General features: G+C 69.3%; 37 protein-coding genes and 2 pseudogenes (1 of these 39 cut by a window edge). 17 read left to right on the top strand and 22 right to left on the bottom strand.

Features of this window, described 5'->3' with window-relative positions; all coding sequences use genetic code 11:
* Positions 1-2,334: the 3' portion of a SpoIIE family protein phosphatase gene (locus ACFZB3_RS27805; protein WP_391379701.1), read on the top strand. The gene continues 402 nt to the left of window position 1, outside the view; 2,334 of the gene's 2,736 nt are visible here — the last part of the coding sequence; its start codon lies beyond the left edge, outside the window; it ends in the stop codon at positions 2,332-2,334.
* Positions 2,335-2,508: 174 nt separating this feature from the next.
* Here the strand turns inward: ACFZB3_RS27805 and ACFZB3_RS27810 are convergent.
* The 3 genes and pseudogenes from ACFZB3_RS27810 to ACFZB3_RS27820 form a co-directional block, all read right to left on the bottom strand.
* Positions 2,509-2,629: pseudogene (locus ACFZB3_RS27810) on the bottom strand (restriction endonuclease); the annotation flags it as partial.
* Positions 2,630-2,655: 26 nt separating this feature from the next.
* The gene (locus ACFZB3_RS27815; RefSeq protein ID WP_391379704.1) at positions 2,656-4,188 is read right to left on the bottom strand and encodes a protein kinase; all 1,533 of its coding nucleotides are present in this window, start codon (positions 4,186-4,188) and stop codon (positions 2,656-2,658) included.
* 393 nt (positions 4,189-4,581) lie between these two features.
* Positions 4,582-5,460 (bottom strand): LysR substrate-binding domain-containing protein, encoded by an 879-nt coding sequence (locus ACFZB3_RS27820; protein ID WP_391379706.1) that lies wholly within the window; start codon positions 5,458-5,460, stop codon positions 4,582-4,584.
* 484 nt (positions 5,461-5,944) lie between these two features.
* Here ACFZB3_RS27820 and ACFZB3_RS27825 point away from each other — a divergent pair, with 484 nt between their 5' ends.
* Positions 5,945-7,216, top strand: coding sequence for a helix-turn-helix domain-containing protein (locus tag ACFZB3_RS27825; protein ID WP_391379708.1), 1,272 nt, complete (start codon positions 5,945-5,947; stop codon positions 7,214-7,216).
* A 188-nt stretch (positions 7,217-7,404) separates the two neighbouring features.
* Positions 7,405-8,004 carry a LuxR C-terminal-related transcriptional regulator gene (locus tag ACFZB3_RS27830; protein WP_391379710.1) on the top strand — a complete coding sequence of 200 codons (600 nt, stop codon included), beginning with the start codon at positions 7,405-7,407 and terminating at the stop codon, positions 8,002-8,004.
* Positions 8,005-8,042: 38 nt separating this feature from the next.
* Here the strand turns inward: ACFZB3_RS27830 and ACFZB3_RS27835 are convergent, their stop codons facing one another.
* The 11 genes from ACFZB3_RS27835 to ACFZB3_RS27885 all read right to left on the bottom strand — a co-directional run bounded on the left by ACFZB3_RS27835 (position 8,043) and on the right by ACFZB3_RS27885 (position 19,745).
* On the bottom strand, positions 8,043-8,603 hold the full coding sequence (locus ACFZB3_RS27835; protein ID WP_391379713.1) for a hypothetical protein: 561 nt from the start codon (positions 8,601-8,603) through the stop codon (positions 8,043-8,045).
* A 79-nt stretch (positions 8,604-8,682) separates the two neighbouring features.
* Complete coding sequence (locus ACFZB3_RS27840; RefSeq protein ID WP_391379715.1) at positions 8,683-9,945, bottom strand: MFS transporter; 1,263 nt, start codon at positions 9,943-9,945, stop codon at positions 8,683-8,685.
* A gap of 274 nt (positions 9,946-10,219) precedes the next feature.
* Positions 10,220-10,456, bottom strand: a complete 237-nt coding sequence (locus ACFZB3_RS27845; RefSeq protein WP_391379718.1) for a cytochrome C oxidase subunit IV family protein — start codon at positions 10,454-10,456, stop codon at positions 10,220-10,222.
* Positions 10,457-10,459: 3 nt separating this feature from the next.
* Entirely contained in the window at positions 10,460-11,050 is a 591-nt protein-coding gene (locus ACFZB3_RS27850; RefSeq protein ID WP_391379720.1) for a cytochrome c oxidase subunit 3, read from the bottom strand.
* A complete protein-coding gene (locus tag ACFZB3_RS27855) occupies positions 11,047-11,763 on the bottom strand; it encodes a hypothetical protein (protein ID WP_391379722.1) in 717 nt (238 codons plus the stop codon). The genes ACFZB3_RS27850 and ACFZB3_RS27855 overlap by 4 nt, the downstream gene beginning before the upstream one ends.
* Before the next feature lie 171 nt (positions 11,764-11,934).
* The gene (locus ACFZB3_RS27860) at positions 11,935-12,939 is read right to left on the bottom strand and encodes a DUF4331 family protein (RefSeq protein WP_391379724.1); all 1,005 of its coding nucleotides are present in this window, start codon (positions 12,937-12,939) and stop codon (positions 11,935-11,937) included.
* A 572-nt stretch (positions 12,940-13,511) separates the two neighbouring features.
* Positions 13,512-15,017 carry a GMC family oxidoreductase N-terminal domain-containing protein gene (locus tag ACFZB3_RS27865; RefSeq protein ID WP_391379726.1) on the bottom strand — a complete coding sequence of 502 codons (1,506 nt, stop codon included), beginning with the start codon at positions 15,015-15,017 and terminating at the stop codon, positions 13,512-13,514.
* A gap of 196 nt (positions 15,018-15,213) precedes the next feature.
* A complete protein-coding gene (locus tag ACFZB3_RS27870) occupies positions 15,214-16,086 on the bottom strand; it encodes a LysR substrate-binding domain-containing protein (protein WP_391379728.1) in 873 nt (290 codons plus the stop codon).
* A 339-nt stretch (positions 16,087-16,425) separates the two neighbouring features.
* A complete protein-coding gene (locus ACFZB3_RS27875) occupies positions 16,426-17,580 on the bottom strand; it encodes a D-alanine--D-alanine ligase (protein ID WP_391379730.1) in 1,155 nt (384 codons plus the stop codon).
* A gap of 89 nt (positions 17,581-17,669) precedes the next feature.
* Positions 17,670-18,464, bottom strand: a complete 795-nt coding sequence (locus ACFZB3_RS27880) for a M15 family metallopeptidase (protein ID WP_391379732.1) — start codon at positions 18,462-18,464, stop codon at positions 17,670-17,672.
* Positions 18,465-18,497: 33 nt separating this feature from the next.
* Positions 18,498-19,745: an MFS transporter gene (locus ACFZB3_RS27885; protein ID WP_391379734.1), complete on the bottom strand. Its 1,248-nt coding sequence runs from the start codon at positions 19,743-19,745 to the stop codon at positions 18,498-18,500.
* Positions 19,746-20,242: 497 nt separating this feature from the next.
* Here ACFZB3_RS27885 and ACFZB3_RS27890 point away from each other — a divergent pair, with 497 nt between their 5' ends.
* Positions 20,243-21,043 carry a hypothetical protein gene (locus ACFZB3_RS27890; protein WP_391379736.1) on the top strand — a complete coding sequence of 267 codons (801 nt, stop codon included), beginning with the start codon at positions 20,243-20,245 and terminating at the stop codon, positions 21,041-21,043.
* Between the two features lie 263 nt (positions 21,044-21,306).
* On the opposite strand, the gene ACFZB3_RS27895 is transcribed toward ACFZB3_RS27890, so the two are convergent.
* Positions 21,307-22,710 (bottom strand): ricin-type beta-trefoil lectin domain protein, encoded by a 1,404-nt coding sequence (locus ACFZB3_RS27895; protein WP_391379738.1) that lies wholly within the window; start codon positions 22,708-22,710, stop codon positions 21,307-21,309.
* 723 nt (positions 22,711-23,433) lie between these two features.
* Here ACFZB3_RS27895 and ACFZB3_RS27900 point away from each other — a divergent pair.
* The 5 genes from ACFZB3_RS27900 to ACFZB3_RS27920 all read left to right on the top strand — a co-directional run bounded on the left by ACFZB3_RS27900 (position 23,434) and on the right by ACFZB3_RS27920 (position 28,301).
* Entirely contained in the window at positions 23,434-24,234 is an 801-nt protein-coding gene (locus tag ACFZB3_RS27900; protein WP_391379740.1) for an alpha/beta fold hydrolase, read from the top strand.
* Positions 24,235-25,738: 1,504 nt separating this feature from the next.
* A complete protein-coding gene (locus ACFZB3_RS27905; protein ID WP_391379742.1) occupies positions 25,739-26,389 on the top strand; it encodes a hypothetical protein in 651 nt (216 codons plus the stop codon).
* An 11-nt stretch (positions 26,390-26,400) separates the two neighbouring features.
* The gene (locus tag ACFZB3_RS27910; protein WP_391379744.1) at positions 26,401-27,108 is read left to right on the top strand and encodes a hypothetical protein; all 708 of its coding nucleotides are present in this window, start codon (positions 26,401-26,403) and stop codon (positions 27,106-27,108) included.
* A gap of 564 nt (positions 27,109-27,672) precedes the next feature.
* Positions 27,673-27,894, top strand: coding sequence for a type II toxin-antitoxin system VapB family antitoxin (locus ACFZB3_RS27915; RefSeq protein WP_391379827.1), 222 nt, complete (start codon positions 27,673-27,675; stop codon positions 27,892-27,894).
* Complete coding sequence (locus ACFZB3_RS27920) at positions 27,891-28,301, top strand: PIN domain-containing protein (RefSeq protein ID WP_391379746.1); 411 nt, start codon at positions 27,891-27,893, stop codon at positions 28,299-28,301. The genes ACFZB3_RS27915 and ACFZB3_RS27920 overlap by 4 nt, the downstream gene beginning before the upstream one ends.
* A 65-nt stretch (positions 28,302-28,366) precedes the next feature.
* Here the strand turns inward: ACFZB3_RS27920 and ACFZB3_RS27925 are convergent, their stop codons facing one another.
* The 4 genes from ACFZB3_RS27925 to ACFZB3_RS27940 form a co-directional block, all read right to left on the bottom strand.
* Positions 28,367-28,579 carry a hypothetical protein gene (locus ACFZB3_RS27925; protein ID WP_391379829.1) on the bottom strand — a complete coding sequence of 71 codons (213 nt, stop codon included), beginning with the start codon at positions 28,577-28,579 and terminating at the stop codon, positions 28,367-28,369.
* 205 nt (positions 28,580-28,784) lie between these two features.
* Complete coding sequence (locus ACFZB3_RS27930; protein WP_391379748.1) at positions 28,785-28,940, bottom strand: hypothetical protein; 156 nt, start codon at positions 28,938-28,940, stop codon at positions 28,785-28,787.
* Between the two features lie 189 nt (positions 28,941-29,129).
* Positions 29,130-30,089 carry an alpha/beta hydrolase fold domain-containing protein gene (locus ACFZB3_RS27935; RefSeq protein WP_391379750.1) on the bottom strand — a complete coding sequence of 320 codons (960 nt, stop codon included), beginning with the start codon at positions 30,087-30,089 and terminating at the stop codon, positions 29,130-29,132.
* A gap of 47 nt (positions 30,090-30,136) precedes the next feature.
* Positions 30,137-30,289, bottom strand: coding sequence for a hypothetical protein (locus ACFZB3_RS27940; protein ID WP_391379752.1), 153 nt, complete (start codon positions 30,287-30,289; stop codon positions 30,137-30,139).
* Positions 30,290-30,517: 228 nt separating this feature from the next.
* Between ACFZB3_RS27940 and ACFZB3_RS27945 the strand changes: the two genes are divergently transcribed.
* Positions 30,518-31,429, top strand: a complete 912-nt coding sequence (locus ACFZB3_RS27945; RefSeq protein WP_391379755.1) for a LysR substrate-binding domain-containing protein — start codon at positions 30,518-30,520, stop codon at positions 31,427-31,429.
* Positions 31,430-31,583: 154 nt separating this feature from the next.
* Positions 31,584-33,656, top strand: a complete 2,073-nt coding sequence (locus ACFZB3_RS27950; protein WP_391379757.1) for an ATP-binding protein — start codon at positions 31,584-31,586, stop codon at positions 33,654-33,656.
* A gap of 48 nt (positions 33,657-33,704) precedes the next feature.
* Here ACFZB3_RS27950 and ACFZB3_RS27955 read toward each other — a convergent pair whose 3' ends face one another.
* Positions 33,705-35,624 carry an FAD-dependent oxidoreductase gene (locus tag ACFZB3_RS27955; protein ID WP_391379759.1) on the bottom strand — a complete coding sequence of 640 codons (1,920 nt, stop codon included), beginning with the start codon at positions 35,622-35,624 and terminating at the stop codon, positions 33,705-33,707.
* A gap of 495 nt (positions 35,625-36,119) precedes the next feature.
* Here ACFZB3_RS27955 and ACFZB3_RS27960 point away from each other — a divergent pair, with 495 nt between their 5' ends.
* The 6 genes from ACFZB3_RS27960 (at position 36,120) to ACFZB3_RS27985 (ending at position 40,349) form a co-directional block, all read left to right on the top strand.
* Positions 36,120-36,551 (top strand): carboxymuconolactone decarboxylase family protein, encoded by a 432-nt coding sequence (locus ACFZB3_RS27960; RefSeq protein ID WP_391379761.1) that lies wholly within the window; start codon positions 36,120-36,122, stop codon positions 36,549-36,551.
* Positions 36,552-36,649: 98 nt separating this feature from the next.
* A complete protein-coding gene (locus ACFZB3_RS27965; RefSeq protein ID WP_391379763.1) occupies positions 36,650-37,249 on the top strand; it encodes an NAD(P)H-dependent oxidoreductase in 600 nt (199 codons plus the stop codon).
* 76 nt (positions 37,250-37,325) lie between these two features.
* The gene (locus ACFZB3_RS27970; RefSeq protein WP_391379765.1) at positions 37,326-37,871 is read left to right on the top strand and encodes a hypothetical protein; all 546 of its coding nucleotides are present in this window, start codon (positions 37,326-37,328) and stop codon (positions 37,869-37,871) included.
* 322 nt (positions 37,872-38,193) lie between these two features.
* A complete protein-coding gene (locus ACFZB3_RS27975; RefSeq protein ID WP_391379767.1) occupies positions 38,194-39,201 on the top strand; it encodes a zinc-binding dehydrogenase in 1,008 nt (335 codons plus the stop codon).
* A 67-nt stretch (positions 39,202-39,268) separates the two neighbouring features.
* Positions 39,269-39,820, top strand: a complete 552-nt coding sequence (locus tag ACFZB3_RS27980; RefSeq protein ID WP_391379769.1) for a MarR family transcriptional regulator — start codon at positions 39,269-39,271, stop codon at positions 39,818-39,820.
* Between the two features lie 79 nt (positions 39,821-39,899).
* Entirely contained in the window at positions 39,900-40,349 is a 450-nt protein-coding gene (locus tag ACFZB3_RS27985) for a hypothetical protein (protein ID WP_391379834.1), read from the top strand.
* A 53-nt stretch (positions 40,350-40,402) separates the two neighbouring features.
* Here the strand turns inward: ACFZB3_RS27985 and ACFZB3_RS27990 are convergent.
* Positions 40,403-41,026: pseudogene (locus ACFZB3_RS27990) on the bottom strand (integrase core domain-containing protein); the annotation flags it as partial.
* A 389-nt stretch (positions 41,027-41,415) separates the two neighbouring features.
* The gene (locus ACFZB3_RS27995) at positions 41,416-42,630 is read right to left on the bottom strand and encodes a globin domain-containing protein (protein ID WP_391379771.1); all 1,215 of its coding nucleotides are present in this window, start codon (positions 42,628-42,630) and stop codon (positions 41,416-41,418) included.
* Positions 42,631-42,828: the final 198 nt, after the last annotated feature.

Raw genomic sequence — 42,828 nt, forward strand, 5'->3', positions numbered from 1 at the left:
GACCCCGCCATGCTGCGACTGGTGCGGGAGGCCGCCCGCGACATCGAGACCCGGCTGTTGGAACAGGCCACGGAGCGGGAACGGGCGCTGCTCGCCGCGTATCGGCGGGCCTGCCACGACACGGATGGCTCCGGTGTCCGGCCACAGCACTCCCCGCGTGCACTCTCGAGTTCCGGACCCGAGAGCGGCCGCCTCGGCCGGATCGACCTGGCCGTGCTGCGTGAGAAGGCCGAGGAGCTCCTCGCCACACCGCAGCGCACCCTCGACACGGTGGCCCTTTCCGGCGGGCGGGAAGCCACGCTGCTGCGCCACGCGGTCACGGGAGCGGCAGGTGAGACGGGGGCGGTCGTCGAGGTCCGGCTCCTGGGCGGTCCGAGCCTGCGCCATGTCGGACTCACCGCGCCGACCGAGTCGGGGCGGCCGACCGCGACGCCCCTGACCGCCGTGCCGGCGACGCCCGCCTCGGTGCAGCGGCGGCACGTGCTCCCGCGTGCGGTCGGGCCGCCGCCCCCGTCGGCGGCAACGGCTGCGCCCGCCCTCGACGTGGTCGGCCCGCAACCCCGGCCCCGGGCCGCAACCGAGGGGAACGGCAGTGACTCCGGCTCGGCCGACGGCTGGGTGCTGCTCGTCGGCGAGCCCGGCGTCGGCAGGCTCGCCGTGCTGGCCCGCAAGCGTCTGGAACTGCTGCACGACGCCAGCGTGTGCATCGGAACCACCCTGCAGGTCACCCGGACCGCGGAGGAACTGGCGGAGGTGACCGTCCCCCGGTTCGCCGATCTGGTCGTCGTCGACCTGCCCGACTCCGTGCTGCTCGGTGACGAGCCCGAGCCGCTCGGCGGGCAGACGCCGCTGCGCCGGGTCGCGCTGGGCACCGTGCGCGAGGAACTGCCGGTGTACGGCGTCGGCGACCCCGTCCAGTACGTGCCGTCCACCCCACAGGCCCACTGCCTGGAGACCGGGCAACCCGTACTCGAACCCGTCCTGGCCGACGCCGAGGGCTGGATCGCCCAGGAACCGGCACGGTTCGGCCGGGCGCTCTCGGTGGGCATCCACTCCCTGATCACGGTACCCCTGCGGGCCCGCGGCACGATCCTCGGCGTGGCGAGCTTCTACCGCTCCGAGAAACCCGCCCCCTTCGAGGACGACGACCTGTCCCTGGCCCAGGAACTGGTCGGCCGGGCCGCGATCTGTATCGACAACGCCCGCCGATACACGCGTGAGCACAACACCGCCCTGGCGCTGCAGCGCAGCCTGCTGCCCCGCGGGCGGCCCGAGCAGAACGCCGTCGAGGCCGCCTACCGGTACCTGCCCGCGCAGGCCGGAGTGGGCGGCGACTGGTTCGACATCATCCCGCTGTCCGGCGCCCGGGTGGCGCTCGTCGTCGGCGACGTGGTCGGCCACGGTCTGCATGCCGCCGCCACCATGGGCCGGCTGCGCACCGCCGTGCACAACTTCTCCGCCCTGGAGCTGCAGCCCGACGAGCTCCTCACCCAGCTGGACGACCTGGTCGGTGGCCTCGACCCGGCTGAGCCATGGTCGGTGGAGCCCGGTTACCCGGACCCTGGAATCGTCGGCGCGACCTGCCTGTACGCCGTGTACGACCCGGTGTCCCGGAGGTGCACCCTCGCCCGTGCCGGGCACCCCCAGCCCGCGGTGGTCGAACCCGACGGGTCGGTGGAGTTCGTGGACCTGCCGTCGGGGCCGCCGCTGGGGCTCGGCGGCATGCCGTTCGGGACCGCCGAACTGGAGCTGGCCGAGGGCAGCCAACTGGTTCTCTACACCGACGGTCTGGTCGAGGACCGGTGCCGTGACATCGACGCCGGCCTGCACAAGCTCCGCGCCGTCCTGGCAAGCGCCGGCCGGGAACCGGAGGACACCTGCGATGCGGTCCTGGACGCGCTGCTCCCGGCCCGGCCGGCCGACGACGTCGCCCTGCTCGTCGCCCGAACGCGCGCGATGGGCTCCGATCAGGTCGCCCAGTGGGACCTGCCCAGTGAGCCGGCGGTCGTCTCCCGCTCCCGTGGGGCGGTCACCGCCCAGCTCACCGCCTGGGGGCTGGACGAGCTGGCCTTCGCCACCGAACTCGTCGCCAGTGAGCTGGTCACCAACGCCATCCGGCACGCCGTCGGCCCGATCCGGCTACGACTGCTCCGCGATCGCGCCCTCATCTGCGAGGTCTCGGACGGCAGCAGCACGCTGCCCCGGCTGCGCCGCGCCAGGAGCGAGGACGAGGGCGGGCGCGGTCTCTTCCTCGTCGCCCAGCTCACCGAACGGTGGGGCACCCGTTACACCGGCGAAGGAAAGACCATCTGGACGGAACTGCCCCTGCCGTGACACCCGGACGCCGCTTCCACATCGATCTCGGCGAACAGGAGCGGCCGATGCGTCACCGTGTGGTGCCGCGCTCCTACCTGCTGGCTTGGGTCGGCGTTCTCCGGGTCCCACTCGTCCATGTCACGAGCGTCGCATGAGGGACTGACAATCAGCTGTTGAGCTGGGCGGCGGCCGTCAGGCCGGTGCGGTCGGACGCGGATTGCCGTAAAGGACCTGTCTGGTGTGCCAGTCGCGGTGGTTTGCGGCGACGGAGCGCGACGAAGCGCTGTGATACCAGGATGCGCTGGTCGCCGACGACGGAGAATGACGGCCGGCGACGGTTCAGTGCCGGGTTCCTGCGGACCAGAGAGTGGTGCCCTGGTAGACCACGCTGACGTCGCCGTCGGTACCGAAGTACAGGTAGGCGCCGTCGTGCCCGGAGGTGACGGAGCTCCAGACGCCCCAGGTGTCCTTGTCGTAGACGACGAGGTTGCCGTCGGCCTGCATGATGGCGCGGTATCCGGTGCCCGAGGTGCCCGAGGACCAGCGACGGTGGTGGTTCTCGTCATAGATGACGAGGTTGCCGTCGGTCTGCATCGTCATGGTCGTCCGGTTGGTCTGCCAGGACTCCCCTGGCATCAACTGCTGGTCATGTCGCACGGTCAATGTGGTCCATTGGGGCGAGGCCGATGCCGCCTCGCTCGGGTCCGGGTCCGGCGCCTTGCCCGTAGGGGCCGTCGTCCTCGTCGTCTTCGTCACTCCGGCGCCGAGTCCGGCCGAGGGGCTTGGTGACGGCAGCGCGGCGGTCCGTGTGGGTGAAGACGAAGTAGCCGTCGCGGCGGGGTCTCGGTGCGGGGACGGTGATGTCGAGGCCGCGGAGGACGCGTACGGCTCGGCGATCGCTGTGCTGTCGGCGCCCGCGCTTGGCTTCGTGTCGACGGCGGAGTCCGCTTCGAAGGCCGCACGTGTGGCCAATCCCGCGGTCACCAGGACGGCGGTCCCGGCGAGTATGGCCCCCGCTCTCCGGGCGCCGGTGCCCTTGCCGGGTGCGACGGCTCGGAACAGGCGGCTGCGGGTGGTCGTGGCACCGGCGGCTTCGAGTGCGTCCGCGAACTCGGCGGCATCGGCCCAGCGCCCCTCCCGCTCGGGTTCGAGGGCGCGTCGCGTCACGCGCCGGACCGCCGCCGGCACCTGGGGTCGCGGCGGCCCTGGCCAGTCGAGTTGTTCCGACGAGCCCGGCAGGCTCCCGGTCAGCAGCTCGTAGGTGAGGACGCCCAGGCCGTAGACGTCGGCCCGCTCGTCGACATCGACCAGTCGGTCCTCCGGAACCTGCTCCGGAGCCATGTAGCCGGGTGAACCCACGCCCTGCGTCAGTCCCGAGGCGTGCGCCAGGCTCTTGGCCAGGCCGAGATCGGCCACCAGCAGCCGTTCACGGCCGCCCGACACGGTCTGGAGCAGGATGTTGGACGGCTTGATGTCACGGTGCACGATGCCGACCGCGTGCAGGTCGGCCACGCCCCGTGCGGCCTGGACCGCGAACCGCAGCGCCTGGTCGACGGCCAGGGGCCCCTGGGCCACCCGGTCGGCCAGCGTGCCGCTGTCGGCATAGGTCATGACGAAGTACGGCCGTCCGTCCGGCAGTTCACCGATGTCGTACACCTGCACCACCCGGTCCGACGCGGCCTGGCGCAGCAGCCGGGCCTCGTCCAGGAAGCGCTCCCGGAGGTCCGGCCGGTGCACCCACTTCTCCGCCATGACCTTCACCGCGACCGGGGCTTCGAGCATGTCGTCGTAGGCGAGCCAGACCATGCCGAAACCTCCGCAGCCCAGAAGGCGCTGCAGGCGGTGACGTCCGACGGTGACGAGTGTTGACATGAGGGCGGAACTCCAACGCAGTTGCCGTTCGACATTCGACCGGACCGAGGGGTGGCGGGCTCGGCGCCCGGCCGCCGCGCCGCCCTTGAGCGACGTCCGGTACCGGTCTCCTCCTCGCACCGCGGAGACGGTGGGGGCACCTTGCCGGGCACCCTTCCGGCATGCCGGGTCCTGCGACCGCAGCTGCCTGCGTGTCAGTGTCGACGCGTGAGGCAGCCGCGCGCAACGTGCACAGGACCAACATGATCTGCACGTTTTGGGCACCGGCACAACGGCCCTACCGGGAGTGCGATCTCCGATCACGGGCCCTACGTGCGGGGGGGGAGAGAGGCCGCGCAGCACAACCGGCTGCCCGTACGGATGCCGGTCAGGCCCAGGCACCGCTGCCGGGCGTCAGTCCGGGCCCGGGCCGAGCATGCGGCGGGAGAGCTCGGCGAACTGGAGCAGTTCGGGCATGGTCCGGTGCTTGGAGTAGGCCAGGGCGACCATGCGCGGTGCGACGCCCTCCAGCGTCAGGTACACGACGTCGTCACGGCGGTAGAAGCAGGCCATCCCGGCCGGCATGACATAGCACCCGGACCCGAAGGCGACGGTCTGCAGGCATTCCTCGATCGTTGCCGGGAAGCGTCCGGCGTCTCCCGGCGGCGCGACCGGATCGAGCGGGACACGTCCGCGCCATTCCGGTACGTCCCGCGGATCCTGCAGCAGCGTCATGTCCCGCAGATCCTCGACGTGCACCGCCTTGAGCTCCGCCAACGGATGCTCACTGGACAGCGCCACCACACGGGGCTCCGGGAAGAGCGGGACCACCTCGAACATGCCCTCGGGCAGGGGCAGTCGGACGTAGCAGACGTCGACCCGCCCGTCGAGCAGGAAGTCGACCTGGTCGGTGATCGAGGTGTGGACGACATCGATGTCCAGTTGCGGCGCCATCCGGGCGAACTCCCGCACGATGGGGGTGACGATGACACCCGGCATGAAGCCGATGGTGAACTGGTTCACCTCCCGGTTCGCCGTCCGCACCCGCTGCTGCACCGCCTGCGCCATCGCCAGCATCGGCCGGGCGTCCTCCAGCAACTGGTGCCCCGCCCGGGTCAGTACGGTGCCCTGCCGGTCGCGCAGGAAGAGGACCACGTCCAGATCCTCCTCCAGAGCACGGATCTGGCGGCTGAGCGCCGGCTGCGTCATGTAGAGACGGCTCGCCGCCCGCACGAAGCTGCACTCCTCGGCCACGGCCACGAAGTAGCGCATCCGGCGTATGTCGAGGTCCATGCGGCTCATCGTAGCCACGCCCATCACGGCATATGCCGAAACGGCTTCAGAATCGAACAGATTGGCATTGGCGCGGTCCCCCTCGACCGGTCCACCATGGTCGTCGGACCAAGGGGGAAGCCACAACGTCCGCCGCTGACACCGCAGTTGTGCGGGACGCCGGGCTCGCGGGGACGGCCGGCCACCGTCGTGGGCCGGGGTACACACACCGTCGAACGGGAGCAGCCGCGGGGCGATGGGCCCCTTCGCCCGTCAAGCGTGGACACAGTCACACGACCGTCTCCCCGCGGGAGCACGCCCGTGCCTTCGGGTATCTGCCCCGCATCCGGCCCGCGGGGCAGATGCGCCCCACGAAAGGAATCACCATGGGATCACGCCGGTACCGGGGCAGGGTCACGCCGTCCACCGGACACACCCGGAGCGCCGCGGCAGACGACGGCACGGCACAGCGGTCGGTTCTCTCCCCGGTACGTGCCTGTCCGTCATGACCGGCAGATCCGAGCGCGCCGCCGCCGCGGCAGCGGCTTTGCGCGACGTCCTGGAACACGTCGACGCCGATGCCGTGGCCCAGCGTGTGGAATCCGTACTTCGCCACACGCCCGAATACGTGCGCACGGCGCGTGACTGCGGGACCTCCGCTCTTCGTGCCTCACTGCGCCGGAACGCCGGCCTGCTCCTGCACTGGATGGTGCGGGGCACGCCTCCGGACTCGTACGTCCTGTCCGAGATGTACGAGCAGGCGCGGGAGTGCGCGGCCGCCGGACAGCCGTTGGACGGCGGCCTGCTCCTCCATCACCGGGCCGCGGGCGTCTTCTGGGACGCCGTGCTCGGCCTGGCGGCCGAAGAGGAACGCGGACAGCTTGCGGACTGGACCGACCAGGGGCGGCGTCACATCGACAGCTACCTCGACGTGGTCACCCGGACTTTCACGCAGGCATACGCGGACCAGGCCGACCTGCCGTCCGCACAGGGCGACCGCCGGGCGCGCACCCTCTTCGACCGCCTCTGCGCCCGCCTTCCCCTCACGGTGGAGGACCTGGAGCGTGCCGCTCGGCTCGGCTTCGATCCGACACCTCCGTACGTGCCCTTCGTCGTGCTGCTCGACAGGTCCACCCCTGCCGAGCGCGCCGAGCTGGCGGCCCGCCTGCGCACCGCCGGAGCCCTGGCCTTCGTCGAGGACGCTCGTGTCACCGGACTCACCGGGCCCGCGTTCGACTGGTCCCCGTTCCTGGCCGACCGACGTCTGCTCCTGGCAAGGGACCCGGCGACCGGGCGGACCGGCCTCCGGACCGCTGTCGACAACCTGCGTTTGCTGATCGCTGTCGCATCGCGGTCCCATCTGCGTGGGCAGGTCCGGGCCGAGGACTTCCTGCCTCAGCTGCTCCTGGCGCGCTCTCCCGAACTCGCCGACGCGGTGACGCGCCGTGTCTTCGGCCCGCTGGCGGGCGGGGACCACGCCGAACTGACGGCGACCCTCGCCTGCCTGGCCGAGAACCAGTTCGACAGTGCCTCCACCACGGCCGCCCTTCACCTGCACCGCAACACCCTGCTGTACCGGATCAAGCAGATCGAGAAGCTCACCGGCCTCGACCTGCAGAAGCACGGTGACCGCGCGCTGGTGTGGCTCGCGGTCGTCTGGGCGCAGGTCTCCTCCCGACCGGTCGGATCACGATCCGCGCGGAACCACCGGCTGTCGGCTGCATCCAACGGCGCTGACCCAACAAGCACGTTCACTTCAGAAAGCGAGCAGCGATGAGAAGCCGTCCGACGGAGGCTCCGGCAGGGCTGGTGCCGATGCAGCGCCAGGGCGAATCGGACCCGCGTCTTCCGATCAGTCCGGCAGCCACCGACTCGCCGCGCAGCAGGCGTCCGCACCATGCGGCCAGACCGGGCCCGCGACCGCACGCCGACGTCATAAGACGGCTCCCCACGGCCTCGGTCTCGGTGGCCGTGGACGCCGCGGACCCGGTGACGCACGCCGGGCTGGCGGCCGGACTGAGCCGCGGACCGAAAGTGGCGCTCACCGCGGTGAGGGAGGCGGACGTCGTGGTGGCCGCGGTCCAGACCGCCGACAACTCCACGTTGGAAGCGCTGCGCGGTCTGCCCATGCCGCCGCCGGCCCGGATCGTGCTCGTCGTCAGCGACGGCTGGTACGCCGACCTGACAGTGGCGGCCCACAGCGGCATACGGGCCGTGCTCTGGCGGGCCGAGGCACAGCCGCAGTCCCTGATCCGCGCCGTGCTGGCGGTCGCCGCCGGCGAAGCGCTGCTGCCTTCCGCGGTACAGGGCGAACTGCTCGACCAGGCGGACCGCCTCCAGCGCAACGTGCTGGTACCCAAGGGCCTGACGCCGTCCGGCCTGAACACACGCGAGATCGACGTGCTCCGGCTGGTCGCGCAGGGCCTGGAACTCGCCGAGATAGCCGACACGATGTGCTACTCCGAACGCAACATCAAGAAGATCCTCTACGGAGTCATCAACCGCCTCGGACTGCGCAACCGCGTGCACGCCGTGTCCTACGCCATCCGCAACAAACTCATATGAGCCTGCCCAGTGGGCCGTGATGGCCCGCGGGAACCGGCCTACGAGCTCTGATCGGGTGGCGTGATCCCGAGGTCGACGCGCATGGTGTGGCGCATTTTCCAGAGGGAGTCCCACAGCCGATTCATGCCCTCCCGGGCGGCTTCGACGCTCTCTCCCGGTTCGGCGATACCTCTGTCGAGCCGCATCAGCAGGCCGTAAAGATCTCCAAAATGACGGTTGGCGGTGCTGGCTGCCGCCATGACGGCGTCAGGCAGCACCATCTGGGCCTCCGCGTGACGCAGGCGATGGTCCCGGCGTGATCGGTCCAGTTCTGCGCGCAGTTCCTCGGTCACCTCGTCCCTGTCGAGAGCGTGGACGAGCTTCGTCATCACGTTGACGACGTCGCGAGTACCGGCGTTGAGAGCTGCGTAGCAGGTGCGCCGCGCTTCGAGCTGAGCCTGGCGAGTGACGTATTCGCGCTCATCTGCCTGGAGTTGTCTCGCATGCTGCAGCTCACGATCCCTGGCACGGTTGGCGCTGCGCTGGGTGAGCAAGGCGGATGCGAGGGTGCCACCAATACCCAGAATCACGACCATTATCTGGCTGATCGAGCTGCTCATACCGCCCCCGGCTCCGTTCGGCTCGCCGGGACCTTACCCACTCAGGTCGAGCGTGCCGCCCGTCCTGGGGGTCTCCGCCTCATTGCGCGAGAACGGGGGCGCCTTCCGGCTGCTCGGGCAGGTCGTCCTGGCCGCGGAACGACAGCAGGCGTGAGGGAAGAAGCCAGAGGCAGGCGAGGGTTCCGCCGATCGCGCCGACCCACAGAGCCACGGGGATTCCCGCTGTCGCGGCGATGAGGGCGCCGGCGACCGAGCCCAGCGGCCGGAGCCCGAAGCTCACGGTCTGGTACGCGCCCCGGGTCTGTGAGCGGAGATGAGGGGGCACCACCAGCGCGAACACCGAGCCGACCGAGATGTCCTGAACGGACTCACCGACGCCGCCCAGCAGTGTCGAGGCCAGGACCAGGGCGAAGACGAGGCTTCCGGTGGCGCCGACGGCGGGGATCAGGAGAAGCGGAGCGTGCGACAGCACGCAACCGACCAGGAGCATCCGTCCCAGACCGATACGGCGGGCGAGCCGGGATGCCAGGGCAGCGCCGGCGAGTCCGCCGATGGCCTGCACGCTGAACACGAACCCGATCTGGGCGCTGGTCAGGGACAGCTTGTGGACGTAGTACCAGACGAGCACCGACAAGAAGAGCATGTTGAAGAAGTTGCCGGTGGCGGTGACCGACAGGGCCGTCCTGATCAGCGGATTCCGTCGAATGAAGGCCAGGCCCGGGCGACGGTCGCGGCTCTCCGGGGAGCCGGGTTCGTGGCGGCGCTCCACCGGGCGTAGTCGGAGGAGGAACAGGGCGGCCGTGACGGCGGTGGCCGCGTCCACGCCGACCGCCGCCGGCACACCGGCGAGTTGGACCAGGAGTCCGCCGACGGAAGGTCCGGCCAGGATCGCGGCGGTCTGGCCCGTGTAGGAGGCCGCCTGCCCGGCCACGTAGAGCTCGGACGGCAGGGTGGTGGCGAACAAGCCGCTCTCGCTGACGTTCGACAGCACCGAGCACAGGCCGATGACGGCCAGGATGACGGCCAGCTGGATGAGCGAGAGCAGGCCGAAGGCTGTTGCGATCGGCACGCTGCTCAGGGCGGCGACCCGCAGAAGATTGGCACCGGCCAGGAGCCTGCGGTGGTAGCCCGTACGGTCGGCGAAGGAGCCGGCCGGTATGGCCAGGAACAGACTCGGGAGCCAGATCACGGCCGACAGGACGGCACTTTGGACGGCGTCGGCACCCAGGACCTCGATCGCGGCCAGCGGCAGGGCCACCGAGGAGATGGCATCGCCCAGGGCGGCCAGAGTGGTGGCGGACCAGAGCTTTCTGAACGCGGAATGGCGCAGCGGCGCCGGCACCGAAGGACGAGGGGCCCGCAAGGTGGTGGATCCTGTTTCTCGCGATGACGGATATGGCGCGGAATGTGCGGCCGCTCCGGCCCCGAACAGGTAACCGGAGCGGCCGATGAATTTACCAGGAGTGCTGCTTCCTCATCTCTCACCTCCGCTACTCATGAACTCCCCCCTGTAAGGGAGTTGCTGGGAAAATTATCGAGGAATTCGCCGCGTATCGCTAATGCCGATATTGTCGTCACCCATACCGGATCGGCATTGACGGACCGGTACCGGGAATTCAGAGAACCAGGTAGAGCGTGAGCAGCGTGGCGCCCGTGGCCACGACGTAGACCTCGAAGGCGCCGCGGAGGGCCGCCGGGGCGTTGCGCAGCTCCATGAAGTGCAGGCCGACCAGGCGTACCTTGATCAGCGCGATCGCCACGACCGCGCAGCCGATCAGGGTCGACGTGCTGCCTTCGATGCCCAGCAGCCAGCTCGACAGCGTGGCCAGGACGAGGACGGGAAAGACCCACATGTGTCACGCCACCAGGTAGAAGAGCGGGAAGAGGACGAGCCAGAGCAGGTCCACCATGTGCCAGTAGGCGGCCGCTCCCTCGGCGGCCAGCAGTTGCCCCCGGCTCAGGGTCGGCCGTCGGGACAGGAAGATGAGGACGGTCAGCGCGCCGATCCCGATCGCCAGGTGAGCCAGGTGGATGCCGGTGAACACGAAGTAGTACATGAAGAAGTCGTTGCTGCTCGGTGTATGTCCACCGCGAATTACCAGCACGTATTCGCATGCTTTGACGGCGGCGAATCCGAGCGCGCACAGCAGCGCCCATGGCAGTGTCCGTGCGGGTCTGCCGGAGCGCAGCTGCCGCAGCCCGCGAGCCACCAGCGCCGACGCGATCAGCAGGAGCAGTGTGTTCAGGAGTCCCAGGTCGGGATGGAGGGCCTGCTGCGAAGCCCGGAACATCCGCGGGTACCGGCCGTGCAGTACCGCGATGAAGCCGAAGAACACCGAGAACATGATCATGTCGCCGAGAAGGAAGACCCAGAGACCGGGCTCGCCCGGGATGTGGCGGTGGCGCTGAGGCGCCGAGTGCTCGGTCCGGGCTGCCGTGGCGGTCATGCCACGGGTTCCAGGACGGCCGGGGCCCGGTCGTCGTCCACCCGGTTTGCGGCCCGCATCACCAGGGGCGTCATGACGAGGAACCAGGCGCCGAAGGCGCCGGCCGCGACCCAGAACGAGAGGATGCCGTTCCAGGCGAAGGGGCCGGTCTTGAAGAAGGTCAGCAGGATGCTGGGCAGGAAGAGGAACGCCATCCAGAAGTTCAGGTACGCGGCCCAGCGGGGCAGGAGCGGCGTGGGGCGCTTGTCGGCCAGGATCGCCACGCCGACCACGGTGGCCTGCCCGATGGCCGGGAAGGCGTTCATGACGAGCATGATCCAGGCCGTGTCGTTGAGCGCCATCGTGATGTCGGGCGACCGGTCCGGCCGGTAGGCCGTCGCGGTGAAGATCAGGACCGGTACGAAGATCGCGGCCACGTTCGCGGCACCGCAGACGAGTTGTATGGAAGCCAGTGGCTCCAGCCGCGGGTCGATACGCCGGATCAGGCTCGACAGTGCCGCGACGAAAGGCGCGGTCGCCACGGCGCCGACGAGCATGACCACGAGGCCGGCACGGATCGAGTTGGCGTGGTCCGTGTAGAAGGCTGCCACCCGCTCCGCCGACCAGCTCGGCGCCATCGGCGGTACCCAGTGGGCGATCAGCAGGGCGGCGAAGAACAGCGCGATGAACAGGTAACCGAAGCTCGCGCAGACGGTCAGGATTCGGCGGGACATGGTGGAAATCTCCTGGTTCCGGACGGGACAGGACGGGTACGGAGCGGGCTTCGCTGCACGGACCTGAGGACATAGGGGTGGGACTGCCGGCCCGGCGGTCGACCTGGGGAAGGCCGCCGGGCCGGGTGTTGTGAGGTGCGGCTTTGGCGTCTGGCCGATCCCCTGGCGACGTCAGGCCGGTGCGCTCAGATACGGGAACACGGCGCGCAGCGTCCCGGTGGCGTGGCCGGCGTCCAGGCCCATGGGGACGGGAGCGTTCAGCACGATCTCGAACATCGCCTCGGGAGCGGACTCGGTGAGCCCTCTGCCGTTGCGGGTCACCGCGCCGAAGTCGGCTTCGGTGCCCACCTGGTAGCGCAGGACGTCCGGGAAGATGACGTCCCGTATCGCGGCGCCGTAGCCCTGCGGGTCGGAGTGCGTGGCGTTCGCGGCCACGAGACCCGCGACCTTCCGGCGTACAAGGTCGCCGTAGTTGTCGAGGTCGGCATGTGGATCAGTGGCGTTGTAGTCGTCGAAGCCGGCCTCGGTGACGTCGAACAACGTGCTGACGAGCGGATTCGCGCACCGGTTGATCTGCAGCCAGCCGCCGTGGTGGTCGTCCAGCGCGGTGGTGGCCCACAGGCTGATCGTCCCCGATCCGATGAGCTCGTCCGGTACTTCGAGGACGATGGCGGTGACGTTGGTGCCCGCGAACAGGTTCGAGGCCCGCTGCGGGTCGAACGCGGAGAGGTCCACCGCCGCGCCGTTGCGGAGCGCGGTCACGACCGACGTGATGACGGTGCCGTCGAGGTAGAACGGGTCCCCGGCTCGGCCGACGAAGACGTTGACGCCGTCCGCCGTGGTGACGATCTCCTGCGTCCTGCCGGTTGCCACCAGGGCTCCCGAGGCGTTGCGGTCGATGGCCTCGTAACCGGTGAGCCGGTCGAGCACCCAAGCCTGCCGACCATCCGGTTCCGTCGCGAGGAATCTGAACCGGAACGTCAGATCCTGCACCGCGTCGTCGTCGGCGTCGATGTGGAACTCGTACAGCGCCTCGGGGTGGAAGCCCTTGTCGGCCGACACCGGGTTGGTGTTCATGACGAAGACGGTGCCGGTCCGTCCCCTGAACAGGTAGACATCGCTGATGTCCAGGCGAGGGTCCTGTTTCGCGGCAGCTGAATCCTGGTGGTGGGACATCGATCGGCCTTCCGTGAGGGCAGAGCGGGGCAGGGCACGGCGATGCCTTGCCGAGTTGACAGTTGTTGTGTGCACAGCAATCGGGGGGTTCGGTTCCGCGAACCCGAGGAAGCTGCTGCGGGACCAGCGCGCTCAGGCGCTCAAGACCGTCGCCAAGCGGTGTGTTGTGCCGCTGCGCCGGGCACTCCGAGGTCGAAGTGGGTCACGTCGAACATCCTGACCCGGGGCGGTCATGCGTCGCCAATGCCTATCCGCTGGTCCTGCATGCCGGTTCGGCATCAGTCCACTTGCGTACACGTGAGGTGTCTGACGAGGTTCGCGAATTCGGGATGGATCACACGGGACCGTGCCGCTGCTCGTTCAGCCCCGCCGTGCGGACGTGCGGGGTGGTTGTGCGTCCGCACGCGTGACGTCCACACGAGGCAAGCTGCGGGGCAGCTTGCACGTGAGTGCGTAGATCACCGCGCCGATGAGCGTTTCGTCCACCATGCGCCACAAGAACTTCACCGTTACCGTTCCTTCGTGTTCAGGGGCCGCCGTGCGGCCTTGCTCCGGACGTCCAGCAGGTGCTCTCAGGGCCGTTTCGCATCGCGTCGGATGGTCTCGGCAGCCCGTTCGGCGACGGCCAGGACAGTCGCGTTCACTCCGGTGTTGGGGATGGACGGCATCACCGAGGCGTCCGCGACACGCAGACCGTCGACGCCGTGCACTCTCAGGTCCGGGTCGACGACAGCGAGGTCGTCCATCCCGATCCGGCAGGTGCCGACGGGGTTGTGGAAGGTCGCCGCGTTCCTGCGGATGTAGGTGACGAGGTCGTCTCCCTTTCCCGGAGCGGTCTCCCGGGCGCCCCACTGGCCCCAGGCGGGCATGCGGCCGATCTCTCGCGCTATGCCGAGGGCCGCGAGCATGGCGGACACGTCAGCGCTGTCGGCGAGGTAGTTCGGGTCGATCAACGGCAGCCGGCCCGGGTTCGAGCTCCTGAGCCGGACCGTTCCCCGGCTCGCCGGCGCCGTGTGAGCGAAGGCAACCGTGTGTCCGCACTCGGGCGTCCCGACATCCGCGATGTCCGCCGGAGCGTCGAGCAGCATCAACTGGACGTCCGGAACGGCTGTCGCGCCGCTGCGCACCAGGGCACCGACCGTACTGAAACCATGGCTGGTGGTCAGTTGCCGCCGCGCCTCGAAGACGACAGGGCACTGCAGGTGGTCATGCAGATTGGCGCCGACTCCGGGGAGATCGGCCAGCACCGGGATCCCGACGTCACGCAGATGTGCCGCGGGACCGATACCGGAGAGGAGCAGCAGGTGGGCGGAGCCCACCGTCCCGGCCGCCACTATCACCTCGCCGCGCGCCTCGGCGCGTTCCACTGTGCCGAAGGACGTGTATTCCACGCCGGTGCAGCGTCCGCGCTCGACCACCAGGCGGCTGACGTCCGCCTCCGTGGCCAGGTGCAGATTGGGCCGGTCGAGCACCGGCACCAGATAGGCGTCCGCTGCGCTCTGCCTACGGCCACCCGCCCCTGCCAGGTCGCACCAGAAGGCGCCGTGCTGCCGTTCACCGTTGATGTCGTCGGTGAGTTCGTGACCGGCCTCGGTGAGCGCGCCGAGGAAGGTCAGCGACCCGTCGTCGAGCTGGGTCGTAGGCGCCGCCCACACCGGCCCGATGACTCCGCGCAGGGCGGCGTTGCGGCCTATCGCCGTCTCCGTCCGGCGGAAGTACGGCAGCAGCTCGGGGTAGCTCCAGCCCTTCGCGCCGTTGTCCGCCCATCCGTCGTAGACGGCGCGGTGCCCGCGGACGTGCATCATCGCGTTGATCGAACTCGATCCTCCGAGGACCCGTCCGCTGGGCCAGTGGTGACTGCGCGACAGCGTCCCGGGCTGCGGTGTCGTCCATCGTGACCAGAGGATCTCCTTGGCCGGGATGAGCGGGAACCCGACCGGAAGGTGCATGGCCGGCGGCCCGAGCGCCGAGCCGGTCTCCACGAGAAGCACCTCGGCCGCCGCGTCCTCGGACAGACGCGCCGCGAGAACACAGCCGGCCGTTCCGCCACCGACGACCACATAGTCATAGGCAGTCATCTCTGTCCCGCCTACCGGTGCCGCACGAGTAAGTCGCGATGACGCATCGTCAAAACCTTTTCTTTCAGCTCAAGTTCCTTATACCCATGAGCTTTGCGGGCCACGGCTCGTCGCGCCAATGCCGATTTCCCGAATCGTCATGCCGATCGGACATACCGACAGGACAGCGTGGTTCTGCTCGCCCACGCGCGCACCTCTATGCCGAACCGAGCGCCGCAATCACGATCTTGGCGAACTGGTCGATGGACGGCATCTTCCGGTTCCTGGCGTACGCCAGCGCCACCATGCGCGGGGCAACCCCTGTGAGCTGGACGTAACGGATGTCGGGGCGACGGTAGAAATCGGCGAGGCCGGCCGGGACCACGATGAACCCGGTGCCGGACGCGACGGCTTCAAGGCTCTCCTCTATCGAGGTGGGCCGATCCGCTTCCGGAGGGTTGCGCGCCGCTGCCGCGTCGAATTCGGTACCGCGCCACTCCGGTACGTCCGCGGAGTCCTGGAGCAAGCGGTACGGCGTCAACTCCGTGATGTGGACGGTCTGCGCCTCTGCCAGCGGATGTTCGTCGGAAAGAGCCGCAACCCGCGGCTCGGGGAACAGCGGGACGATCTCGAAGGTGTCTACCGGCAGGGGCAGCCGGACGAAGCAGACATCGACACGACCGTCGAGCAGATAGTCGACCTGGTCGGTGGGCGCCGTGTGCAGCACCTGCACATTCACCTCCGGTGCCAGCGCCCGGAACTGCCTGACGATCGGCGTGACTATGACACCCGGCATGAAGCCGATGGTGAAGTGGTGCCCCTCACGGCTGGCGAGCCGGACTCGCCGCTGCAGAGCCAGCGATGCCGCCAGCAGCGGCCGTGCGTCCTCCAGCAGTTGACCGCCGGCCCGAGTGAGCGCCGTACCCAACGGGCCGCGCTGAAGCAGCGACGCTCCGAGATCGTCCTCAAGGGCACGGATCTGTCGGCTCAGTGCGGGCTGCGTCATCTTCAGCCGTTCGGCACCACGCACAAAACTGAGCTCTTCGGCAACCGTCACGAAATAGCGGAGACGCCGGAGGTCGATATCCATGACGCCATGTTAGCCACGCCGCTTTTCCTGTCGAACTGCGATCCGGAAAGGCGTCTTGGGCTTTGGTAATGCCCAACCGGCATGACTTCTGCGCGAATCGGCATTGGCGCCACCAGGCATCCATGACCATGATGGACTGACATAAAGCGGCCTCCATCGGTGGATGGCTGCCCTGCCCTGCACGCAGCCCTTGCCGCATTCTCCGCCGCGCACCGCCGGTGCCGACGTGAAATAATTCCACTCCGCCTCGGCGTGACAATCGGCAAACCCCCGAGTTTTGTGGTCTGGCCGCCCCTCAGTGAATCTGCTCTGTATTCCGGGAGAGCGATCCGGCTCGGATCACCTGAGCCCGGTGGTCCGTCGCAGCGCCGCCTGAAGCAGACGATCCACCAGGTCGCCGTACCCGATGCCACTGGCCTGCCACATCTGCGGGTACATCGAGACGGGGGTGAAGCCGGGCATGGTGTTGATCTCGTTGATCACGAATCGTCCCTCCTCGGTGAGGAAGAAGTCCGCACGGACCAGCCCCTCGCAAGAGGCCGCCTCGAACGCCTTGACGGCCAGTCGGCGCACCTCGCTGGTCTGGCTGTCGGTCAGCGCCGCGGGGACCACTCCGGGAGTGGATTCGAGGTACTTCGCCTCGAAGTCGTAGTACGCACGCGCGTCGGGCGCCGGGATCTCGGCCGGCACGCTGGCTCGCGGTCCCTCGGGGAACTCAAGCACTCCGCACTCGATCTCGCGGCCCTGCACCAGGGCCTCCACGATGATCTTCGCGTCATGCCGGTGCGCCTCCGCGATCGCGTCCTCCAGCCCCGGCGGCCCGTCGACCCTGGTGATACCGATCGAAGACCCGGCGCGTGCCGGTTTCACGAACAGCGGCCAGCCGTACCCGTCGGCGAAGCGGCTGATTCTCTCGCGGGCACCCGCCGCGTCGGACTGCCACTCACGGGGTCTGACCACCAGGTACGGCCCGACCGCCAGGCCGAACGAGCTGAACACCCTCTTCATGTACTCCTTGTCCTGGCCGACCGCCGAGGCGAGAACGCCCGCGCCGACGTAGGGGATGCCGGACAGCTCCAGCAGGCCCTGCACGGTGCCGTCCTCGCCGTACGGTCCGTGCAGTACGGGGAAGACCACGTCCACTTCGCCGAGGACCTTGGGCTCCGTGCCGCGTTCGCTGCGGACGACGGTCCGGTCGGTCGGGTCGACGGAGACGATGATGTTGCCCCGGCCCGGATCCGTGAGCTGCTCGACCGTGGGCTGCCGCCGGTCGGCCATCGCCATGCGCTCGGGATCGTCCGCCGTCAGGACCCAGCGCCCGTCCTGGGTGATGCCCACCGGCAGGACGTCGTACTTCGTCCGGTCGATGGCTCGCAGTACGGCCCCCGCGGTCACGACGGAAATGCCGTGCTCCGAGCTCCGGCCGCCGAAGAGGAGCACTACCAGCGGCCTGCGGCGCGATCCGGACGGAGGGGAGGTGGGTTGTTCGGTCATGGTTTCTGCTTCCTTCGCTGTGCGGCGCCGACCCTCCGGTGGGAAGGCCGGCGCCGCACACTGGTGGACCGAAGTCCTCGGTTGTCCGGTCAGCCGGTCAGCGAGGACCTGGAGACGGGGAAGTCGAAATAGGTCGACGGGTAGGGCTCGGCGGCAAAGGTGAAGTGCCACCATTCCTCGGCGAGATTCACGAATCCGAGGGACTCCAGCTCGTTCTTGAGCAGCAGTCTGTTGCTGTGCTGGACTCCCACGATGCGCGGGTCGAGGGTGTGCGCGAGCGTGTCGAAGCAGTCGTAGCCGGTGCCCATGTCGATCGAGTTGTCCGGGAACCTCTGCGCCGCCGGCGCGTAGCACGGCTCGAGCTTTTCCCCGGGAACGTAGGGACGCGTCGGGTGGGCCGGCAGCTTCACGAGCGTGAGGTCGATCGTGCTGCCACGGCTGTGCCCCGACTTCGCCGCGATGTACCCGTCTGCGAAGAGGTCGGCCTTGTCCACCTGCGGGTAGAACTCGTCCTTCATCTTCAGGTCGGTCAGGTCCTGGGCCCAGTCGACGAACTGGTCCACCGCGCGCTGCGGCCGGTAGCAGTCGTACACCTTCAGCGTGTAGCCCTGCGTCAGGAAGTAGCGCTCGGCCTTCGCCAGAGCCTGTGCCGTCTGGGCGGTGACGATGCACAGCGGTTCGGCGTACCCATTGATCGGCGTGCCGATGAAGTTGTGAGGCGTGGCGTAGCGGATCTCCTGCAGAATCGCGGGGGCCACGTCGTGGAGCGCCACGAAGTCGGCGGGTGCCTTGTCTTCCGTCTCGGCGGCCTGCGCGGTGACCGAGGCGCTCGTCACCGTGACAAGGACGGCCGCCAGAAGCGCCAGCAGCATGGGGACGCGCATGCGCGCATTGTTGATTATCACTATGCCGTACCTCTACTTGATATAGGGGCTTGATATAGGGGCGGAGAATTTCCCCAGACCCACGAACGGCGCCAACGAGAGCGCCATGACGAAAATACCGAAGAACAAGGTGCAGTGCAGGAGGCCGTATTCGCCGACGAGTAAACCCGTGACCAGTACCGGAATGCACATCGACGTATAAGTGATGGTGTAGATGGCGGCCATCAGGCCCGCCCGTTCCGTCGCGAGGACGTTCGCCGTCACCAGACGGACGCCGCCCTGGAACGCGGGGCCGAATCCCGCACCGGCCACCGCGGTCCCCACGTACAGGGCTGCGGCGGAGTCGCGGTGCGCGGCCAGCAGCGTGACGGCCACCCCCGTCGTCAGAAGCAGCGAGCCGCCCAGAGCCGTTCGACCGGCGTCGGCATGCCGGGTCAGCAGCACTGCGGGTACCGCAGTGGCGGTCAGCAGGGACACGACCAGACCGTCGGCGGCCGACGACGCCGATCCCGTGATGCCCTGCACCAGATCGGGCCCGAGGGACAGATAGAAGCCGCCCAGAGCCCAGACGGCCACGAACACGGGTCCGGTGACGAGGAGGGCTCGGCGACCGGACCGGGGAGCGCGGATCCGTGGCCGGAGTGAAAGCCAGGCACCCGGCCTCGGCGACCTCGACTCCGGCAGGAAGGCCAAACCCAGCATCTGCACGGCCAGCGCGCCGAGCAGCAGCGCGTACACACTGCCGAGATGAGCCGGCATCAGGTCCATGAGCAGGCTCGTGCCGATCGTCCCCAACGCCATGCCGATGAGTGGAGCGATGCTGACGAACAGCGGGCCCCACCGCCTGGTCACATCGAGCAGGGCAGCACCCAGTGCGCTCGTCGCGGCACCTGTGGCCAGTCCCTGGAGCGTCCGGGCGAGGATCAGCGAGGTCACGCCGCCGGCCTGCAGGAAAAGCAGCATGGACAGTGCTTCGAGGGCGAGCGCTGTGCCGATGACCGGCCGTCGGCCGACATGGTCGGAGAGCGCGCCGACGGTCAGGAGCGCGACCAGGACGCTCAGGCAGTACACGCCGTAGACCACGGTGACCGTGCCGGAGGAGAGGTGCCAACTCGCCTGGTAGACGCGGTAGAGCGGAGTGGGCGCACTGGAGGCGACGAGGAACGTGGTGAGGACGGTCGATAAGAAGACAGCCGACCTCCGGCGGACAACCGCGTCGTCGGCCCACCCGCCGGGCGGCCTGGCCCTTGCCTCGGACTTGGCATGAAGCTCTTCGAGCATCGTTGTTCGGCTCTCTGTACGGGAAGGGCGGAGTGGAACACGCGAGCGGCAACCCAGAGGGCGCACGTCACTTGGCCTGTCGGCAGGCCGTGCTCTCCATGACTCCGACGCCGCGGGCGACTCGACGGGCATCAGGGCGGCCTCCCGCCGAGGGGGACCGGGGGAGGCCGACGGGGACCACCGTAGGGCTCCGGGTGACGTGCTCACGGCTGCCGTAGTCCATCGGGTACCGACGGGACCTCGGCAGGGACCGAACGGACACTTCGGCGCGGCAGGTGCGGCGGACGAGGCGGCGCCGGGCTGGTGACATGCCGATCCGGCATCGGAACGACCCCAGTCGGTATGGGCGGTATCCGCTGGAGCTGACCGAGAATCGGCGGGCGGGTCGGGTCTGCCTCTGCCGCCCGGCGACCCGCCGACGCCCGAGAAGGCCGGCCTTCGCCAACGCCTCCAGGCCCAGGTCCGGGCGCTGCAACCCCGGAGGACGAACACCGAACATGACTGCCCTCAGCATCGCCGAAGGTCCCGTCGGTCTCGTGGAAGAGATCGGTTTCGTGGAACAGGAGGACGTCACCTTTCCGGTGAGCATCGTGCTCACGCTGCAGCGCGAGCGGACGGCGTCGCTGCTCCGCGCCCTGCGCAGTCAGCGGGTGCTGCCCGCCCAGACGCACACCTGGGGCTCCGAGCGGGCTTACGGCGCCCTGCTGCACGAGGCCGGCCCTCGCCTCACCGTCCTGGACGTACCCGGTTCGCAGTGGAGCGACGCCTTGGAGCAACGCGTGCGTGCGCTCAGCAACATCGCGTCGGTGGTCGTACTCATACCGGATCACACGGATTCCGTACGGCTTCTGCTGGCGGGGGCCGCCAATGTCCTCCCCCGCGACTCGCCGCCCAGGGAACTCGCCAGCAGAATCGCCGCAGAGCGCCGATGGCTGGACATGCGGCGCTCACCGCGGCGGCGGGTCGCGGATTCACCGCCGTTTCGCGCTGTCCGCCCCCAGCAGCATTCCCAGCAGGTGCTGTTGGACATCCTCTGTTCCGCCTCGCGGCCGTGGTGCTGTCACGATCTGTGCCTCCTGCTCGGTACGGCCGGGGAACCGATGAGCCGCCGAGCGCTGCAGGGCAGGATCGTGCGGCTCAACGAGCGGCTCGCGCGTGACGGGCTTGCGGTCGACTGCACGACCCAATGGGGGCGCACGACGTTCCTGGGCCTCGTCGAGGCCATCGCCACCGACGCACCCGTGGTCGGGACGGCCCCGACCATGCACAGGACGGATGAGTCGCCACCCACCCACTGAACTGTGGCTTCGCGCCTCGGAGACGAACAGACCAACGGAGAGGTGAACATGGACGAGCAAGCGGCGACACCGGGCGAAGAGGCGGAGTCGGAGGAATCTCAGGAGGCGGTGCGGGCCGCGCTCCTGAACGCCTGGACAGCAGGGGGTGGCGGAAGGGACAGGCAGGAGACGGGAGCCGCGTTGCGTCCGGTGTCATCGGCCGTCACGCAGGGCGGCTTACCGGGTGCCTGAGCACGCCCGCGGCAAGCCGTCCCGGTGAAGGGTCAGGTGGGGATGTTCCACCGCTGGTTGACAGCGCTGGCACAGCTCGTGATCTGGAGCTGGGTGAGAGCGATGGTGTAGTCGGCGGTGCCGTCGAGGCACTTGCCGGACTGCGGGTTGTAGATCGTGCCGTCGGCACGCGCCTGCCAGCTCCGGCCGCCGGAGCCGTCGCAGTCGTACAGCTCGACGACGGTACCGTCCGCCGTACCCCCGTCCTTGACGGCCATGCACCTGCTCTCAACCGTGATCGTGCCGTTGAGGTTCAGCGTCCACTGCTGCGAGTTCGTGTCGTTGCACCAGTACAGCTGGACCGGGTTGCCGTTCGTGGTGTTCCCCAAGCGGTTGTCCACACACATCCCGGCGGAGTTGCTGATGGGTCCCGTCGGGTTCTTCTCGTTGGTCAAGGAGAACCCGCTGTTCGGCGTCAGCACCGCGTAGGACAGATCCGAACAACCGAGGTCGGACGACTTCACCGTGGTCGCCACGCTCGAATTGGCCTCCGTGGCGGCCGTCCAGCCGCCGCCGTAGGAGGTCTGGTACTTGAGCCCCGTGGTCTGGAACACCGCGCCCTTGGTCTCCGCGCAGTACTGACCCTCGCCGGTCGTCGGGTCGTAGTGCGTGTAGACCTCCATCATGTCCCAGCCGCCGCCGGAATTGCCGAGCTTGCTGGTGTTCGCGGTCTTGAAGAAGGTCTCCCATTCGTGCGTGTCGTAGTTGTAGAGGTACGAAGTCCACTCGTTGGTCGCCGCATCGGTCTGAACGTCCTGGACCGAGTACGACGGCCGGCCGTTCACCTTCTTTGTGTAGGTGTCCAGGAAGGCGGAGTCGACGACCAGGTACTTCGCCCAGCCCGGGACCGCCGCACACCAGTCCCACGCGCCGACCCAGATCGTGCCCCCGGAGTAGATCGTGGTCATCTCGATGCAGGTGGCGTTGCTCGGGTCGAGGGTCGGCGCATAGACGGTGTCGTCGCCGGTGACCGGAGTCGAAAGGTTCACGCTGTGAGTGGCCTGCGCGCCGTGCAGGGTGCCGCCGGTGGGAAAGACACCCCAGTAGGCGTGGTACTTCCCGGCCCAGGAGGACAAGGCGTCGGTGGTGGCGTCCGTGGCGGACGGCGCGTCCTCGTAGACGCCGACCGGGCCCTGGTGCCGGGAGGCGTTGAGCTCGTAGAACCGCCGGGAGACCTCGGCGGGCAGTTCCCTCCTCGCCGCCGCCCCCGTGGTGCCGGGGATCATGCGCTCGCTGTGCCGGACATCAGGCGCGGGTGAGCCCGAGTCCGGCTGGACGGAGGCCGCCGCTTCGAAAGGCCGGGCTGGGGCCACCGCTTCGGAAGCAGGCGTCCCGGTGGTCAGCGCCAGCACGGCGACGACCCCCACCAGGGCAGAGCTCAGCTTGCGTATGCGCACTACTTGTCCTATCTGGATGTACACATGGCGGTGCCCGAGAACGGGCTGTGGCGTGACCGTTGTGTCCGGCGCGAACTGGGCGGCCCGGGCGGCCGCCGAGGCGCACGCACCGTCGTCGCGACGTGGGGAGACACGGGCCGTCGGCGGCTCAGTGCTCGTGCATGCCGTTCATGGCCTCGATCTGCGTCCACGACCTGGGCTGAACCGGAAGAGAAGACCTCCTGGCCGTGACGGACACCGCCGACTTGGCCGGCCGACATGCTGACGACGCCACCGTCTTCACATGGTCGTCGTCCGGTCACGGCGAGGCCGGCCACCCCCAGGCGACCGTGCCCGTTCGTACCCGTCGCAGTGCCCACACCACCGCGCAGGTGAAACAGATACCGGCAATCAAGCACGCCGGACAGCACAGATGCCGCCCAATTGCCAGCAGCTCTGCCCGCTTTAAGCGAGGGAAATGCGGCGCTGGAAATATCGAAGGACGGCGGGAGAGACCACCTGCTCATGCCGGATCGACATGGAAGGAAGCAGGATTGGCATTAGCCTTCCGCCGACGCGGCCGCCATAGTCGATTCTGCGAAGCGCCGTCGGCCGCAACAAATACGGTTTCCTTGCTCCTGCGGACCGCGCCGCTTCCTCTGCCGATCAGGCTCGACAACCCGAGAGGAACAAAACCAAATGAATTCCACCGCTCGAATCAAAGCGCTGGCGACTGCCGGGCTTGTGAGTGGCGCGGTCGTGGCCTCGCTGGCCGTGACGAACGCGAGCGCCGTCACGACCCAGGCGGACGACCACGCCGTCGCCTCGCAGGCGGCGCACCGCGCGAAGCCGACGGTGGTCCTGGTCCACGGAGCGTTCGCCGACTCCTCCAGCTGGAACAGCGAGATCGCCTACTTGCGACGCCACGGCTACCCGGTACTCGCGATCGACACCCCGCTGCGCGGCCTGGCCTTCGACAGCGCCTACGTCGAGGCACAGGTCAAGACCGTCAAGGGCCCCGTCGTGCTGGTCGGCCACTCCTACGCCGGAGAGGTCGTCAGCCAGGTCGCCGCGAAGACGTCGAAGGTCAAGGCCCTCGTGTACGTGGCGGCTCTCATCCCCAAGGAGGGGGAAACCGCCGGCTCCCTGATCGGACAGTTCCCCGGGTCGCAGCTCGTTTCGGAGAACTTCCGCACCGTTCCCCTGCCCGGCGGTGACACCGACGTGTACCTCAAGGCCGACAAGTACGGGACCGTGTACGGCAACGGGCTGTCGAAGTCGGACATCCAGGTCGCCTCGGTGACTCAGGAGCCGGTCGCCCTCTCGGCCTTCACCGACAAGGCCACGGTGAATCCGCCGGCGAAGACCCCGAAGTGGGCGGTCATCTCGACCGAGGACCACGCCGTGCCGACGGCCGCCCAGAAGTTCGAGGCCAAGCGAGTGGGCGCCCACATCAGCTACACCCGCTCTGGCCACGATGTTCCGTCGATCAGCCCGGGAGCGGTCGACCGTGCCATCGTCGCCGCCGCCAACTCCGTGCACTGATCAACCCCTTCAACGGAGCGCCCGTTTGACCGACGCGGGGCTTCCGGCGGTCGTGTCATGGCCTTCCTCGCCGCTGTACAGGCACTGGCGATGACTCTCTACTGCCGCCCCGGACGGCGCAGAACTCGCAGCCGCAGACAGTACAACGGACGGCTCCCGCAGGCCCGATGCCTGCGGGAGCTTTCCCGTTCTCTCAGCGGTGACCTTGTCCTCTTACAGGACCGCGACGCATAAGCGCCGCGTTCGCAAGCGGCTCGTCATGTCCGAGTGCCCGCGTTGCGGAATCTCGCGCTCGGGCCGCTTCGGTATGGACGGGCAAGGAGCACCTCCGCTTCCTCGACGGCGTCAGCGGTGACGGCCACGTCGACATCATCGGCTTCGGCGGCCCGGAGGTGCACATGGCCCGTCACCTCTACGACCCGGAGCGCCTGCGCGTGCGCCAGCCAGGGCGACGCCCCGTGCCGACACTTATACTCCGCTTGGCCACCGGGCTCTCAAGGTCCAAAACGAGATGCCGGGCACCAGCCGAAGCGGCTACCATCCTCGTCGTGCAGGTGCGCAGGCAGCGGATACTTCGCCTTCCAAGCGGGTAACGCGGGTTCGAATCCCGCCGTCGGCTCCAGTCGGCGTCGTCCAGCGGCCCAGGACTCCTTACGTCTCCGCCGCCGACCCTGATCTCTGCACATCACACACGCACCGCCCGCCCGGGGATGGGCGGGCCGGGCGAGTCTTCGGGCGGTGTGCGTGCCGCGGACGGCGACTAGGGCCAGGTCGCGGAGCAGGCGGCGCTGGTCCATCAGCACTCCGACGAGGACCGACAGCAGGAAGTTGCAGCCGGTCTCGACGCGACTGTGCGTAAGGCACGCCAGGAAGCTGCGGCCGTGCCAGAAGACGACGCCGTTGATCCAGACGATCAACGTTGTGGCACGGATCTTGCACGCCACAACTGATCACGGTGGACAACAAAAAGGCCCAGGTCTCTGACCTGGGCCTTCTCCATGGAGCGGGTGACGAGAATCGAACTCGCGCTCTCAGCTTGGGAAGCGACGGTGCTTGGGGAGCTGGATACCGTCTGACCTGCGCATATGCTTTCTGACATGCCACCGGGGCGCGACAGACCGCACCGCTGTTGACCGTGACTGACCGGTCTTATGGGCACGCTATGGGCACGCCGCACGGGAGAGGCCGAGGGAGCCCCTGCGCAGCAACCGAGAGGCGTCCCGGAGGTGGGTGCGAGTGTCGGTCGCCAGAGGTCCTTGCGAAAGCGCACGCCTGGGAGGCCGGCGCCGAACGATCAACAGTCGTTCAAATGTATGGATCGGCCTGATGTCCAACAGCTAGATTGATCCAGCGTGATGCCGCTGACCACGGCATCCTCCGGCACCACAGTGCCTCGCATCAGAACACATGAACATGGGGGAATGCGTGAAAGCCAAACTGGCTTCGTTTGTGCTGCTCGGATCCGTGACTCTCGGAGCTGCCCCGGCGTACGCCGATGCTTCCGGTGTCACCGACGGGAACCACAACCTCAATACAAACCGACACTGTTGACAGCACAACGGACGCGGGTGGAGACGCGGGGCAGCTTTTCCTCGCCTCCGATGAGCAATATGTCCAGACCTTCGGAGCCGCCAAAGCAACCCAGCAGGGGCTCACTTACGAAGCCGTAGCCGATTCGGACTCCGTGGCAGATTCCACAGCGGCGGACGACACGGACAAGGCCGTCGCCGCGGCCGACTCCGATACCAGCGAAGGTGACACAGCGGCAGACGATGATGCCGCGAGCAGCCACTGGAGCGTGGTGAAGTTCGTGGCCCATGACAAGGACGGGCGCTACATCCCAACCCGTCAGGGAAACCGGTCTTTCGGCTGGGTCCATTTCTCCGGACCGCACAACATCCACAGCGAGAAAGTCATCAAGGCAGCGGTGAACGAGCATCCCGAGCGAGGGAGCACGAAGACCCGCAAGGTGTACGGCGCTGTGCTGTACGACACCCTCGGGATCATCCTCGCCAAGGTCAAGGTCATTGCGCAGTACCACTGGGAAACCAGCGACCACAAGTACAAGCTCGCCGACACCGACGACAAGATCGGCGTGATCACGGCCTTCTGCCAGGGTGTCAACAAATGCCCGGACGCGTTGAACCGAGTATGACGGAGCACTCCATGGCATGGGACGAGACGGGCCTGTCCGGTCTGCAGGCACAGCTGGCGCACGAAATGCTGAGCCGTGTCACAGCCTTCACGTTCGGACCGGACGTCCGGCTCGTCCGAGGTGTGATGACCTCCCCGGACCGACCTGACGCCGGCCGCGTCGTCCTCTGGGACGGCCGGCACCTCGACAACTCCGTCGCCTACGACGTGCCACTCACGGACCCCCAGGGCGGAAACATCCCCGCGGGGGACATCGCGGCCGCGCTGCGCGGCGTGGCGACCGACTGGCCGGAACGCGAGACCGAGAAGGAACCGCGCGACGCCTTCGGGATCCCCGTGATCGACGCATCCGCCCTCGTGCACGCCTTCGTCGCCGAGCCGCGATTCAAGGTCCCGGACGCACTGCACGCCGCAGCGGCCGCGTTCTCCCTCTCTCCAGAGCCGGAAGACCCCCCAGAACTGCGCCTACGCGGCTTCCTCCTCCTGGACCACGCAACGTGCCGCCTCTACCTGGACACCCCCGAGTCACAGGACGCACCGCCGTTCGGCATCGACCTCCCCCTCCAGGACAAGCAAGGTGCCGTCACGGTCGGCCTGACAGCGGCGCACACCGCGCTCCCGGTCCTCCTTCTTGGCGAGCTGGAACGCATGCGCAAGGACGTCCACGACCCCTACTGCCATACCGTCTACGACTTGGCGGACTGGCTCTCCGACAGCTGACCGCACAGTGCCGGGAACCGCCTCGCGCGTATCGACCCTCGCTCCGGGAGTCCATCGGCTCCCGGAGCGGATGGGTCCACCAGGAGGCTGTGGCCACGCCAGAAGACAGCACCGTCGACCCGGACGATCAACACGCCGGCACGGATCCGGCACACGACAACTGATCACGATGGACAGCAAAAAGGCCCGGTCCTGTGACCTGGGCCTTCTCCATGGAGCGGGTGACGAGAATCGAACTCGCGCTCTCAGCTTGGGAAGCGACGGCGCCCGGGGAGTCAGGTAGCCGCCGACCTGCGCGGATTCGCCGTGCCGGCGCGGCCGCGCGGGCTCGCTCGCACCGCTGTCGACCGTGGTTGCCCGTTCCTATGGGCACGCTCTGGGCACGGGAACCTCCAGCGGCCGCCCCGTACGGCGCACCGTGATTCGCGCCGACCGACGGGCATCACCTGCCGGACTGATCCGGAGTGTCCATTGCGATTGCAGATCCGGCGTTCAGATGCGGCATCGTCCATGTTGATGACATATTCTTCTATGTACATCACCAACATTGTGCGGGAGGTGCCGATGTCCGTGACCCAGATCGACATCGATGACGACGCCCTGGAACGGGCCATGGCTCTGGCCAAGGTCAGAACCAAGAAGGAGGCGGTCAATCTCGCTCTGCACTTCTACGCCGAGCAGCAGGAGCGCGCGGCCCGCATCAGCCGTCACTTCGAGCGTGCGCGCGAGTGGGGTGCCGTCGAGGACGCCGAGCGCCTGCATGAGGCGGAGAAGCGCAGCCGGTGATCTACCTGCTCGACACCTCCGGTCTGGTCCGGCTGCTCCGGGATCCGAAACTGCAAGCGGCCTGGTACGACGCGATCGACGCCGGGGCCATCGCATCCTGTTACGTGCAGCGAGCCGAGTTCCTGTACAGCGCCCGGAACAGCCGCGAGTACGACGAGATCGCGGAGATGTTCACCGACCTCTACCCCGACGCGGCCGTGCCGAAGAACGCGGGGCGCTGGATCAGCGCGGTGCAACACCGTATGGCGCGGGCCGGGGAGCATCGCAGCGCGTCGGCGGTGGACCTCGTCATCGCCGCCACCGCTGCCCACCACGGCCTGGCCGTCCTCCACGACGATGCCGACTACCGTGCCATCGCCCGGCACGCATCCGACCTGACCGAGCACAACGTCCACGACGTCGCCTGAGGCTTCCTTCCCCACAGGCTGTGGACGGGAGGTCTCGAAGGCCGGCCATCGAGATCTCCGGAGCATCACTTGACGTGTACGACGCGTCTGGAGATGCGCGGGCCGTCAGCGGTCCGCCGCGGTTCGTCCGCGCAGACGGCGCTGATGACGGTGTCGCCGTCCACGACGCCCAAACCCTTGGACCGGACACGGACCGCGTCGCCCGGACCTTCCGACACAACGACGTTCGTCCTGTGATGAGCAAGCGCGTGCCCGTCGGCGCTCAGGACGGAGGCGATCGCGTCCGGCCCGACGACCGGGTCGAAGCCGAAGGCGCTTCCGCCCCATACGGCTCTTCGGCGAGAACTTCACCGAGGCAGCTCCGTTCGCGGTCGTCCATGATGTGACCCCGCAGAGCCAGGACTCCCGTGATCTCGGCCATGTCTTCGTACGTGGGTTTCACCGGCGGTCCTCACTGGTCGACAGCGGCTGGGGCGGTGCCGCTCAGACACCGCTGAGCAGGGCCAGGACGTCGCCGTACATGCCACTCGCCGCCGCGTCCCGCACGAATTTCACTCGCTCCACGACGAGTTCCTTGGCATCGAGGTCGGCCCGCAAGAGAGCCAGGGTCTCGTCGAGGAACTCATTGCGGTCGCACACGGCTGCCGAGACGACCGTTCGACATCTGGTCCGCCCATGTCGAGTTGTTCTCCGCCCGCGGGGGTTCCTCCTTCCCGACCGGGCAACGGACCGCCCTACCTGGACCGTGTCCTGAATCGCAGGCCATACCCCGTTCGTTGTCGAGCCTCCCCTTCCGAGACACGGAAGGCCGGATCGCCGACGCGGCAGCTACGACGCCCGAAGCAGGCGTCTGATCGCGTCGGTCCGTGCGCTGATCATGCGGCTGCCGATAGCCGTACCGGGGATCACGTGCGCCAGGTGGAAGGCTCCGCTGTAGTGGTGCACCTCCGTGGGCACGCCTGCCCGGATCAGCAGGCGCGCGTAGTCGAGTCCTTCGTCGCGGGTGGGGTCGACCTGGTAGGCGGCCACCCAGGCGGGCGGCAGACCGGCCAGGTCCTCGACCTCCGCGCGTGCCGGAGCCGCGTACCGGGGCACGTCCGGATCGCCGGGTCGAGCGAGGTCACCGAGGTAGTACGCCCAGCTGTACGGCGAGTTGGACGCACTCCAGGTGGGGGTCTCGGGAAGGTGCCGCATGGAGTGGGTGCGCAGCCGGTCGTCCACAGTCGGGGCGTCCAGAAACTGCGCCGTCGGCACCGGCCCCCCGCGATCCTTGGCGATCAGCATCAGGGCCGCTGCCAGCCCGCCCCCGGCGCTCTCTCCCAGAACACCCACACGCGCGCCGTCGATACCGTGGGCACGGCCCGCTGCACCAGCCGCCCACATGAACGCCGCGTAACAGTCGTCCAGGCCGGCCGGATACGGGTTCTCGGGAGCCAGCCGGTAGTCGACGCTCACCACGACCACGCCCGCCCGGTCGGCGATCAGGCGGGCCTGGTTGTCCACGCTGTCCAGGTCGCCCATGACGAAGGCCCCGCCGTGCAGGTAGAGCAGACCGGGTAGGGGGCCGGTCCGTTCGGTCGGCGCGTGCACGCGCACCCTCACGTCCGGCGCCCTCCGGTACCCCGGAATCGCGAGGTCCTCGACGCACAGCGGCCGCTCCGGCTCGTACGGCACGGCCGAGTCAAGGAACTGCCTGGTCAGGGCCCGCATACCCGGCACATCGGAAAGATCGAGAGCTGGGATCATCGGTGCCACCGCGGCCAGTTCGGGGTCGAGAACGTCATCCATGCGAGTGCCTCCCAAGGGGCGACTTGTGTGTGAGGGACCGCCGCTGATCAGCGCGCGGTGAAGTAGTGGTCCTTCTCGATGTCCGCGACGAGCCCGGGCCGCACCGGCACCCCTTCGTCGCCGGTCGCGTGCAGCACGGTTCCCACGGGTGCGGATTCCAGGGCCGTACGGAACATGTACGCGGCATCGAGCCGGTACACGGCTGCCTACCGCTGGGACCGTCGCCCACATGCGCCGAGACACCCGTCGCCCGCGCGGTGGCACCGCGACCGCACGCATGGCTCATCTCCTCTTTCCACGGCCCCGCCAGCCTGCCGGCCTGCCTGCCTGCCTGCCTGCCTGCCTGCCTGCCTGCCTGCACCGACAGTCAACGCGGCGGGGACGCGGACCTGAAGGACCGATCCGATCCCTGTTGATACCCTGCAGGTATGAATGAGCTGGAGACACGGCAGCTCCGCTACTTCGTCACGGTCGCCGAGGAACTGCACTTCGGACGCGCCGCCGCACGGCTCGACATGGCACAGCCGCCACTGTCCCGGGCGATCCGGGAACTGGAGCGCCAACTCGGCGTCACACTGCTCGAACGCACCACCCGCCAGGTCACGCTGACCCCGGCCGGCGAGGTCCTGCTGCGCGACGCCCGGACCGCACTCGAAGCGATCGGCGCGGCCCGCAGACGGGCCCGGCACGCAGGTGAGTCGGCACCACGGCTGCGGCTCGCCCTCAAACCCGACGCCGACGGCGGCCTGCTGCCACGCATCCTCCACGCCTACGCCGAACAGGAGGCGGCTCTGCCGGTGGAACTGGCGCTCGGCCGCTTCGGCGAGCAGGCGCAGGCGGTACGCGACGGACGAGCCGACGCCGCCCTGCTCCTCTCCCCGTTCGACGGCCGCGGCCTGGACGCCGAACCGCTGGCCACCGAGCCGTTCCTGCTCGCTCTGTCGGCCACCGACCCGCTGGCCACCCGGCCGTCCCTGCGCCTGGCCGACCTGGCGGACCGCAGCCTTCCCGACGGGTCACCCGCAGACCACGGAGTCGCTCCCGGCCCCTACACATACGCCAGGGACGACACCCTCGCGCCCCACGCCGGGCACGACTCCTCCGACCTGCCCCAGATCTTCCGGCTCATCGAACTCGGCAGCATCGTCTGCTACTTCCCCGCCTCACTCACCCAGCGCTACCCCCGCCCCGAGATCGTCTACCGCCCGGTCGAGGACCAGACACCGGCCACCCTGTCCGTGGCATGGCCCCAGGACTCCCACTCACCAGCCGTCGCGGCATTCGTCCGCACCGCCGCCACGGTCGCAACGACAGCCCGACAACCAGCACCAGCCACCTGACACCGGCCCGGCGAACGGCCGTACGAGGACGCCGGGGAGTTCGAGTCCGGTTCGCACCGTCGTCGGCGGTGCGCGGTGCCGGGTCCTACGCTGGGCCTCGTCGTCCGCTCCCCCTTCGTCGACGGCATCGAGAAGCCGTGCCTGGAGGTCACCCTTGCCCGATCCGACCGGTACCGGCCACCGCCTGGAGGAGCGGCTGCGCGCGGCCCGTGAGCGTGGCTTCGTCGGGCGGCCGGCGGAGCGCGCGGTCTTCCGCTCCGCGCTCGACGGGAAGGACGACACGTTCTGCGTCCTGTACGTCCACGGGCCCGGCGGAATCGGGAAGTCGGCGCTGCTCCAGCGGTTCGCCGACGACGCCCGGGCCGCGGGTCGCCCGGTGCGCCTGGTCGACGGCCGTACGGTCGGCCCCTCGCCGGAGGCCTTCACGGAGCAGGCGGGCGACGAGGTGCGGGCGCCCGGGGCGGTGCTGCTGGTCGACACGTTCGAGCGGTGCGAGGACGTCGGGCCCTGGCTCCGGCGCGACTTCATCCCCGCACTGGCGCGGGACGCGCTGGTGGTCGTCGCCGGCCGTCGGCCGCCCGGCCCTGAATGGCGGGCCGACCTCGGCTGGGGCGAGGTGCTGCGGGTGCTCGCCCTGCGCAACCTCGCACCGGACGACGCGGCCGCCCTGCTGGACCTGCGGGGCGTGCCGGGGCAACTGCGGCCGTCCGTCGTGGCGTTCGCGGGCGGGCATCCGCTGGCCCTGTCGCTGGCCGCCGAGGTGGCGACCGTGGACCGCGCGGTGGCCCGTGGCTGGTCCCCCACCCAGGACGTGATCGAGACGCTGCTGTCCGAGCTGGTCGGTGCCGTCCCCTCGGGGGCGCACCGGCACGCGCTGGAGGTCTGCGCGCACGCCTGGTCCACCACCGAGGAGCTGCTGCGTGCCGTGCTCGGGGGCGGAGGCGGAGGCACGGACGCCGACGCCGACACGCTGTTCGCCTGGTTGCGCGAGCTGCCGTTCGTCGAGTCCGGGTCCGGCGGCCTCTTCCCCCACGACGTGGTCCGCGACGCGCTCGACGCCGACCTGCGGTGGCGTGATCCGCAGGGGTACGAGCGGATGCACCGGGCGATCCGCGACCACCTGCTCGACCGGGCCAGGACGGCGCACGGACCGCTCGCGCTGCACACCCTGCGGGCCCTGAGCTTCCTGCACCGGCACGGCGGGGTGATGCCCGACTTCATCACCTGGCGCGGTGAAGGAGAGGTGCAGGAGGACGTCCTGCGGGCCGGGGACGCACCCAGCGTCGTGGCACTGGCCCGCGCGGCGGAGGGGGTGAAGTCGGCGCGGATCGCGGAGTTCTGGCTCGGCCGCAGGCCCGACGCGTTCACCGTCTACCGGGATCCCGCGACAGGTGAGCCGGTCGGCTTCATGGCCTGGCTGCGGCTGGCGGCCATGGACGCACGGGAGACGGGGGCCGATCCGGTGGTGGCGGCGGCCTGGGAGCACAGCCGCACGGCCGGCCCCGTCCGGTCCGGCGAGCACCTCGCGCTGACCCGGTTCATGGTGTATCCGGCGGTGTACCAGCGCCCGTCGCCGGTCAGCGACCTGATCGGGATGCGGGTCCTCTCCGAGTGGCTGCGGGCCGACCGGCTCGCCTGGTCGTACATGGTCATCGCGGAGCCGGAGTTCTGGCGACCGCAGATGGACTACCTGGACCTGCGGGCGATCCCTGCGACGCCCTCGGTCGGGGGCCGCGGCTACACGCTGTTCGCGCACGACTGGCGGGCGGTGCCGGTCGAGCGCTGGCTGGACCGCCGCGTGGCCCAGGAGCTCTTCGGCCCGCAGGCCCGGCCGGCCGGTGCGCCGCCCGAACTGGCGGTGCTCGCCCGCGAGGAGTTCGACAGCGCGGTACGCGACGCGCTGGGCGCCTTCGGCAGGACCGAGGTCCTCGGCGCCAGCCCGCTCGCCCGCAGCAGGCTGGTGGCCGACCAGGGCGGTGCCGATCCCGCGGAGACGCTGCGCGCCGTCCTGGTCGAAGCCGTCGACACCCTGGCACAGGACGCCCACTCGGCCCGGCTGCACCGGGTACTGGCCACCACCTTCTTCCACGGCGTGCCCACCCGCGAGGCCGCCGCCGAGCGGCTCGGCCTGCCGCCGAGCACCTACCGCCGGCATCTCACCCGCGGGGTCGAGCAGGTCTGCGACCGGCTGTGGGAGCGAGAGCTGTACGGCCCCACGGGCGGGTGACTCCCCCGACGCCAGGGGAGTTGCGCCGAGGGAGCCACATCAGGAGGGTCACTCCAGCGGGGTGACCAGAAACTCGGCGGGATCCACCTCGTGCGTGCGCTGCCAGTACTCCAGCGTCGTCAGCGGCCAGTTCTGGGTCGACCGGCCGGAGCTGTTCCGGTACCAGGAGTTCACCGTGGAGAACCCCCAGGCGCGCTGGCCGCTCTCCTCGTCGATGCGGCGCTGGTAGGCCGTCAGGGCCCGCTCCCGCACCTCCAGAGACGAGCTGCCGCTCTCCAGCAGCAGCCGTACGGCGTCGACCACGTACCGGACCGCGCACTCGGACATGAAGAGCACCGACACACCGTGGACCACGATGCCGGTGTTCGGCCCGTACAGGGAGAAGAAGTTGGGGAATTCGGGGACGCAGGCACCGAGGTAGGCGCTGGCGTCGTCGCCTCCCCAGCGCTCCCGCAGATCGCGGCCCTCGCGTCCCACCACCTCCATCGGCGCGAGGAACTCCGCCGCATGGAACCCCGTCGCGCAGATCAGCACGTCGAGCTCGTGGCAGCCGCCGTCGTCGGTGCGCAGGCCGGTGGGGGTGACCTCCTCGACGGGCGTACGCACCAGCCGCACGTTCGGCCGCTTCAGGGTGGTGATCCAGGTGCCGTCGTCCGCGATCCACCGCTTGGCACCGAACGGCCCGGCCGGGGCCAGCGCTGCGCGCAGCCCGGGGTCGTCCTCGGTCTGGGCGTCGATCCACTGCCGCAGCATGGCGCCCAGTTGCTCGTTGCCCGCCGACACCGCGTGTTCCGTGGGAGGGAGGTCCGGATCGACGGTCACCAGCCCCAGATTGCCCTCCACGTACGTCAGGAACGTGACGGCCCGGTACCAGGTGCGGTAGTGGGGCAGGTGGTCCAGCAGCCACTGCTCGTCCGTCCCGACGGGTTGGCGCAGCTTGGGCGTCGGCGCCAGCCACGGCATGGTCCGGCCGAACACGGTCACCTCGGCCGCCGTACGAGCGATCTCGGGGACCAGCTGGACCGCGCTCGCGCCGGTGCCGATCACCCCGACCCGCTTCCCGGTCAGATCCACCGAGTGATCCCACTCGGCGGAGTGGAAGAAGTGCCCCTCGAACGTCCCGAGGCCCGGCAGGCGGGGCAGCCGCGGCCGGCTCAACTGCCCCACCGCGCTGACCTGGACGTCCGCGAGGACCTCGTGCACGCCGTCGTCGGAGCGCACCTGAAGCACCCACTGCGCCCGCGCGGCGTCCCACCGGCTGGAGAGCACCTCGCAGCCGAACCGGATGTCCTCGTAGAGGCCGTTGTCCTTCGCGAAGTCACGCAGGTAGTCCAGGACGGCCGGCTGGGTGCTGTAGTGGTGCGCCCAACGGCCCGGGTAGCCGCTGAAGCGGTACACCTGGCTCTCCAGGTCGACCCGGCAGCCCGGATAGTCGTTCGCGAACCAGGTGCCGCCGACGTCCTGCCGGCGCTCCAGCACGGTGACCGCGACGCCCGCCTGCCGCAGCCGGTGGGCCAGCAGCAGACCGCTCGCACCCGCGCCGATCACCGCGACCCGCAGCTCCCGTCCGCCTGCGACGGCCGAGCGGTGCCAGCGCGGCCGCCCCGGGTCGTCCTCGGGCCGGAAGCAGAGCCCGTCGGCCAGCAGCGGGACGTAGGCGCCGTACGACGGCCCCATCGCCCACTCCACGATGCGCCGCAGCACGTCGTAGCCGGGCCGCCGCCGCTCCCAGCCGTCGCCGACCCGTTCCAGGGCCGCCCGGCAGGCGCTGAGGATCTCCGTCCGTACCTCAGCCGGGTAACCCCCCTCCGGTACCCCGATCACCAGCTCCGGCCGCCACCGCGGACGCAGCAGCTCCAGGTCTCCGGTCAGGTGGACGGTGCAGATCAGCAGGGCCACCGGGTCGGCGGCAGCCAGCCGGTCCACGAGCTGGTGCACCGGCAACCCGGACCGGTCGTCGTCGAACATGGCGTGCAGTCTCCTCAGGTCGAACAGGCGAGGACCGGCTGTCACCCGGCTACCCCGCGCCGCGGACGGGCCGAGGCCCCCGGGTCGCGACCCGGCACCGGTCCCGGCGCCAAGCCGACCAGCGGCGACCGCTCAGCCGACAGCCCATTTACCGCTCACTCGCCGTCCACCACGGCGCCGCCGCGCGATCACGGGCACAGCCGGCGGGTCCGCGGCATGAAGCGCTACGGCAGCCTCCAGACACCCGTCGACCGTCGGGTACGGGACACTCTCCGACGCATTCATACCCGTGAGGTATCAACGGGGACCGGATCGATCCTTCAGGTCGGCCACCACGCGGGATTGACTGGCAGTCGCCGGCCCGACGGAGCTTCCCGCCGTCCGCCGGCGCCCGGTACGGGCTCCGGGTCCGCGACGGACCGGTCGTCGCCGCCCACCCGCGCATGCCGCGAGCGCCCAGCCCCTCTTCGATCAGTACCACCGCAAGGAGAAATCGTGTCCGCCAACGCCTCCGCCAGCACTGCCGACGCCAACACTGTCGACCCGAACGAGACCACGGCCACCCGGCGAGAGCGGGGCGAGAAGATCGCGGAAGAGCTGCACGGAGGCCGCGCGGCCCTCCTGGACGCACTCGACCAGGACTTCCCCTTCCTGGCCAACGCCCTCACCTCCTACGCCGTCGGCGAGGTCCTCGCCCGCACCGTGCTCGACGTGCGCACCCGCCAGCTCGCACTCGTCGCCGCGTTCGCGGCACTCGGCCTCGGCGACTTCATCAAGGTCCACGGCGACTACGCCCTCAACGCAGGTGTCACCGAGGAGGAACTGAAGGAGATCGTCTACCTCACCACGATTCCCGGCGGTTTCGCCCGCGCCGTCCAGGCCTCGCAGGCGGTGGCCGAACTCATCGCCTCCCGCCGACCGGCCTGATGCTCCTTCCGGCGGCCCGCTCCGGAGCGGGCCGCCGAGCTCCGCCATGCGCTGCAGCACCGCCCGGCTTCCCGCTACTCACCGAAAAGGCATTCTCCGTGCAACCGCATTCGGACCGTCCCGTCGTCTCCATCGCCTACCACTCCGGCTACGGCCACACCGGCGTGCTCGCCGAGGCGGTCCGCTCCGGCGCGGCCGACGCCGGAGCGGTCGTCCACCTGGTCAGAGTCGACGAGATCACCGAGGAGCAGTGGACTACGTTGGATTCGTCGGACGCGATCGTCTTCGGGTCGCCCACCTACATGGCCACCGCATCCGGCGCCTTCCACACCTTCGCCGAAGCCACCTCGAAACGCTTCGTGCCGGCCACGTGGCGGGACAAGCTCGCCGCCGGGTTCACCAACTCCGGTGCCAAGAGCGGCGACAAACTGCACACCCTGCAGTTCTTCACGATGCTCGCCGCCCAACTCGGCATGCACTGGGTCAACCTCGGTCTACACCCGGGCTGGAACAGTTCACAGGCGTCCGAAAACGACCTGAACCGGCTCGGTTTCTATCTCGGTGCCGCTGCCCAGACCAATGTCGACCAGGGGGCCGAGGCAGTGCACAAAGCCGATATCGCCACCGCCCAGCACCTCGGCCGCCGAGTCGCCGAAACCGCCGCCGTCTTCCGAGCAGGGCAGGCAGCTTCCGCCTGAGGCCGGAGCGGCGGCGGTACATCGCGACCCGAAGGTCCGCACGCACTGACTCCGCGAACTCCCGGAGGGCCGGACCGTGAACCGCCGAAGTGATCGTCCCCTGGAGTTGGGTGCCTTCCTCAAGGCCCGCCACGCCGACCTGGACCCGGCCACCGTCGTGCTGGCCGACACCAGGGCTCGCGCCATGTGCGGGGGCTGCGCCGCGATGAGGTCCGGCGCTTCCCCGGACGCCCTGGGCGCCCTGGCCGGGGCGCTGCGCCTGCCGGAGGACGAGCGCAGCTACCTCTTCCAGCTCGCCGACAAGGACGGCGGACGTCCGCAGCCGAAGCCGCGGGCCGAACGCGTCGCACCGCAGCTCCAGCAGCTGCTGGACAACCTGCGTGACAGCCGCGCCATCATGCTGGGCCGCTACCTCGACATCCTTGCGTGGAACCCGCCGGCCGCAGCGGTCTTCCGTGACTTCGCCGAGGTTCCCCGGCGCCACCGCAACTTCCGCATGCTCTTCCTCGATCCCAGGTCCGAGGCCGGTACGCCGACTGGCCGCCCATCGCCCGGATATGCGTCGGATTCGTCCGCGGCGCCGCCGACGGCTCCGGCGAACCCCGGCTCACCGCCCTCATAGGAAAGGTCTCCCTGCAAGAGTGCCCGGCCGGTTTCCCGGTGCGGGGCGGGCCGCGGGGCGGGCCGGGAAGGGCGAGTGCGGTGATGGCCGGGCCGGCGGTCCTGGAGAACGTGACGCTTGCCGGGCGGGCGGAGCGGGTGCGGGCCGCCAGCTCGTTGCCCCGGATGGGCAGCTGCCAAAGCTTTCATCTGCCACTCCTTTCGCCGGCGCCTGCCGCCGAGCCCGAAGATAGTTAATGCACGAAGTAGTTCGTACATGTATTATCTTCTATCGGGGCTGAGTCAATCAGCTCGTGAAGCTCCGCCATGAAGGGTGATCCCAGATGAAGGCAATCCAGATGACCGAGACGGGAGGACCCGGCGTCCTGAAGCTCGTCGAGGTCCCTGACCCGACCCCGGGCCCGGGTCAGGTCCTCATCCGCGTCCAGTCGGCCGCGGTCAACTTCCTCGACGTGATCCGCCGCAAGGGCGACCCGTATCCCGATCCGACGCGGATGCCGTTCATCCCGGGCGCGGAGGTCGCGGGGACCGTGGAGGCGCTCGGCGAGGGCGTCGAAGGCCCTGCAGTCGGCACGCCGGTGTTCGCGGTGGTCGGCGAGTACACCGAGGGCGGCTACGCCGAGCTGGCGGTCGCCAACTCCTACAGCGTCATCCCGGTCCCCGAGGGCGTCGAACTCGACTCCGCCGCCGGACTGCTGATCGTCGGTCTGTCGGCCACCGTGCTGCTCACCGAGGTCGCGGGCGTGACCGAGGCCAGCACCGTGTTCATTCCCGCCGCAGCCGGCGGGCTGGGCAGCTTCGCGGTGCAGATCAGCAAGGCGCTGGGGGCCACCGTGATCGCCGGCGCCGGCTCCGAGGGCAAGCGCCAGGTCGCGCTCGGCCTCGGTGCCGACCACGCGATCGACTACCGTCAGACCGACTGGCCCGCGCGCGTCCGCGAACTGACCGACGGCAAGGGCGCCGACGTCGTGCTGGAGACACTCGGCCCCGGGCACCTGCCCCAGTCGATGGCCGCGCTGGCGCCGTTCGGCAAGCTCGTGGTCTACGGTGCGGTCAACGGCCTGGACGCGGCCAAGATCGACGGCCCGGCCCTGTACCCGCTGATCTACGACCCCGCGCCGTCGCAGTCGCTGATCGGCTTCAACGTCGGCACCTGGTTCGTCGACCGGCCCGAGGCGGTCGTCGGCGCGATGGGTAAACTTGTCGGCTGGGTCGCCGACGGCACCGTCAAGGGCCTGGTCTCGACCACGCTGCCGCTCGCAGACGCGTCCGAGGCGCACCGCATGCTGGAGGCCGGCACCTCGACCGGAAAGATCATCCTCAAGCCCTGACCCCGAATGTCACCGGGGAGCGACGACGAGGCCGCGATCCCGGTGCCCCCGCGACGACGAGGCCCCGATGCCCAGCTCCCCTGACCCGAACCGCTCCGACGCAACGCCTGCCTCGGGCCGCCGCAAACGGCCGGCCGCGGGCGGAGAACCCGCGAACGCGACGCCGCTCGCGCACGCGGCGGACGGCGAGACGACCGGGTTCCTGCTCTACCAGGCGCACCTCACCTGGCAGCGCGCACTGGGCCGGGCGTTCGCCGCGCTCGGCATCACCCACGCGCAGTTCGCCATCCTGGCGGCAGCGTGGCAGCTCGGGCAGGGCGGGCAGCTCCCGAACCAGCGCGAGGTGGCCGACACCGCGCACATCTCGCCGGTGGTGACCTCCTCCACGATCAAGACGCTCACCCAGCGGGGCCTGCTGGAGCGCGTCGCCGACCAGTCGGACGGACGCGCATCGCAGATCAAGATCACCGATGCGGGTATCGAGGTGGCGCAGGCCGCCGCTCAGGCACTGTCGGACGCCGAAGCGAGCTTCTTCGACTCGGCACCGAACCACACCGCGCTGGTCGAGGGCCTCAAGAGCGTCCTCGCCCATGCCGCCCACAACGCCGCGGCCGGATAGCCGGCGCGCACCCGTCCCGTCCTGAATCCCCACGCCGTCAACGGCGCGCCTTGGCGCGCCCCCGACCCTGGAGAATCCCATGCCCCTGATCGACCTCGACCTTCCCGAAGGACTCGTCTCAGCCACCGTCCACGACCGGCTCGTCGTTGACCTCGGCCGCGCGCTGCTGCGGGCCGAAGGCCTGCCCGCCGAAGGCCCGATCCTCGACCACGTAGCCGTCTACACCCACCTGCACCCGGCCGCGTCCGTCAGGGTGCTCGCCGGACCCGACGCCCCCACCCCCGTCCGCATCCGCGTCACCACCGCCGCCGGCAGCCTCCGCCGCGACTCACAGCGCCAACTCGTCGCCGACATGACCCGCCTGATCGTCGAAGCGACCGAAGACGAGTCGATCGCCCAACGGACTCTGGTACTCCACTCCGAGATCGCCGAAGGCGGCTGGGGCGACGGCGGCATCGCCCTCGGACGCGAGGACTTCGACCAGCTCAACGCGTCGGCGCGTTCCGCAGGCGGCACATCCACCCGGTAGCCACGAGACGATTCCGCATCCCCGCCCACGGCGGCCGCGGTATGCAGCAGCCAGGTGTGCTGTTCGGACAGATTGGTGACGCGGCCGGCTGGGGTGTGGCCGCTGATTCCAGTGTGAGTCGGTGGTAGTTGTACCAGTCCAGCCAGTCAGGGAACGCGGCCTGCCGTTCGGTGTCTGAGGTGGAGGTCCTGTGATAGGCCCACTCGTCGAGCAGGGTGCGGAAAGCGTTCGACCTTGCCATTGGTCTGCGGCCGCCAGGGGCGGGTCCAGCGTGTACTGATGCCCAGCTGGTGGCAGGTCTGGCGCCAGGACCCGTTCAACGCTGATGCCGCGTTCGGCGAACCACCTGGCGGCAAGGGTGAGGAAGGCCGCGCAGGTCGCGGCGGTCTCGTCGGGCAGGTCTTGGGTGCAGGCCCAGGCGGCAGTGGTCGTCCAGCGCAGTGTGCAGGCAGGCGTATCCGGCGCCGTTACGGCGGTCCTTGTTCGGACTGCCGACTGCGCGGCCAGCACCCTGCGTCGGCCGCCGTCGAGAATGCGGCCGAGCTTCTTGACGTCGATGTAGACCAGTTCGCCGGGCCGGGCGCGTTCGTAGCGGTGCACCGGCTCGCCTGTGGCCCGGTCAGTGCCGGCAGGCCGTGACGGCGCAGGATGCGGTGGGCGGTGGAAGCGGCGATGCCATTGGGCCAGACAACAAACAAACCCCAAGCCACCGACCTGGGGTTTCACACTGGAGCGGGTGACGAGAATCGAACGCGCGCTCTCAGCTTGGGAAGCGACGGCGCTTGGGGAACCGGATAGCGTCTGACCTGGCCATATGACGCTCCGACCCGGCGCTCGAAGACAGCAGATCGCACCCCTGTCGACCGCGACTGACCGGTCTTAAGGGCACGCTATGGGCACGCCGTCCGGCCAGGGGCGCAGAACGCCCCTGCGCGGCGACCGAGAGGCACCCCGGGGTCGGTCGCGTGCACCGATCGGTAGGTGCCGTTGCGGAAGCGTACGCCCGGGAGACCGGCTCCGAACGATCAACGGTCCAGGTCTTCGGCGGTAGCTGCCGTGTTGGCACCTACTCGTAGTCCGCGTGCCACAGGTCCGGGCCGAACACCTCGTACTGGATGTCCTTGGGTGGCACGCCGTGTTTGGTGAGTGCGCTGTGGACCTCGTGCATGAACGGGATCGGGCCGCACATGTGGTAACTCGCGTTGTCGGGCAGGGCGACTTGTGAGACGTCCATCTCGCCGGGGAAGAGGCCGGTCACCGGGAGTCGGCTGTTTGCGCCTTGCTCGTACCAGACGTAGGCGGAGGCGCCGGGCAGCGCGGCGATGTCGTCCAGGACCTGGTGGCGCAGGGCGAAGCAGTCCTCGTTGTGGTCGGCGTGCAGCAGCACGACCGGCAGCCGGGAGCCGGCTTTGACCAGGTGCGAGAGCATCCCGGCCATCGGGGTGATCCCGATGCCCGCGCTGATGAAGACCATCGGGGAACCGACGTAGTCGTCCAGGGCCACGGCGCCGAACGGGACGGACAGGGTCAGCGCGTCGCCCACGTCGACCGTGTCATGCAGCAGCGTGGACACCACTCCGTCGGGCTTGTCGCCGCCGTGCACGCGTTTGACGGTGAACTGGCGGTACTCGCCGTTGTCGGCGCGGCTCAGGCTGTACTGGCGGGGCTGGCGGGTGCCGTCGGGCAGCGGCACCTGCACGGTGACGTACTGGCCGGGCAGCGAGGGCTTGACCAGGCGGTCGTCGGTTCGTCTGATGACGAAGGTCATCACGTCGTCGGTCTCGCGGATCTTCTGCTCGACCTCCCATTGCCGCCATATCGTGTGCGGCTGGACCGCGCGGGCGCTGTAGAGCCCCCGTTCGATGTGGGTCAGCGCCTCGGCCATCAGCCAGTAGACCTCGTCCCAGGCGGCCGCGACGTCCGGGTTCACCGCATCGCCCAGCACGTCGGCGATGGCCCACATCAGGTTGTCGTGGACGACCTGGTACTGGGCCGGCTGGATGCCCAGCGACGCGTGTTTGTGCGCGACGCGGGTCAGCAGGTTCTCGGGCAGGCGGCGGGGCGTGTGCACCAGGGCGCCGGCGAACGCGGCGATCGATCCGGCCAGCGCCTGTTGCTGGGTGCCCTGTGACTGGTTACCGCGGTTGAAAGTACCGTCCAGCAGTTCCGGGTGCTCGCTGAACAGATGCCGGTAGAAGTGCTCGGTGATCTCTTCGACGTGCTCGCCGACCACCGGAAGCGTCGCTTCGATGATGGGGCGGGACTTGTCCGACAGTTGCATGGTGGTCTCCCCTTGATGGGGATGAGCGTGATCATCTCGACCGCGCCGGCCGGCCGGGCCACGCGGACGCACGCCGTTGATCACGGCAGCGAGCGATGTCACTCGGAGCCTCCCCCTGAGTGGTGGACACGCTGATACTGGATCTGCTTGATCCGGAGGAAGCGAGAAGACCGCCGATGGCGATGAAGGACTATTCGG

Source organism: Streptomyces sp. NPDC008092 (genome assembly GCF_042957285.1).
In the GTDB taxonomy this organism is placed as follows: Bacteria; Actinomycetota; Actinomycetes; order Streptomycetales; family Streptomycetaceae; genus Streptomyces.

Excerpts from the sequence above, each read along its gene's own strand:
- ACFZB3_RS27955 (WP_391379759.1), bottom strand. The coding sequence starts at position 35,624 with ATGTTCGACGACGACCGGTCCGGGTTGCCGGTGCACCAGCTCGTGGAC.
- ACFZB3_RS27820 (WP_391379706.1), bottom strand. The coding sequence starts at position 5,460 with ATGGACCTCGACATACGCCGGATGCGCTACTTCGTGGCCGTGGCCGAG.
- ACFZB3_RS27850 (WP_391379720.1), bottom strand. The coding sequence starts at position 11,050 with ATGACCGCCACGGCAGCCCGGACCGAGCACTCGGCGCCTCAGCGCCAC.
- ACFZB3_RS27995 (WP_391379771.1), bottom strand. The coding sequence starts at position 42,630 with ATGCAACTGTCGGACAAGTCCCGCCCCATCATCGAAGCGACGCTTCCG.
- ACFZB3_RS27845 (WP_391379718.1), bottom strand. The coding sequence starts at position 10,456 with ATGTGGGTCTTTCCCGTCCTCGTCCTGGCCACGCTGTCGAGCTGGCTG.
- ACFZB3_RS27860 (WP_391379724.1), bottom strand. The coding sequence starts at position 12,939 with ATGTCCCACCACCAGGATTCAGCTGCCGCGAAACAGGACCCTCGCCTG.
- ACFZB3_RS27975 (WP_391379767.1), top strand. The coding sequence starts at position 38,194 with ATGAAGGCAATCCAGATGACCGAGACGGGAGGACCCGGCGTCCTGAAG.
- ACFZB3_RS27885 (WP_391379734.1), bottom strand. The coding sequence starts at position 19,745 with ATGCTCGAAGAGCTTCATGCCAAGTCCGAGGCAAGGGCCAGGCCGCCC.
- ACFZB3_RS27815 (WP_391379704.1), bottom strand. The coding sequence starts at position 4,188 with ATGTCAACACTCGTCACCGTCGGACGTCACCGCCTGCAGCGCCTTCTG.
- ACFZB3_RS27880 (WP_391379732.1), bottom strand. The coding sequence starts at position 18,464 with ATGCGCGTCCCCATGCTGCTGGCGCTTCTGGCGGCCGTCCTTGTCACG.
- ACFZB3_RS27865 (WP_391379726.1), bottom strand. The coding sequence starts at position 15,017 with ATGACTGCCTATGACTATGTGGTCGTCGGTGGCGGAACGGCCGGCTGT.
- ACFZB3_RS27985 (WP_391379834.1), top strand. The coding sequence starts at position 39,900 with ATGCCCCTGATCGACCTCGACCTTCCCGAAGGACTCGTCTCAGCCACC.
- ACFZB3_RS27945 (WP_391379755.1), top strand. The coding sequence starts at position 30,518 with ATGAATGAGCTGGAGACACGGCAGCTCCGCTACTTCGTCACGGTCGCC.
- ACFZB3_RS27875 (WP_391379730.1), bottom strand. The coding sequence starts at position 17,580 with ATGACCGAACAACCCACCTCCCCTCCGTCCGGATCGCGCCGCAGGCCG.
- ACFZB3_RS27980 (WP_391379769.1), top strand. The coding sequence starts at position 39,269 with ATGCCCAGCTCCCCTGACCCGAACCGCTCCGACGCAACGCCTGCCTCG.
- ACFZB3_RS27870 (WP_391379728.1), bottom strand. The coding sequence starts at position 16,086 with ATGGATATCGACCTCCGGCGTCTCCGCTATTTCGTGACGGTTGCCGAA.
- ACFZB3_RS27910 (WP_391379744.1), top strand. The coding sequence starts at position 26,401 with ATGGCATGGGACGAGACGGGCCTGTCCGGTCTGCAGGCACAGCTGGCG.
- ACFZB3_RS27915 (WP_391379827.1), top strand. The coding sequence starts at position 27,673 with ATGTCCGTGACCCAGATCGACATCGATGACGACGCCCTGGAACGGGCC.
- ACFZB3_RS27855 (WP_391379722.1), bottom strand. The coding sequence starts at position 11,763 with ATGTCCCGCCGAATCCTGACCGTCTGCGCGAGCTTCGGTTACCTGTTC.
- ACFZB3_RS27935 (WP_391379750.1), bottom strand. The coding sequence starts at position 30,089 with ATGGATGACGTTCTCGACCCCGAACTGGCCGCGGTGGCACCGATGATC.
- ACFZB3_RS27825 (WP_391379708.1), top strand. The coding sequence starts at position 5,945 with ATGACCGGCAGATCCGAGCGCGCCGCCGCCGCGGCAGCGGCTTTGCGC.
- ACFZB3_RS27835 (WP_391379713.1), bottom strand. The coding sequence starts at position 8,603 with ATGAGCAGCTCGATCAGCCAGATAATGGTCGTGATTCTGGGTATTGGT.
- ACFZB3_RS27890 (WP_391379736.1), top strand. The coding sequence starts at position 20,243 with ATGACTGCCCTCAGCATCGCCGAAGGTCCCGTCGGTCTCGTGGAAGAG.